Raw genomic sequence first — 47,622 nt, forward strand, 5'->3', positions numbered from 1 at the left:
GGGCCCCTGCCGTTGCGGCAGGTTGAGCTTCGGCAGGTCGGAGGAATATTCTCCATCTGTCGCCACGCGCACGGCGCTGGCGATGGCATTCGACGTTACCCCAAGCGCCGCCGCACGCGCAAAGTCGGGCGTGATCTGGATCTCAGGCGCCTGCCTGGACGCAGTCGACGTCACCGCTCCAATGCCACGCAGAGTGCGAAGCTGTTCCTCGAGCGCCGTGCCTGCACTGTCGAGCACTGTGGCGTCGTCGCTGGCCAGCGTAATCTCGAGCTTCGTTCCATTGCCGCCGCTTCCGACTTCGATCCGCACGCCGGGGAGAACGGAGAGAGCTTGGCGAATATCGTTTTCGATTTCCGACTGCTTGCGATCGCGCTCACCGATGGGCGTCAGCACGACGACGATGGTAGCGGACCCGACGTCACTTGTGGTGCTCACGTCAGGGCCGCCGCCTGAGGATACGGAACCGATCGAGGAAAAGACATGCGTCACATCGCGGAGCTTGCCGACGATATCGGCCGCTTTCCTGGTTGCCGCGTCCGTCTGCTCGATGGTGGCGCCGGGCTGCAGGGTCAGCGTGATCTGGGTGCGTGCGTCGTCGGAAGCCGGCAGAAAGCCCGATTTCAGGAAGGGGATGGTGGAAAGCGAAAGCGCCACCACGATAGCGGTGACGGCCATGGTGGTCTTTCTGTGGTTCAAGCCCGCCTTCGCGATCGCCATATAGGCGCGCATGATACGGCCATCCTTCTCCTCCACCGGATGCGCCTTCATGAAATATGCGGCCATCATCGGCGTCAGCAGGCGGGCAACGACAAGCGAGACAAGGACGGCAACAGCGGCCGTGACGCCGAACTGGCGGAAGAGAAGGCCAGGTATGCCGCTCATGAAGGCCGTCGGCAGGAAGACCGCGACAAGTGTGAAGGTGGTTGCGATGACGGCAAGCCCGATCTCATTGGCCGCTTCGAGGGCGGCATCAAGCGGCCGCTTGCCCATTCGCAGGTGGCGGGCGATGTTCTCGATCTCGACAATGGCGTCGTCGACGAGGATGCCGACCACCAGCGACAGCGCCAGCAAGGTGACGATATTCAGGCTGAAGCCGGCCAGATACATGACGAGAAAGGTCGGTATGACGGACAAGGGCAGCGCCACGGCGGACAGGATCGTCGCGCGCCAATCGCGAAGAAACAGCCAGACGACGACGATCGCCAGGATCGCCCCCTCGTACAACATGTGCATCGAACCATTGTAGTTGTCGATGATCGGCCCGATCGTGCTGTAGGCCTCATCGATCCGCACATTGGGATGGGTGGCTGCGAACTTGCTGATCGCCGTGCTGATGTCCGCCGCGACGGTGCTGTCCGAAAATCCGTTTGAGCGCTTGATCTCGACCGCGATCGCGGGCTTGCCATCGAGATATGCCATCGAGGAGCGATCCGCAAAGCTGTCCGTGACGGACGCCACGTCGTCGAGACGAACCTGCTGCCCATTGGCCAGGGGAATTTTGAGCCCTTTCAATGCTTCGACCGACGGCATGGCGCCGAGTGTGCGCAACGTCTGACGGGTGCTGCCGATTTCCCCAAGACCACCCGACGTGTCGGCCTGGACGGCTTTCAACTGCGACGACACGGTGGCCGCCGTGACCCCGAGCGACGCCATCGTCGAGGGATCGAGGTCGACATGAACCTCGCGGTCGACCCCACCGATGCGATTGACCTGTCCGACGCCCGGCACCGATAGCAGCGCCTTGGTCATATCATTGTCGATGAACCAGGAAAGCTCGGTCTCGTTGAGACCGGTCGAACGAACCGCATAGGTGAGCAACGCGGAGTTCTGCACGGTGACCTTGGTAACGCTCGGCGTTTCCATTTGCGACGGCAGGTCGGCCTTGACGCTGTCCACCGCGTTGCGGACCTCGTTCAGAGCCGCTTCGCTGTCTTTCTCCAGCTTGAAGGAGACCTTGATCGAGACGGTACCGTCGGTGATCGTCGTGGTGATGTGGTCGAGATAGCTCAGCGAAGCGAGACTATCTTCGATGGTACGAGCGACCTCGGTCTCGAGCTGTGCCGGTGCCGCGCCGTCAAGCGTGGCGGTGACGCTGATGGTCGGCAGGTCCATGTCGGGGAAATTCTGGACCGGCAGATACTTGAATGCCAACAGCCCGCCGACGGCAAGCATTGCAAACAGCAATATCGCCGGCACGGGGTTGCGGATCGAGAAAGCGGAGAAATTCATCTGTTTATCTCCGCGATTTTCACAAGGTCATTGTCCGACAGAAAGGCTCCGCCCGACGTCACGACCTTTGCCGACCGGTCCAGGCCGGAGATGATCTCGACCTCGCCATTGTTGCGACGGCCGGTTTCCACCCGGACCCGTCGCACCCGATCGTCTTCGCCGGCGATGAACAGGTAGCTGATGCCGTCTCGGAAGACGATTGCTGTCTCGGAAACGGTGAGCGCCGGCGTGGTCTGCAACTCGATATTGCCGGTGACATAGAGGCCGGTACGTGGACGAATGTCGGCTGGCAGCGCGACATAGACGATCACCCGGCTGGTATCGGTGCTGACCGAGGGTCCGACAAGCCTCACCTTGCCCTGAATGGAGTGGCTATCCGGTCCGTTGATCTCGACACTCAATCCTTCCGAAATCCGCGGGAGGTAGCGTGTCGAAACTTCGGCCTGCCACTCGACGCGCTGCTGTCGGACCATGCGGAACAGCTCGGTGCCGGCGGAGACCACAGCACCAAGATCGGCGGAGCGCGACGTAATCAAGCCGTCGTCGGCGGCGGTGATGGTCGTCTGAGCGAGCTTGATCTTTTCGCTGTCGAGTGCGGCCTCCTCAGATGCCAGGGTTGCGGTCGCCGTCTGCTCGTCGGCGAAATATTCGGTAATCTTCTCGTCGGATAGAGCTCCGGATGAACGAAGCTGCCGCGCCCGATCCGCATTCGCCTTGGCTTTGGCCAGGCTTGCCTGGGCGGTGACGACGGCAGCCTGCTGCTTGCGGAGGTCGGCAAGAGTGCTCTCTTGCGAAAGCCGGACAAGCGTCTGCCCCTTCGTGACCACGGAGCCGACATCGACCAGCACCTCGATGATGCGCAGGCCACTGGTCTCGGAGGCGACTATTGCTTCCTGCCAGGGCTTCAGCCAACCGCTCGCGGGAACGGTCTCCGGCCAGTCCCGCTGCGATGGCGCCGCCAGGGAGACGGTAAGGGCGGGTGCGGCCGCCTGTTCCGCCGTGGCAGTGCGGAATGGAAGCAGAATCGCTGCCGCAACGAGTGCGGTGGCGAATATCATGGACGGCTTTCTCAACGATGCATTCCTTGCAGTTCTTGGCATCGCGCAGGCAATTCCTGAACCACAACCGATGCCGCCAAGCCGATCAGTAGCCGGACGAACGTTAAGTGCGGTCAAGTTAGTGTTAAGCTGGGTAAAACTTGGCCGTGCGCCCGCGTTTGTGCTGTAAGGATGGCGGATGTGATTGACGGACGAAGTGAATGAACAAGGTTCTCCTCATCGACGACGACGTCGAATTGACGACGCTTCTGCAGGAATATCTGGCGGAAGAAGGATATGACGTCTCAACGGATACGGACGGTCGCGCCGCCATTGCGGCAGCCGCCGGCAATACGGTGGATATCATCGTGCTCGACATCATGATGCCCCGAATGAACGGGATCGAAGTTCTGCAGAGAATCAGGAAGCTGAGCCCTGTTCCCGTATTGATGCTGACCGCAAGAGGCGATGACATCGACCGTATATCGGGCCTCAACCTCGGCGCGGACGACTATGTGCCGAAGCCCTGCTCGCCAGGTGAACTTGCGGCCAGGCTGCGCGCGATTTTGCGGCGAGCGGGCCAGCCTACGACAGGCACGGCGACCGACACGCTAAGGGCGGGGCAACTCGTGATCCATCCGGGCAGCCGGACAGCCGAATGGCGCGGCGCGGCTTTGGATCTGACCGGCACGGAGTTCAGCCTGCTCGAAGTTCTCGCCCGCAGCGCCGGCCAGCTGGTATCGAAGCAGGACATATCAAAGCGGGCTTTCGGCAAGCCGCTCACGCCCTTCGATCGCCGCATCGACGTCCATATCAGCAGCGTTCGCCAGAAGCTCGGGCTCAGGGAGGACGGGCAATCCTGGATTCAGTCCGTTCGCGGCCAGGGCTACCAACTTCTGGTGGACTGACCATGCCCCGGCTTTTCTGGAAGTTCTTCACGATCATCTGGCTGACGCTTGCGGCGTCCGTGGCGGTTATCATCATTATCGTCAATCTCCTTCAGGCCGTTCCTTTTGCACGCGAGTTAGAGGCAGAACGGCGAGCGCTCATCCTGAACCTTGCCGCAAACATGCTCGCGAAGGATGGCGAGGATGCCGCCAGACACTTTGTCGGCGCAAGCGAAGAGACGCTGCCGCTAGGTCTGACCATTTCGAAGGCAGCGGAAGCCGCCGCCTGTGCGGACGCGAATGCGGCCAACACAAGATCCGTCCTGAGGGACGGAGTTTGCTATCGGATTATCCTGTCGGCTCCAGCCGGTTCCATTTTGGAAAACTTTGCGCCGTTCATGCCGTGGCTCGCGATCCTGATCTCGAGCACGATCTCGGCAGGCGCGCTCGCCCGATACCTCATTCGTCCCGTCGTTCATCTGCGCGATGGATTGAGCGCGCTCGCTCACGGCCGCTTCGATTTCCGCATCGGCGACAAGATGGCCGGCCGAAAGGATGAGGTCACGGCACTTGCCCATGATTTCGATTCCAGCGCCGCGCGGCTGCAGGAACTTCAGGATGCGCAGCAGCGGCTGTTTCATGACGTATCGCATGAGCTGCGCTCGCCCTTGTCCCGTCTGCAGGCCGCCGTGGGCGTGCTTCGGCAGAACCCGGCGAAACTCGATGTCATGCTGGATCGCATGGATCGCGAGGTCGAGCGGCTCGACGTCCTGGTGGGCGAGATCCTGACGCTGGCCAGACTGACCGCGGGCTCCAGTCTTCCGCTGAAAACGCAGTCCCTCGATATCGTCGACCTCCTGAACGAGATCCTTGGTGATGCGACATTCGAAGCCCAGATACGGGCGATCGCGATCACGGCCAACGTCGACGGTATGTTCCTGGCCGATGTCGAGGGCGAGCTGATCTACCGGGCGCTGGAAAACGTCATTCGCAACGCCATCAAATATACCGCCGAGCGCTCGCGAATATCCGTGCGTTGCGAGATGACAGCCGATCTCCTCAAGGTACGCGTCACGGATCAGGGACCAGGCGTCAGGCATGACGAACTCGAGCGCATCTTCCAGCCGTTCTCACGCGGCAATGGCGCCGTACCGAGTGATGGATATGGCCTGGGTCTTGCAATCACCAGACAGGCTATCGAGCGTCATGGCGGGCGGGCGTATGCATCCTTGCCAGCCGCCGGCGGCCTGACCATCACCCTCGAAATCCCCCGAAAGCCGACGACCTTTGGTCCGGCGAGCGATCACGCCTAATCTGGCTCAATCTTCCAAGATGTGCGGCGTGAAGGCGGCTTTCGTTGAAGCGGTTCAAGGTTGAAATTCAGGCAATGATTAGCACCTGATCTCGAAGTTTTACCCAACTTTACACTGCCTTTACGGCCATTAACGCAGGCATCGCTAAAATCTGAACCCACGATCCCGGTTCGGAAGATTTGCCACATGACCTTTAGCCTTCGGCTGCCTGAAATGCGTTCGCAGGGCGTGTTCTGCGTCGTTCTGCTCTCGTCGCTCTCCTCTTGTGCAAGCGTGCCACTGCATCAGGGTACGTCTCTCGGTTCCTACGCTGATATGACCGCATCGGGGGGCTCGCTGACGAAGGCGAAATTGCGGGTGGACCCGGCGCCGGTACTTGCCGCACAGACCGTGCGTATCGTACGGACGTCGGCGCAGATCGGTAACAGTGGCGCTTTCGATCCTAAAAACCTGGCGCTTGTCACCAATGCGATCGACCGGGCGCTCTGCACCGGCCTCAGCGACCGTTTCCAGGTCGTGGCTTCGAACCAGCCGGCCGATCTCGTCGTCCACGCAACTGTCACTGACATCGTCCCAACGAACCGGACGGCCGCAGCGACTTCCGCCGTGGCGTCCCTCGGCACGTCAGTGGCGCTCGCCGTACCAATTCCAAGGATTCCGATCGGTCTCGGCGGCCTGTCGGTCGAAGCTGAGGCGGTCGGTCTGGACGGAGCCCAGAAGGCGGCCATGCTCTGGTCGCGCGGCGCAAACATGCTGACAACAAGGGCCAGGATCTCGACGGTCGGGGATGCCTATTCGCTTTCCTCCGCCTTCGGCGCCGACTTCAGCCGCATGCTGGTCAAGGGCCAGGACCCATTCAAGGGAACGTCGGTGATACCGTCGGCACAAAAGATAAAGGCGTCGCTTGGCGGCGGTCCGAAATACGACGCTTGCAAGGCATTTGGCTCAGCCCCCGGCATTACCGGAGCAGTTGCCGGCCAACTGGGTCTGCCGCCGGGCTGGAGCGACAAGGGCGCAGCGACCACTCAATAACCGCCGTACCGCACTGCACGCGCTCCGTGGCTGGGCGACCGCCATTCAGCTACTCACAACCAGGCGCCAGCGGCGCCTCACGTAAATCTATAGAAAAGAGGACGATATGAATATGAAAATGCATCTAAGGTTCGCAGCGGCAGCCGTCGCAATTCTTGCCTCAAGCTCCATCTTTGCCGCGGAAAAGCAGGCCTATCTGCCACCGCAAAAGGCTGCTGCCATTCTCGCCGACGGGCTTCCCTGGCTGGCTGACGCACCTGACGGCAAGACCCTTAAGGTCACCCTGAATAAGGATGGCACTGGAAGCATACGTGGCCCACTGCCGTTTACGCTGTCCCTCACCTGGTCGGTCAAGGGCGATACGATGTGCATCCTCGGCAAGATGGGAACAAGGTGCCTTCGCTTTCGTGAGGCTCCCGGCGGGCTTCAGGGCTGGGACGGCGACAAGCCAGACCTGAAGTTCAGCCGCTAAAAGCTCTCGATGAGGTATCGGCCGCCCTGGGCTTGGGCGTGATGAGCACGGGGGACGCTGCTGCGATGCTGATGACAATGCTTATCATCGGCCTTGTGCTTGGCGGAACCCTTGCGCTGATGGCGCTGGGTCTGACCATTCAGTACGGTGCGGCTCGGATCGTGAATCTGGCTTTCGATCAGAGCACGTTAACTTTACGGTGCCCTCCAGTTGCTTTTTGCAATTCCGATAAATCAGCTTCCACGAATGTTGGATTGACTCTATCGTATGCAATGCATAGATTTTTTTTGTAATATTTCTGCCGTGCGCCTGCGTTAAAAAATGACGGAAACTGGCTGACGAGGCATTTGATGGACATGACCGACCCGTCTCGCGATGACTGTCCCGAGGAATTCAATCTCACACGTCGAAAACTGATGGTGGGCGGCGCCTTGTTCGCTGGGGGCATGCTGCTGGCTCCGGAGATTTCGGCTCAAACTCTGGGTGCGGTCGCGCCGGAGGTTTCGTCAAACTTCATGGACGTATCGTCTCTCCTCATCGACCATCATTTGGATCCTGAGGTCGGGGCACGCATGGCTGCCGCCATGCTGCGGATAAATCCGGAGATTGCGCAGGATATCGGCGCAATTATTGACATCGCGAAGAAAAAAAACGCCAGGATCGTCGAGGATTTCTTTGCCGACATCCCGGAAGGGCGCGTGAAGGACACGGCTCTGGCCATCATTTCGGCCTGGTATACAGGCGTTGTGGAAAATTCCGCCAACGCCGAGGTCTTCGCCTTCGAGACGGCGCTTATGTACCAACCAACCCATGACGTCATGACAATCCCGACCTACGCGATATCCGGTCCGAATGGATGGAATGCGGAGGCTCCGGCTCTTGGCGATATGCCGACATTCTGACGAAAGCCGCTCCGTGCGCGAAGGCGCGTAGCGGGCGGCTTTCACACAAATCGAGCAAGACGCCCCGGAGGACGACTTTGTCATGGGATCGACTTGCGGCGAGGTTTGACGTGCCTATTCGAGCCTTTGGATAGTTGGAATCGATAAGATGGCAAACGATTATAGTGCGGACGTCATTGTCGTTGGAACAGGCGTTGTCGGTTGCCTCGTCGCCGAGCAGGCGCTGGACGCGGGCCTGTCCGTTCTGATGCTGGAAGCCGGCCCTCGCGTGGAGCGCTGGCAGATTGTTGAAAATTATCGCAACGTACCGCCGCGCTTCAAGCAAAACTGGAATGCACCCTATCCAGCCAAGCCCTGGGCACCGCATATAGAATCAGAATTGGTAGACGCCACGACCGACTACCTGCAGCTGGAAGGGCCGAATGGGCGGGCATACCGTCAGGGTTATGTGCGTTATGCCGGCGGCGCTACCTGGCATTGGGCGGGCATCTGTTGGCGGCTGCATCCCGATGATATGCGGATGAAAAGCCTTTACGGCGTCGGCCGGGACTGGGCGTTTGATTACAACACGCTTGAGCCATATTACACCCGCGCCGAATACGCTTTGGGTGTGTGCGGTCCCTCCGAGGTTGAGCTGCAATGGCCGCCATTGCCGCGCTCCAAGCCCTATCCCATGGGCCGTATTCCCTACGGTCCGGGCGAACAGCGTTTCACAGACGCCGCCGCACGGGTTGGCATCACTAATCTTCCCGCTCCTCAAGCTCGCAATAGCGGCGTTTCCTACGACGGACGGCCGCCTTGTTGCGGCAACAACAACTGTTTCCCGGTCTGTCCGATCTCGGCGAAATACGATGCGGCATCGGCCCTGCCAAGGATCGAATCCAAGGGCGGCAGGATTCTTGCCAATGCGGTCGTCTACAGGGTGGAGACGGATGCAAAGCAGAACATTCAGGCGGTCCATTTCTTCAATCCCAACAAGGAATCGCAAAAGGTAACCGGCAGGCTTTTCGTCATTGCCTGCAATGCGATAGAGACGCCGAAACTGCTACTGATGTCCAAGGACGATCGCAACCCGAATGGCGTTGCCAATCATTCGGATCAGGTCGGACGCAATCTGATGGACCAGCCCAAGATCAGCGCGCAGATGATGCTCTCAGAGCCGATGTGGACGGGCGTGGGGCCCGTGCAGGGCAGCAGCATTATGATGACCGGGCAAGGCGCTTTCCGAAGCGAACATGCCGGTGCCATGCTTCGCTGCGAAAATGCAGCTCTCAGCGCCGTTGGCGGTCTGGCAGCGCTATCGAAGGGGCTCGTCGGCAAAGCTTTGGACGCGGAGATACGCCGGCTCTCGGCCTGCACCGCGCGACTGACGATCGAGCACGAGATCCTGGCGGATCCCAATAACCGCCTGACATTGTCGGATAAGAAGGACTGGCTGGGCCTCAGCAAGCCGAACATCTATTATGATGTCGGCGACTATGTGCGCCGCAGCCACCAGGAATATACCCTGCCGCTGCTGAAGAAATTGATCGCGGAGCTTGGCGCCGTCGAAAGCAGCATCGCCACGACCTTCACCAATAGCGACCACATGATGGGGAGCTGCATCATGGGCACCGATCCCACCGACTCTGTCGTCGATGTCGACTGTCGCGCGCATGATCATCCGAATCTTTTTCTGCCCGGCGGCGCGGCGATGACGACGGGCGGCTGCGGCAACAGCACCATCACCATGGCGGCCTTGGCCGTAAAGGCCGCCGATGCCATCGTTGACCAATTAAAGCGGGGCTGAGCGTGGACACTTTCTTCCGTCTCTTCAGCGCTGCAATCTGTCTGATGTCCGTGAGCTCGACGGCCCTCGCCGCCGACGATGATGCGCAGGCAGCCTCCGTCAAGCGCGGCGCCTATATCGCCACCGCTTCGGACTGTTCCGCCTGCCACACGGCACCAAGTGGCAAGCCATTCGCGGGCGGACTTGGCATCGTCTCCCCGGTGGGCACGATTTACTCCACCAACATCACCCCCTCTGCGACCGCAGGCATTGGGCAATATACGGAAGAGCAATTTGCCCGGGCCCTGCGGGCTGGCGTTCGGGCCGATGGCGCCAATCTCTATCCGGCGATGCCCTACACGTCATATAACGTGCTGACGGACGCGGATATCCGCGACCTCTACGCCTACTTTCAACACGGCGTCGCACCCGTCGACACGGCGCCGACGCCTACCGCGCTGCCATTTCCGATGAATATTCGCCTGTCGATGATGGCGTGGAACCTCCTGTTCCTCGGCAGCGGCCATAGCGAGGCCGACGCCACGCAATCGGCCGAGTGGAATCGCGGCAAATACCTTGTCGACGGGGCGGCGCATTGCAGCACCTGCCATACGCCGCGCGGCTTCCTGATGCAGGAATTGTCTTCGCACTATCTGGGTGGTGCGCAAGTCGGCCAGTGGTATGCGCCCAACATCACCTCGGATGCCAACAGCGGCATTGGAAGCTGGAGCAAGGACGAGCTGGCTCGCTATTTGGCAACCGGCTCGCTGCCCGGCAAGGCGCAGGCCGCCGGCAGCATGGGAGAGGCCGTCGAGCACAGTTTTTCCCAGCTCACGCCGGACGATATCTCGGCGATATCAACCTATATCAAAACCGTGGCGCCGCTGCATGATACGTCGGATGAGCAGTCCCGGTTTGGCTACGGTAAGCCCTTCTCGCAGCTTGCAAGCTTGCGCGGAGCGAACCCGATCCGCTCGGATACGGACGAGCAAGCCAGCGGCGCGGTGCTGTTTTACGGCAATTGTGCCTCCTGCCACCAGGCTTCCGGCCAAGGTAGCAAGGATACCTATTATCCGAGCCTGTTCCACAATTCGGTGACAGGTTCAGCCAATCACAGCAATCTCATCGCTACGATCCTGAACGGCGTCAACCGGACGACGCCCAAGGGCCAGGCCTTCATGCCCGGTTTCGGCGGCAAGGCGAACGACATCAATGCTCTGAATGATGCCCAAGTCGCCACGCTGGCGAACTACGTGATTGATAATTACGGCCGCGCCGGCACTCCGGTCTCACCCGCCGATGTCGCCCAGGTGCGGGCCGGTGGCCCTGCATCTTCACTCCTGCTGCTCGCACGCATCGGCATTGCCGTGGCCGTCATTGTCGGCTTGGCGATCTTGCTGCTGCTTGTTGTTTGGCGGCAGCGGCGGGCCAGGGTGGTTTAGCTGGCTTCTCCGTGTCGGTTGGCGGCTACGCTCCCTTGCGGATAGATGCTCCATCGCCGGAGCTGCCGACCTCGTGAAACATTGCCATCTGTGAATCGGCGCGGCTGCCCCGATGCCGTTCGACGCCATAAGCAATTGCTTTTGCAGAGGTGACTTGAGTCGCCGCGCGATGCTTATTCACAAATCGGTGTTCAAACGCATCGAATGAAGGAACTCTATGGCGCCCAATGCCGTTTCAACTGAAGCGGCTCTCCCGATGCCAACTTGGCGGTGGTGGAAAACTCTTAAATCAAAGCCGTTCTCATCGACAATGTTAGCCGTGCATTCAGGCATGACCCTGGTGAATATGGAGTGACATGTAATGTACAACGCGAAACGTGATGGACAAGGCGGCGGCGCCTCAAGCGCAATCCCGTCAATGGGTCTCATCGAGGGCCGGATCACCGTTCTCGAGGTTGTGGCTATGACTTCTCTCGGGCTTTTGCTTAAGGTTGGAGACAAACGTGCGGCTCAGCATGTGCTTTCGACCATTCGGAAAGCCATGCGGGCAAAATGCGATGATATTCATCTGGGTATATCGGATGCTGACTCAGCGATTGCCTATGCGCAGGAACTGCTCGATGCGACTTTGGACAGTACCGAGTTTCTGACGCCAAAGTCGATCACCGACGACCTTTTGATCGCCTGATGCCTGGCCGTCCATTCGATATTCAATGTGGGTGATGGCCCCTTGCGTGAGACGTTGGGGCTGGTGAACACGGCCCCCGCAAAGGTGCGGCGGCCGCTCAGGCATCGTCGTAACCGACGACGCCCTTGATCTCCGTGAATTCATGCAGGCCGAACTTGCCGTATTCGCGGCCGTTGCCCGACTGCTTGTAGCCGCCGAAGGGGGCCATGCCATCCCAGGCCGAATTGTTGAGACGGACCGTGCCCGCACGCAGCCGTCCGGCAAGCACCCGCGCCTCCCGCGGATCGCCCTGGATATAGGCGGCAAGGCCATAGGGCGTGTCGTTGGCGATCGCCACGGCCTCGTCCTCGCTCTCGTAGCCGATGATCGACAGCACCGGCCCGAAGATCTCCTCGCTGGCGATGGTCATGGAATTGGTCACGCGCGTGAACACCGTCGGACGCACATAGTAACCTGCGTTGAGATGCGACGGCCGCCCGAGCCCGCCCACCACCAACTCGGCACCCTCCTCGATCCCCTTGGCGATCAGCGCCTGGATCTTCTCGAACTGGAGCGCGCTGACAACAGGGCCGAGATTGGTGCGCGGATCCGAGGGAGCGCCGACGACCAGCGACGCCGCTTCCCGCGCCGCGATCGCACCCGCTTCGTCCATACGTTCAGCCGGCACCAGCATGCGCGTCGGCGCATTGCAGGACTGGCCGGAATTGTTGAAGCAACGGCGCACGCCACCGCTGACCGCTGCCTCGAGATCGGCGCTGCGCAGCACGATATTGGGGGATTTTCCGCCGAGTTCCTGGTGGACACGCTTGACGGTCGGGGCGGCGGCTTGCGCAACGGCAATACCGGCGCGGGTCGAGCCGGTGAAGGACACCATGTCTATATCCGGATGGCTCGACAACACGGCGCCGACGGTCGGTCCGTCGCCCTGCACCAGGTTGAAGACACCCTTGGGAACGCCGGCCTCTTCGAGGATTTCTGCAAAGATGATGGCGTTGAACGGCGCGATTTCCGAGGGCTTCAGCACCATGGTGCAGCCCGCCGCCAGCGCCGGCGCGACCTTGCAGGCAATCTGGTTCATCGGCCAGTTCCAGGGCGTGATCATGCCGACGACGCCGATCGGCTCGTGGACGATCCGGGTGGAACCCTGCATATAGTCGAACTGGAAAGCCTCGAAGGCTTCGATCGTCTTTTCGAAATGGGTGACGCCGATACCGGCCTGATCCGACCGTGCCATGGCGAGCGGCGCACCCATCTCCCGCGAAATGATGTCGCCGATCTCGTCATTGCGGCGTCTCAGGATTTCAAGAATGCGCTTCAGCAGCGACAGCCGCTCGTCCCGCGTCGTCCGCGAGAAACTGTCGAAGGCAGCGCGGGCGGCCTTGATCGCTTTCTCGGCATCCGCGACCGAGCCCAAAGCGACGGTTCCGATCGACTGCTCTGTCGCCGGGTCGATGACCTCAAGGGTCTTCAACACCTCGGGATCGACCCATTTGCCGTCGATATAGAATTTGTGGGCGTTTTCCATGGCTGTCTCCATCGCTTGGCCGTCTCGCATTCCGCAGATCGAATAGCAGAATAGCCTGTCTATTCCGAGAGCGGTGCCGCATATCGGCCATCGCCAGCAGACGATTCCGTGAAGTCGCGGCTGCGCGGCTCATTATTCCCCCGGAAGTCGCATTTCAGGGTCTCAAATCAGTCTCAATTGACGTTCAGGTCTGGGCGACCAAGCTGCGGACAGATCACGGTAGAGCCTGCATGAAACGACAAACAATCCTGCTGCTCGCGATGCTGTCGCTCCTGCCCGTCCCGGCTCTCGCCCATCCACATATCTTCGTCGACGCAAAATTCGAAGTTGTCGCCGCACCGGACGGCTCGATCAGCGAGCTGCGCAACATCTGGCACTTTGACGAGGTCTTTTCCTCCTCGGTCCTCATGGATTTCGACAAGGGCGACAATCAGACGCTGAGTGCGAGCGAACTGAAAGCAGTCGGCAAGACGGTCAGGGATTCGCTTGCGCAGTATAATTACTACACGAACGTCACCAGCAACGGCAAAGCGGTGCCTATGGCCAAGCCAGAGGCGATCCTGGCCGATTATAAGGACGGTTCGCTAACGCTGACCTTTTCGCTGAAGCCCGAAGAAAAGACCTTCCTCAAGGGAACCACGATCTTCGGGATTTATGACAAGACGCTCTACACAGCGGTCGATTTCGCCACCGACGACGATATGACCATCTCGGGGGCGACCTCGGGCCGCTGCAAGCGCAAGGTCGTGAGGCCCAATCCCAAGGAAGTCATGGCGGAGAACCAGGCGGCACTGACCAGCATGTTCTTCAGCGACCCCAAGGGTACGGACTATTCGCTGCTCGTCGCGACACGGCTGGAAGTCCAGTGTTGATCCCGTGCGACTATTCAGGACGGCCGCGGCGAAAAAAACAATGGCATCGTGTTTAGCGCCGGTTTTTCAGGTTCATGAAATGTTGTGACGTTATTCTCGCCCGTAGCCTTTGCAATCGCGGCGCTGGAAAGGATCAGTTCGTCCATGACCAGGCGCCTACAATTGCCGGCTCGCGAATACCACAATGTCTTTCAACGCCTCCATAGACCCATATGAAACCCGATAAATGTCACACCGCCTCTCCCCTAAACGGCGAAGAGCATATCGACCGCCAGCCGGAGGCAATGAGTGCTTTTAGACTTTTTGCCATTTTGGAAACCTTAAGCTGTGCTAGTAATGCCGCAGGGGCGTCCAGGGATCGGGTGTTGTCAGAGTGTTAGTAGTCGAGACATCTTTCTCCGCCCGGTTGCTGGCGCTGACCGGGATTGGTCTGGTGACCATATGCGCAATCGGCGCGTTTCCCGCATCATCCATGGCGCAGGAAGCCACAAAGTCCACCTCCGACACCTGGGTCGTGACGCTCGGCGCCACGGTGGAATACGGTCCCAATTATGAAGGCTCGAAGCATTATTCCTTCAGCGCCTTGCCGTCCTTCGACTTCTATCGCTTCGGTGACACGCCTGAATACAGCGCCCCGGACGACAATTTCGACTATACGCTCTTCGACCTCGGCAACCTTGAAATCGGCCCCGTCGTCGGCTTGAGGGATGACCGCCTGGATCTCAACAATCTGCATCTGCAGAGCGAGCGCAGGGTGCGCTGGAACTTCGATGCCGGCGGTTTCGCACAATACTGGCTGATGGAAAATCAGCTTCGGCTGCGGACGGAAGTGCGCCAGTCCCTTTGGGGCGGCGACGGCCTTGTCGCCGATCTGGCGCTCGATTGGTTTCAGCCCGTTGGCGACAAATTGGTCCTGTCCGCCGGGCCGCGCATGTCGCTGGCAAACTCGACCTACATGCGCAGCAACTTCGGCATCTCTGCCGGCCAAGCCGCGAGAAACGGCCATGTCAGGACCTTCGACGCCAGCGGCGGCCTGAAATCGGTCGGCTTCACAGTGGCTGCGACCTATACGATCACGCCGCAATGGAGCGTGCAGGTCTATGAGAAATATAACCGTCTGGTGGGCGACGCCGCCGACAGCCCGATCACCTCGCAGTTCGGCTCACCCAACCAGAATATCATCGGCTTTACCCTCAACAGAACCTTCAGCATCGACTTTTGAGGCGCTCCGCGCTTCATGATCGGCGATGTAGTTCCGCGTCAACGGCAAGACGTCGTTGCGCTTGGTGATCTGGATCTGGAAGACGACGAGATCCTCATAGCGGAACGCGGCTTCGGCGGTCGAAAGATAATATTCCCACATGCGGCAGAAGCGCTCGTCATAGAGCTTCGCCACTTCGTCCCAGCGCGCCATGAAACGCTCGCGCCAGCTTTCGAGCGTGTAGGCATAATGCAGGCGCAGCACCTCGACGTCGGTGATCGACAATCCCGCCGCCTCGATCTCGGGCACGATCTCCGAAAGTGCCGGAATATAGCCGCCGGGGAAGATGTATTTGTCGAGCCAGGGGGTGGTGAAACCGGGTGTCGCCGAGCAGCCGATGGTGTGAAGGACCATGACGCCATCGTCCTCCAGCAGTTCCGCGCATTTGCGGAAAAAGGTCCGGTAGGATGACAGGCCGACATGCTCGAACATGCCGACGGAGACGATCCTGTCGAAACGGCCCGTCAGGCTGCGATAGTCCCTGAGTGCGAATTGCACCTCCGCCGGCGCTCCACTGAGGCTAGCCGGCACCCGTTTCGAGGCATAATCATGCTGCTCTTCCGACAGAGTGACCCCGAGGACATAGCCGCCAGGCGTCTGCTCTGCCAGATGCAGCGCAAGACCACCCCAGCCGCAGCCGATGTCGAGAATGCTGTTGTCCGGCTCGATCAGGAGCTTGGCGGCGAGGTGCCGCTTCTTGGCGAGCTGCGCGTCTTCCAGCGATTGATCTGCATGCTCGAAATAGGCGCAGGAATATTGCCGGTCCGGGTCGAGGAACAGCTCATAGAGCCGACCATCGAGATCGTAATGATGCGCAACATTGGTCTTCGAACGTCTCGGCAGGTTGCGATGACGGAAGATCCGCAGCTTCGTGCGGATTTGGTCGATGATGCGGGCGATCAGCGGATGCGTGCTGTTCTGCGCTTCCCGCAGCATCATCGCCACGAAATCGTAGAGCGAGCCATGTTCGACAAGGAAACGACCATCCATGTAAAGCTCGCCGAGCCTTGCATCGGCATCGATGAGAAAGGCCCATTGCGCCCGATTGTCGGTAAAACGGACACAGACGAGCTCGCCGGTGCCATCGCCGAACGACAGCGCGCGACCGCCCGCCGTCATCACGACCAGCGATCCCCGCGACACGATGCTCGAGAGCGCTCGCTTCAGGCACCAATCCGCGAGGCTGAATGCCATTGTATTTTGACGATGGTCTTCCGCTGGCAATCCGGACATTATCGATCCTCACCGCTGTGGGGGCGCAGCGAACCGCGCTTCTCGTGCCAGTCGCCCCCGCTCGTCGCCTCGCCGGAAGCACCCGCAATCAGCCAGACGCCCATCAGGATCAGGCCGCTGCCGATCACCTGCAGGCCGACGACCGGTTCGCCAAAGACGAGCCAGCCGGTGGCGATGATCAGCACGTAGCTGATGCCGGAAAGCGGGAAGGCCCGGCTGAGGTCGAGTTCGGACAGCACGTTCATCCAGATGAAGAAGCAGGCGATCTCGACGGCGATCGCCGCCAGGATCCAATGCGATGCCAGCGCCTGCCACAGCCAGCCGGCCCCGGTCGCATCGCCCAATTGCTCGGCGCCGTGCTTGACGAAAAACTGGAACAGCGCGTTCAACACCGGTACCGCAAGCCAGGATAGGCGCATCGACGACATCACTGTTCCGCCTCATCTGTGGAAAGCAGTGGCGAAACCAGCCGCAATATCTTCTGAAGAACCGGATTGCGATGGCGGAAGAACATCGTGTTGGCGGTCAGCTGGCTGCCGAGCCGCACCTTGTTTTCATAATAGGCTTGGCCGCTTTGATAACGGCCGATGCCGTGGTCGAGGCAATAGCGCAGATTGGTGAACCAGCTCAGGAAATAGAGATTGTAAGGCCGCCCCGCCTCGCCATCCATGCAGAAGAACTTGTCGATGGCGATGTTTTCGTCATGCACGATCAGGTTGGCGGCCAAGAGCCGATCTTCGACGAAATAGAAGGCGCAGAAGGAGCGGCCGCGCATACGGGCAAGGATGCCCTCGAAATAGGCGGGAGTCAGCTCCTCGAACTGCCATTCGCTACGATTGCGCGTGTCATGGTAGAGCGCCATGACCTCGGGCAGGAAGTCGCCGAAATCCGTCCGCATTTCGACCCTGACCTGCTCGAAGGATTTCAGCTTGCGGCGCATGTCCTTGCGGGTGCCCGCTGACAGCCTCGCGAGATATTCATCGATCGTCTTGAAATCCATATCGAGCCAGGCGGTCGGCAGGCCGCCGATCGAGGCATAGCCGCGGCCCGAGAGCAAGCCGCCGAACTCGGCGGTCACCGGCGCGGGAATATCCTTGATGCCCATCAACGAGCACTCTTCCGTGGCCGCGAGCTCCTCGAAGAACGACAGCAGCTCGGCAAACAGCACCGCGCGGCGTTCCGGTGGCACGTCGGGGTGAAAACCGACCGCGCCCGTTTCGGTACAGGGAGAGCCGAGGCAGGCAAGACGCAGCGTCAGGAATCCGGAGAAACGTTGACGTATGCGGCGTACCGCCTTGCGGAGCCGGCCATCCTCCAGCGTGGTGTCCAGGGCATAGGGGCAGAGGAAGACCGGCATGGCGGCACTCACGCGTCCATCCTCGACGATGGTGATATAGCGCCATTCGAAGCCGGAGATATCAGCCTCCTCGATGGCCAGCAGGCAATCATAATCCTCGACCTGACCGCAAAAGCAGGCATTCCAGGCATAGCGGCCGACGGCGCGGATGCTGAAATGCACTTCGGCGACCGGATTCCGGTCCGGCACGGGGAAATATCTAGGCAAGGGCTTGAGCATGGCTTGCCTCGAAAAAGTCGGCGGTGAAATCCGCCACCTGGCGATGCTGACGGTCGACATGGATCATGTGGTAACTGTCCTTGATCCATCTGAGTTCGTGCGGACCGCCGATATGATCGGAAATGTAACGCGCATGCTTCGGGCTGCTGAGGTCGTCATCCTCGGCGTGCAGGATCAGCGTCGGCGTCTTCATCTGCGGCAGCCGGCCCCTCAGGGTCTTGCCCAGCCGATGCATCTCGACCAGCCCCTTGCCGGGGAATGTTTCAAGAACACCCTCCCCGGCCATATTCCCGATCAGCCGGCGCATGCGCTCGTCCTTGATCCCAAGCGATGCGGTCTCGCGGAAATTGAGACGGTCGAGAAAGGGAATGCGCGACAGCCAGCTGATCTGCGAGGACAAAAGCGGATAGTAGAAGGGCACATCCCAGCCGTCATAGTGAAAGCAGGGGGAATAGATCGCCACGGCACGGATCGTCTCCGGCTGTCGCTCAGCCGCCAGCATCGAAAGCTTGCCGCCAACGCAGATACCGGCGGCGAAGACCTCTTGCGCTCTTTCAGCCAGCATCGACGATGCCTGCACGACGCTCTCCAGCCAGTCCTCCCATCGCGAGCGCCGCAGCGTGCCCGCATCCACCCCATGGCCGGCCAGCAACGGCGCATAGACGCTGTAGCCCTTGCGGTTGAGGTGGCGCGCGACCAGCTTCATCTCGGCCGGAGCCCCGGTCAGCCCATGGATCAGGAGGACACCTTTTCCATTTGTGCCCTCCAGATAAAAGCTCAGTTCATCGGCTTTCATGAGAAAGCTCCGCCTGCCGGTTCTCCTTGGCCATGAAGCCGAGGGCGTGGCAGGTGCTGATCACATGCGTGCCGGCCTTTTCCTGCTCTTCCTTGATCTGCTCGTGCAGGGTCGGCAGTTTCGTCCAGTGGGTCTTCGGGCGGTAGTGATGCTCGGCATGATAGCCGTTGCCGAACCACAGCCAGTTGTAGAACGGCTTGTGGCTGCTGACGCCCCAGGCGATCGGCTCGTCCGGGTCGCCGTGCAGATGCTCGTAATAGCCGTTCAGCGACGACAGGCAGTTACCAAGATAATAGAAAGGCACAAAGAACAGCACGGCCTTCCAATCATAGATCAGCGCAATCGCGGCGAGACCCAGGAAGAAGAACAGCTCGAACCGACCCCATTTCGCATCGAAGGGACGGCGGCGAGCGATAGCCTTGTGAATGTCGCCAAGGCTGTCGCGGAAGAAGCTCAGGAAGGTGTAGGACCACACATTCTCCGGCTCGCCGTTGCGGCCGTGGCGGTAGATCGACAGCATGTCGATCGTCTCGCCCTTATCATCCGGCCGGTCGCTATTGCCGGAGTGATGGCGCATATGCACCCAATGATAATAGGTCTGCGAGAAGCCGATCGCGACCGATTCCAGCAGGCTGAAGGCATAGTTCATCCAGCGTGGCTTGAAGTAGGGCGTGTGGATGAAATTATGGGATATGCTGTTGATGTTCCAGGAGATCGACACGGCATAGAGGCAGCCGAGAACCGCCGAGAGCCACAGGGGCCGGCTTTCGAAACCGACGATCAGGTAGACGTCGAAGGCGAGATGCGCCACGGCGGCCAGAACCGGCGCCACATCCCATCTGGTATGAGCAAAGATTTTCATAGTCCGGTTACTCCCACGCAAGCCACGCCGGCGGTCACGAGGAACACGCCCGTCGCGTGGCGTAGGTTGATATTTTCTTTGAAGATCACGGCGCCGGCGAACACGATGACCACGTAGCTCAGCGCCATCAGCGGAAAGGCTATGGTGAGGGGAACGCGTTCGAGCACGGCAGTCCAGGCGAACAGCTCGACCGCCCAGAAGAGGATACCGAGCCATGTGACCGGCTTTGTGAGCGCGACGAGCAATGCGCTTTCGTTCGCCGATTGCTTGAAGCAGACCTCGCGCGCCGTTTCCGCCAGCACGCAGAAAAGGATGAGACCGAGCATCGGAAAGGTCAGGCTGCCGCTCATGCCATGTACTCCGCCAGCACTTCGAGCAGCGCGTGATTTGCAGCGCTGTTGATGTTTCTGGTCGTCTCGACCTTCGGCCGGATGCGCGGCTGATCGATGAAGATCTCGGCCCGCTTCATCAGCTTGGTCCGAAGATCGCCGGCATAGCTCGGCGCGGAATAATCGCCGATGACATCCGCGCCGATGATACGATGCCGGCTACCGATTTCGCTGATCAGCGCCAGGAGATAGGGGAGCCGCATGCGGCCCTGATCCCAGTTGGTGACGGCATCGTCGGCGGCAAGCACATCCTTGTCGATCGTCAGATAGACGGCCTCGGTGCGAATCCGGCTCAGCATCCGGTCGATGAAATTGTCCTCACCGATCGCGGCGATGGATTTCCAGTGCAGCGCGCCCTTGTCCTGCCGATAGCTGGCGCCGCTGCCGTAGTCGGCAAGCACTCGGCTCGGCGGATGTTCGTAGGGGTAGAGTTCCAGCTTGCCTTCGCCGAGCCAATGCAGATTGGCGCCCTTGCGCTCCGGGCTGCGGAGATCCCGGCTGCAAACGCCGATGGTGATGACCTTCTGGATATGACGATGGGCAAGAGCGCTGTTGACCCAGGATCCGCAATGCATGCCGCCTTCGAAGGTGACCCAGTCCGGATGATTGTCGAAATGGATGAGGGTCGTGGCAACAGGCTGTCGCTCCAGCGCTCCTTCGAGAAGCAGGGCTGTCACATGATGAAAATCGCCCGAGCCCATGAAGCAGAGCTGCGGATCCTTGCCGAGCGTCGGGGTACTCTTGGCGATATCGCGGGCGAGCTCGGCAAGAGCATTCTGCCGACCCCAGAGCCGGACCGCTTGGCCGGCTCCCTTGTCGAAATACTGATGCGCGCCCGCAAGCTTGCAGGCGCGCACGAAATCGGGCTGCAGCTCCAACGCATCATCGAGATGAAGAAGAAGGAGCTGCACCCTCTTATCTCCGGGCTGCGCGCGTCAGAAGCTGGTCGAGCAGGGCAAGCGCCAGATCGATCTCCTCACGCGTGATGAGCAGGTTGGGCGCGAAGGTGATGACGTTCTTGTGGTAGCCGCCGACGTCGAGCACGAGGCCGTACATCTTGGCGCCGACCTGCAGGTCGCCCTTCATGCCTTCGTCGCAAAGCCAATCCATCGTCGCCTTGTCCGGCGTGTAGCTGTCGTCCTTGCAGATTTCCATCCTGAGCGCGAGGCCGAGCCCATCGACTTCGCCGACGATGGCATGACGCTGCTGCAACTGCTTCAGCCCATCGAGGAAATAGGCGCCCTTGGCCATGATGGCGGTGCCAAAATCCTCTTCTTCCAACATTTTCATCGTTTCGAGAGCCACGGCGGTCCCCATCGGATTGCTGGCGAAAGTGGAATGCGTGGAGCCGGGCGGGAAGATGGTCGGGTTGATCATCTCTTCCCGTGCCCAGACGCCTGAAAGCGGGTTGAGCCCGTTGGTGATCGCCTTGCCGAAGACGAGAATGTCGGGCGAGACGCCGAAATGCTCGATCGACCAGAGCTTGCCGGTGCGATAGACGCCCATCTGGATTTCGTCGACAACGAGCAGAATGCCGTGTTCGTCCAACACCTTCTTCAGCTCGACGAAGAAGTTCATCGGCGGAATGACATAGCCGCCCGTGCCCTGGATCGGCTCGATATAGAAGGCGGCATATTCCGACTTTCCGGCCTTCGGATCCCAGACGCCATTATATTCGCTCTCGAACAGACGGGCGAACTTCTGGACGCAGTAGTGCCCATACTCCTCCTTCGACATGCCCTTCGGGCCACGGAAGTGATAGGGGAACTCGACGAACTGCGCCCGGTCGCCGAAATGGCCGTAACGACGGCGATAGCGATAGCTCGAAGTGATCGCGGAGGCGCCGAGGGTACGGCCGTGATAGCCGCCTTCGAAGGCGAACATCAGGCTCTTGCCGCCGGTATAATTGCGCACCAGCTTCAGCGAATCTTCAACCGCCTGCGAGCCACCGACGTTGAAGTGAACGCGGCCCTTGTGCCCGAACTTGCGCTCGGCATCCTGGGCGATCATCGCCGCAAGCTCGACCTTCTCCCGGTGCAGATACTGCGAGGCAACCTGCGGCAGCCGGTCGAGCTGGCGATGCGCGGCGTTGTTCAGACGCTCGTTGCGATAGCCGAAATTGACGGCGGAATACCACATCTGCAGATCGAGGAACGGCGTCCCGGCCCGGTCGTAGACGAAGGAGCCCTCGCATTCTTCGAAGAATTTTGGTTTTGCCGTGTAGTGGACGGTATCGCCGTGGGAGCAATAGGCCTCCTCGAGGATACACAGCTCCTCTTCGGACTTGATCGGCAATTGCGTCTCGCCACTGAAGGCTTCGGCTACATTGGTTTTCATGAGATGCCTCTTGGTCTTGTTCATGCGGTCTTGGAATGCAGCGGCGCGCGCTGTCCGCGCGTGACGCTGGGAAGAACGGCTTTCATTTTCGGAAGCAGGTCGGTGAAGGTTTCGAAGGCGATATAGGGAATGCCGCGGTCTTCGCAGTAGTCGATCAGCTTGGCCTTCGCGAAGACGAGGTCGACCTTGTCGGAAACGCAGAAATCGCTTCGCCCGTCACCGATGTAGATCTGCAGATCGGGGCTCTTGACGACCCGGCATTTGCAAACGCCTGACCCGGATAGGCAGCCGCTCGCCGTCGGCGATGGAAAGAGAGAATAGGATTCCCGGCCATCGGCAAGGCAATAGCTCAGCACGTTGGCAACGATCGGTATGTCGCCAATGCCATGGCGCGCCAGGATATGACGAATGAAGTAATCGACACCGTCGCTGACGATGGTAACGGGCAGATCGCTGCCGCGGCAGTACGCCAGGAACTCTTCAAAACCGGGATCGATGGACGCCGTGTCCAGCAGGGCGTCGATATCCCGTCTGCTCGCCTGGACGAGGGCGATCTGGCGGCGCATGCACTCGCCCGACCCCATCAGCCCCTGCTTCCACTGGCGCTCTATATCTTCCCACTCGGGATCGGCGAAACGGGATAACACCATATCCGTCGCGTCTTCGATGGATATGGTTCCATCAAAATCGCAAAACACCTGCATGAAACGCCCTTTCGCCTTGTCCTTGGGTTGCGTTTAACAACCGTGGATGAGCCAGGCATGAGGGGAGAATGATGCGAAAATGAAATCGTGGTAAAGTTGACTCTATTCCGTCTTAGGCAATCGCAGGTCGACTCGCAGGCCCGAGCCCCAACGCGGCGTCGACAGCTCTATCGCTGCGGCAAGCCGGTCCGCCGTATCGGCGACGATTGCCAGGCCGAGCCCGGCGCCTTCGGTATGCAGCGTATCGATCCGGTAAAAGCGCTGGAAGACGGCTTCCCGTTCGTCGGGAGGAATACCCGGCCCGCTATCGCTGATCGATATCAGCCAGAGCCCGCTTCCAGCGGTGATCATGACCTCGATCCTGCCGGCGACCGGTGTATACTTGATAGCGTTGTCCAAGAGGTTGCTGACCATCATGCGCAACAGCGATTCATCCGTTTTGACCTGTGCCGTCTCGTCACCTTCCAGCACGACATCGAGCTGCCGGCTATTGATGATGTTGCCGAACTCCGCCAACACCGATGCGACCATATGATAGAGCAGCACCGGCGTCGGATTGAGGGGATGATGGCTAACCCTTGCCAGTCGCAACAATTGCTCGATCAGATGGATGGCGCGGTTGTTGCTGGCAACGAGATCGGCGACGATCGCCTGCCGCTCCTGCTCGCTGTCGCTATTGCCCAGCATCTGCAGCAACAGCTTCACGCTGGCCTGCGGGGTGCGTAGTTGATGTGCCGCGAGATCGGAGAAACGCCGCTCGAGCGTCAGGGAATGGCCAAGCTTCTCGAGAAGCTGGTTGATCGAGCGGCCGAGCGGCAACAGGTCCCGCGGCAGGCCTTCGACGGGAATGGCCGAGAGATCATCGGGCGAGCGGGTGCGGATCTGACGCACCAATCCGTGGATCGTCCGTAGACCACTGTTGATGCCGAGCCAGATGAGAAAGCCGATGACCGGCACCAGCACCAGCAACGGAAAGAAGAGATTGAGCAGGATGTTGGAAACCAGCGTTTCGCGAAGGGCGATCTTTTCGCCGACCTCCATCACGATCGTCGAATTCGGTATCGGCAGCGAATAGACGCGCCATTCCTCGCCGCGATAGGTGATGGTGGTGAAGCCGACCTTCTGCTGCGGCACATCCGACAGGAACGCCGTGCTGCTGTAGAAGCGGATATGGCCGTCGTCCCAGGCACGGAACATATGGGCATCGGCATAGTCGTCAGCGTCCTCGTTGAAAGCGAGCTGATTGTCCATGTTGAAATCGATATCGTCGATCTGCCTCGGGGCGCGGTCGGGCTCCCTTTCCAGCGGCCGGCGCAGCAGGCCCCAGATGATATTCGCGTCGTTTATAAGCTGGGCATCGTAGATATTGTCGATTTCGCGCGTCGCGCTGTTGAACGCGAAGGCGCCGACTACAACGATCGTCACCACCACGACCGGCGCGATCCTGAGGAAAAGCTTGCGGGTAAGTGTGGAATTGCTCATCGCTCGATCATGTAGCCAACGCCGCGGATCGACTTGATGAAATCGCTGCCGAGCTTCTTGCGCAGATTGTAGATCGTCACCTCGATCGTGTTGCTCTCGACCGTGCTTTCGGCATCGTAAAGCGCATATTCAATATCGTTCTTGGTCACATATCGGCCGCTGCGCTCCATCAGAAGCTTCAGCAGGTGGAATTCCTTGGCCGTGGTGTGAACCTGGACATCACCCTTGCGGGCAACCATCGCCGAGGGGTCGACCTCGATATCGCCACAGCGGATGACGCTTTCTGTTCGTCCGTCGCGACGGCGGATCAGCGCGCGCATGCGGGCCAGCAGCTCATCGAGATCGAACGGCTTGACCAGATAATCATCGGCGCCCTCGTCGAGCCCCTCGACCTTCTGGCGCACGGCATCGAGCGCCGTCAGCAGCAGGACCGGCACCGAATTGCCCCTCTGCCGAATGCCTCTCAAGACCTCCATGCCACTGAGCCGCGGCAGGTTGATATCAAGCACGATTGCCGCGAAATCCGAATGCTGGGCAGCTTCCAGACCGGACTCGCCGTCGCGCATCCAGTCGACGCCATAGGCGTGCTTCTCCAGGGCCTTCTTCAGGGATGACCCCAGAATATTGTCGTCTTCAACTAGCAGAACACGCACGGTCGATCTCGCTTCGCCGGTGGGAATTATGCACCCGATGTGAACCGCAATTGGAGCGGCCTTGTGGCAAAGCCTTCGAGCTTGCGCACCGGCTCAATACTTGAACAGATTTCGCGGCATAGCAAGAATCCGGCTTTTTTCGCCCTCGTCCGTCGCCAGCTCGTCCAAAAAAGCCAGGTTGCCGGCATAGGTCTGCGCCGCCTCGTGCTGGGTATGCGGCCAGTCGCTGCCCCACATGAGGCGGTCCAGACCAAAGGCATGACGCAGCAGGGGATAGGCCTGCCGGGCGAAATCTCTCCCTTCCGGTCCATTGCGATAGGGAGCGGAGAGCTTGACGTAGACCCGTCCCGAGGCGCCGAGCGACAATAGGGCGCGGAAGCCCGGATCGGCAATGCCGAGCTTGGGATCGGGCAGGCCGAAATGATCGACGACCACGTTCATCCCATTGTCCACCAACATTTGTGCGAGCGGCACGAGGTCGGCGGCGTTGCGCTGGATCTCGATCTGCCAGTCAAGCGACTTCAGTTTCGCGAGCAAATCCCGCCATTCCCGCGTCGAGAAATCCGGCAAGGCCTGTCCAACGAGGTTGAGACGGATACCGACCACACCGGCTTCGTCATAAGCGACGAGCTGCTCCAGCGAGGTGCCGGGGTCGATCACCACAATGCCGCGCAGTCGGCCGTTCGCCGCTTTCAGGCAATCGAGCAGATAGGAATTGTCGGCTCCGAGGAAGCTCGGTTGCACGAGCACGCCATGGGTCAATCCGTTCTCATCGAGTTGACGGAGGTAAGCATCCAGCGGTGCATCGTAATCCGGCGCGTAGCGCCTGCCCGGCGCCAGCTTCAGCCTGCAGTCAAAGACATGCGCGTGGGTATCGATACGAAAGGAAGATACAGTCATGGTGTTGGTCGCTATGCAGCCCGGATCCATGGAGACCATGGATCCGGGGCCATCGAGAAGCAAGCCACGGCGGCGGTGACTGAGCTTTCAATCATGGTGGTATCTCGCGACATTCGGTTGCAAGCCTATGATTGCGCCGAGGAGGAGGACTGCTCGAATACCTTGCCCCGCGTTTCCGGCAGCATGAACACGGCAACCAGCACCAGGGAATAGGCGAAGGCTGCATCGATGCCAATGGCCGGACCGAGCCCGATCCTGTCGCTCAGATACCCGACGAGCAGCGGGAAGCCGGCGGAGACAATCCTGCCGAAATTATAGCAGAAGCCCACCCCGGTTCCGCGAACGCCGGCGGGGTAAAGCTCGCTGAAAAGTGCGGCCATACTCGCCGGAATACCGGCCGAAAAGAAACCGAGCGGAAAGCCCAGAATCAGCATCTGCCAGTTCGACAGCGGTGCGAAGATGTAAATCAGAACCGTCGCCACGCAGGCACCGGCAAAAAGGGTCACATTGACGCGCCGGCCCAGCCGATCGCTGAGCATTCCACTGACAATGCAGCCGCAAAAGAAGGCGACGATGATCACGGCAAGATAGGCGCTGGAGCCGAGCACCGAAAGCTGACGGACCTCGCGAAGATAAGTCGGCAAGAAGGTCGTGAGCGCCGCATAGCCGCCATGTGCCCCTGTACCGAAAAGCGCGCCGATCAGGGTGAAACGCAGCACGTCCGGACGAAAGATACCGGCAACCGTCTGCCAGAACGGCGGCTGGTCGGCTTTCGCCGTTGCCCTCCGCGGCTCCGGGATGCCGCGGCGAATGAAGATGATCAAAAGCGCCGGCAGCAGCCCCAGCGCGAAAAGCAGGCGCCATGCGATCTCATGCTCGACAAAGGTGAAGACGATGGCGGACAGCAGAACCGCCACACCCCAACCAACCGCCCACGCGCTCTGGACTGCGGCAAGCGCCCTGCCGCGATTTTCCGGCCGGATGATCTCGGCCATCAGCACCGCACCGCAGGCCCATTCTGCACCAAAACCGAGACCCTGGATCGCCTTCAGCACCAGAAGCTGGTTATAGCTTGTGACAAAGGCGCAGGCGAAAGTGGCAAGCGCGAAGGTCGCGACCGTGATCTGCAATGCCTTGACCCGGCCGAAACGATCGCCGAGCGCACCACCGAACCAACCGCCGATGGCGCCGAAAAACAAGGTAATCGAGCTGAGGAGACCGGCATCGGCTTTCGTGATGTCGAAAGCGACGATCAGCGCCGGAATGGCCAGGCTGAACATCTGAACGTCGAGCGCATCGAGCCCCCATCCCCCGAAACTCGCCCAGAACGTCTTGCGTTCCACCGGCGAGCACTCCTTGTACCAATTAGACATTATTCTCCTCCCCGCGCCTTGTTCCAGCGCGCCAGTTCATGTTCCTAAAGGTTACAGATCAGCGTATGTCGACGTGATAGCGGAAGCGGTCGGCGGGACCGCGTGAACGCCGCCATTCAATGGGTCGTCGCTCCAGATCGAAGGCAACGCGTTCGATGACGACCAGAGGCGATCCCGGTTCCAGCGCCAGCAGGCGCGCCTGAAGCGGCGGCGCGATCTCGACGGTCAGCGTTTCCTCCGCCGATACGACCACCTGCTCGCAACATTCCTCATAAAGCGGATAGAGAAGATCGCCGAATTCGGACGTATCGATTGTCAGCAGCGCTTCGAAGCGCGACCTCTCCAGCCAGATTTCTTCAGCCAGCAGCGGAACGCCGCCGATAAGGCGAAGGCGTGAAAGGGAAATGACAGGATCTCCCTCGCGCAACCGCAGCGCCGAGGCAACGGCCGAGGGCGCTGCGATGCTTTCACGCCGAAGAATGCGGCTCTCGGGCACGCGGCGCTCGCCGCTCTCCGACTGGAAACGGAAAAACCGGAAAAGCGAGGAGTTGAACCGGGCACGCCGCACATAGGTGCCCCGCCCCTGGTGGCGTTCGACGACGCCATCGGCCACGAGCTGATCGATCGCCTTGCGGACTGTGCCCACGGCGACGCCGTAGGTTGCCGAAAGCTCCGCCTCGGACGGAATCGATTCGCCAGGCCGCCATTCCTGACGATTGATCCTCGCGGCGAGATCGTCGCGCAGGCGTTGATAGCGGGGAAGTCTGTCATCTAAAGAGGTCATACAGTCATATAGATGACTAAATGACCTGTTGTCAATTCAGTAGCGTTGACGCTGGATATGACGAGTCAAACGAAACCCGCACTCGATCGACTCCCTGATGCTGAAATGCAGGGAGCGGCTTGAAAAATAGCTCTATCTGAAAAGCGTCACGACACGGCTGCGGTCAGACAATCGGCGAGATACGCAGTCACCGGTTGATCCGCCTGTGGCTTCAATATGCCGATCTCCCGGTAAAAAGTCCTGTCGGCCAGCGACACCACGCGGACCGACGGCGGAAGAGGCAAATTTCCCTCGGTCATCGGCAACAGCGCCACACCAAGTCCCTGCCCAACCAAGGCCGCCATCGCGGATATGTCATCGATCTCCACCGATTCCCTAACCGTGACGGATAAGGACCGTAGGAATCGGTCGACCTGCCGGCCGCCGAACGAGCTGCGCTCATAGCGAATGAACGATTGCTCCTGCAGCAAGGCCAGCCAGTCGTCACCTTCGATCCAGCTCGGGACCGCCAGCACATACGGTTCACGCAACAAGGGTTGCCAAACGAAATCCTTCGGTATGCCGAAAGAGGGTTTGATGATCACGGCCAGATCGAGTTCGCCCGCATCGAGCAGATCGAGCAAATGAAGGGAAATCCCCGGTACGATATGAATATGGTGTTTCGGAAATCGATCGCGAAACGGTACGAGCGCACGGGCAAGAACGGTTGACTGAACGGAGGCGATAGCGCCAATGCTGAGGCGCCCGCCGCTATCCTCATCCGCCGGATCGGCGATCGCCTCGAATTTCGCGATGATGTCCTTCGCCCGCTCAAGCGTTCTCAGCCCGGCGGCATTCAGCGTTGCCGAGCGGCCTGTTCTTTCGAACAGCTGAACGCCGAGCTTTTCTTCCAGCCGCTTCATCTGGCCGCTGACCGCCGCCTGCGTCAGCCCGATCCGATCACCCGCGGCGGCAAAGGTTCCGAAGTGGGCAATCGCCACCAGCGTTTTCAATTCCGAAATCACGATTGATAATTTTTCCTGTCTCTCAGACTCATTATATATCGTTTTTCATCAGAAAGAATGTTTCTTATAGGTCGCCGCATGGAATTTCACCTTAATGGAGATGAGCAATGACCACGGCACCCCTTCACCCTTTCCATCTTGCCTTTCCCGTCAACGACCTCGCGGCTGCGCGTGCCTTCTATGGCGGCCTCCTCGGCTGCTCCGAGGGCCGGAGCTCTCCCGACTGGATCGATTTCAACTTTTATGGGCACCAGGTCGTCGCCCATCTGGCTCCTCAGGAAACCGGTGAAGTCACCGCCAACGCTGTCGATGGTCACGGCGTTCCGGTACGCCATTTCGGCGTCGTTCTGTCGATGGAAGAGTGGGAGGCCGCGGCGGAGAGGCTGACCAAGGCGAATATCGACTTCGTCATCAAGCCCTATATTCGTTTCAGGGGCGAACCCGGCGAGCAGGCAACCATGTTCTTCAAGGATCCGAGCGGCAATGCCGTCGAATTGAAGGCGTTTGCCGACATCAACAGCCTGTTTGCCAAATAAGGCTAGGCGCGGCGACGCAAAGTCCGCATCGCCGCCGCCAGCACATCGAAAATCCTTGGATCGGTCGATTGCGCGACGTTGAAGCGCATGAAGCTGCCGGCCGTATCCATCAGGCTGAAAGCATTGCCGGGGGCGAGGATGACACCCTCGGCAAGGCAGGCACGGGCGATATCGGCCGCCTCGATCCCCTCCGGCAGCCGGCACCAGAGGAACATGCCTGCTTGCGGCTTCAGCCAGGGGACAATGCCGATCGCCTCCAGGCGCGCGGCAGTCTCGCTCATCGTCTTGGCAAGCCGTGCCCTGAGCGCTTCCATATGCTTGCGGTAACTGCCGTCCTTCAACGCCGAAAACAAAAGTTCTGCCGCAAGCTGGCCGCTGCTGAAGCTGGTGGCGACCTTCAGGTCGACAAGGCCATCGATCCAGTCCGGCCGCGCGGCGATGAAGCCGCAACGCACCGAGGCCGACAAGGTCTTGGAGAAGCTGCCAATATGGATCACCCGGTCGAGCCCGTCATAGGCGGCGAGCCGCGGCGCCGGCATCTGCTCGAAATCGGCGAAAATATCGTCCTCGACAATGATGAGGTCGGATGCATCCGCCAGCTTCAGCAGGCGATGCGCCGTTACCGGCGACAAGGTCGCGCCCGTCGGATTGTGGACGGCGGAATTGGTGATGTAGAGGCGCGGCCTGTGCTTTTCGAGCGCCTCGCCGAACAACGCGATATCCGGTCCTGTCGGCGTAAAGGGCACGCCGACGACATTGGCCCGATGCGCGCGCAACAGCGCATGAAAATTGAAATAGCAGGGATCGTCGACCAGGACGGTGTCGCCGGGCTCGAGCAGGAAGCGGCAGATGAGATCGATCGCCTGCGTACCGGACTCCGTCAGCATGATCTGATCGGGCGATGCGGCAATGCCGTGTTCAGCCATGCGCCGCGCTAGGAGCTGTCGCAGGGGCGGCAAGCCGAGCTGTGTTCCATAGTCGGTGAGAACGCCGCCTTCGACGCGCGCCAGACTGCGCATCGCGCGGCGCAGCGCCGCCTGCGGCATCCAGGACGGCGGCAGCCAGCCGCAGCCGGGCTTCAGCACATCCTCGCCCACCTCCAGCGATTGCCGCGAAATCCACAGTGGATCGACATCGCGGTCGAGCCGGGGGCCGATCTCGGACAGGGAAAGCGGCGCGAGCGGCCCGCAGACATAGAAGCCGGAACCGGGCCGCGAGCGGATCACGCCCTCGGCCGCCAACCGCTCATAGGCCTCGACCACGGTGGAGACCGACATCTGCATGGTCTTGGCGAAGCTGCGCACCGAAGGAAGCCGCGCGCCGGGCGGAAGGCTCCGTGCGGCGATCCGCTCCGAAATCGCCGCCATCACGCCCTCGATGCGCGTGACGCCGCTCCCGTTTGCCGCAATTAAGCCGTTCATCCGTACCACACCTCATACCATAACAGTTCATACGAATTGTACTGCACCGTCTCTGGAATAGCCAGCCGACTTCGCCGATATCGCGGACGACAAACCAGGAGCATAAACATGGACAAGACGACGAGTGGCTGGATCTACGGACTGACGGGCGTGCTGATCTTCAGCGCCTCGCTGCCGGCAACGCGGGCGGCGGTGATGGATTTCGATCCCGTCTTCCTGACCGTCGCCCGCGCCGCGATCGCCGGCATCCTGGCGCTCTGCCTGCTGTTCGCCTTCCGGGAAAAGCGGCCCGTCCGGAGCGACATCATGCCTCTCATCATCGTCGCAATCGGCTGCGTCGTCGGCTTTCCGCTGCTGACAGCCCTGGCGCTCAAGCACGTCACCTCGGCCCATTCGATCGTTTTCATCGGATTGCTGCCGCTGGCGACGGCCATATTCGGCGTCTTGCGCGGCGGCGAGCGGCCGCGGCTGGCCTTCTGGATATTTTCAGTGATTGGCAGCGCCATCGTCTGCGGCTACGCGCTCGCGCAGGGCATCTCCGCCTCGCCGGTCGGCGACCTGCTGATGCTCGCGGCAATCCTGGTCTGCGGCCTCGGCTATGCCGAAGGCGCGGTACTGTCGCGCCGGCTGGGCGGCTGGCAGGTGATTTGCTGGGCACTGGTGCTGTCGCTGCCGGCCATGATTGCGCTTTGCCTCTTCACCATGCCGCAAACCATCGCCGGCATTGGCGGGCCGGCCTGGATTGGCTTGATCTACGTCTCGCTCTTCAGCATGCTGATCGGCTTCATCTTCTGGTATCGCGGGCTGGCGCAAGGCGGCATCGCCGCTGTCGGGCAATTGCAGCTGCTCCAGCCCTTCTTCGGCCTGGCGCTCGCCGCCACCCTGCTGAAAGAGAGCGTCAGCTGGTCGATGTTTGCCGTGACCCTTGGCGTCGTCGCCTGCGTGGTGGGCGCGAAGAAATTCGCGCGATAACCCTGACCTCAAACATGCTCTTGCTCTACTAGACTGATCAGTTTATGATAAACCTATCAGTCTAGTAGAGGAGCGAAACATGGCCACCCCCCTCATACCGCCGTTCACCCGCGAAACCGCCATCGCCAAGGTCCGCATGGCCGAGGATGGTTGGAACAGCCGCGATCCGGAGCGCGTCTCGAAGGTCTATACCGAAGACAGCCAATGGCGGAACCGCGCCGAATTTCCGCGCGGCCGCAAGGAGATCGTCGAATTCCTTACCCGCAAATGGGCGAGAGAGCTCGATTATCGGCTGATCAAGGAATTATGGGCCTTCGATGGCAACCGGATCGCCGTGCGCTTCGCCTATGAATGGCGCGACGACAGCGGCCACTGGTTCCGCTCCTATGGCAACGAGAACTGGGAATTCGACGCCGACGGCCTGATGCAGCGCCGCTTCGCCTCGATCAACGACATGCCGATCAAGGAAGAAGACCGGAAATTCCACTGGCCGCTTGGCCGCCGTTCCGACGATCATCCCGGCCTGTCCGATCTCGGCCTCTGAGGCGGATCATGACACGCACTGTCTTTGAAAAGTCGGACGCCATAGCCTTGGTCGCCGAAGTCTTTCGCGAACTCGGCTATGAGGGCGCGTCGATGAGCAGCATCACGGCCCGCACCAAGCTGTCGAAGGGCAGCCTCTACCACTTCTTCCCCGGCGGAAAGGAAGAGATGGCGGCGGAAATCATGGCCAATATCGATGGCTGGTTCGTCACGCAAATGTTCAGGCCGCTCGAGGAAGACGAACCGCGCGCCGCCGTTGCCCTGATGTGGGAAACCACCAACACCTATTTCCGCTCCGGCCGCCGCGTCTGCCTCATCGGCGCCTTCGCGCTAGACGAAACGCGTGACCGCTTCTCAAGCGCGATCCAGGGCTATTTCAAACGCTGGATCAAGGCGCTTGCCGGCGCCTTGATGAGGGCCGGCGTAGGGGCAGCGGAAGCGCGGGAGCTTGCCGAGGAAGCAGTTGTTGGCATCCAGGGCGCGCTGACGCTTGCGAGAGCCTTGGGGGATGATTCGATTTTCGGGCGGACACTGGGAAGATTGAGGGAGCGGCTGATGGAGGCTCTCGGAAGGAGGGGGCCGTAAATCGGGTACGGAGCCCCAATCTTAAACAATCATCCACAAAAGCGTGGCAGCATTAATCATCTTTGATTTGCAACTGTCCAAGCTCCTGTGCTCAGCAGAAAACGGGAGCGCCGAGGAGATGGATAGAGATGCTGCAACAGACCAACGACACCGATGATGCACTGATCGACCGCCTGCAACGGTCGGCCTTCGACTATTTCATGCTCCACACCAATCCGCAAAACGGGCTGGTGGCGGACACTTCGATCAAGACGAGCCATTGCAGTATTGCCGCTGTCGGCTTTGCGCTGTCGAGCTATCCGGTCGCCGTCGAGCGCGGCTGGATCAGCCGCGCGGATGCGGCGAAGCGCGTGCTCGCCGCACTTAATTTCTTTGCCGAAAGCCAGCAGGGCGACGAGCGCGGGGCCACCGGCCATCGCGGCTTCTATTATCACTTCCTTTACATGGAGACCGGCAATCGCGCCTGGAACAGCGAACTTTCGACCATCGATACCGGCCTACTGTTGCTCGGCGTCCTGACGGCGGCGGCCTATTTCAATGGCCCCAGCCAGGCCGAAAAGGATATTCGCGCGCAGGCGACATTCCTCTATGAACGCTGCGACTGGCACTGGGCGCTGAACAAGGGTCCGACGATCAGCATGGGCTGGAAGCCGAGCAGCGGCTTCCTGCGCTGGCGCTATCAGGGCTATGACGAGGCGATCTTCCTCTACGTTCTGGCACTTGCCTCCCCGACGCACGCCATCCCCTCGTCCAGCTACGAAGCCTTCGCCTCCACCTACACCTGGATGATGTTCAAGGACACGCCGTTTCTCTACGCGGGACCGCTGTTCATCCACCTGTTCTCGCATGCCTGGATCGATTTCCGTGGGATCAGCGACCGGCATGTCGCCGAGAAGGAAATCGATTACTTCCGCAACACACAGACGGCGATCGCCGTCCAGCGCGACTACACCGACCGCAACCCCGGCCATTTCGTCGGCTACACCAAGGACATCTGGGGCCTGTCGGCCTGTGACGGACCGAACCCGACCGGCACCAAGCACAGCCGGCGCTATAGCCCGAAAGTTCTGGGCTATGCGGCGCGCGGCGCGCCGCTCGGTCCCGACGACGGTACGATCGCACCCTGGGGGCCGCTTTCCTGCCTGCCGTTCGACCGCCAGGCAGCGCTCGATGGCACCAAGGCCCTGCTTTCAACCTATCCGAACCTGCTCCTGGACGGTCGCTTCCCCGGCGGCTTCAATCCGAGCGTCAAGGGCTCTGGCCCGGAAGGCTGGGTCGACGACCGCTCGGTCGCCATCGACCAGGGCCTGCTCGTGATGATGATCGAAAACGAACGTACGGGCATGATCTGGAACCTGATGCGCCAATCGCCGATCCTGCGCCGAGGTCTCGACCGCGCCGGCTTTACCGGCGGCTGGCTGGACGAAAAACAGGCAAGGCCCGCGATCGCCTGACGGCCCAGTTAAACCTCCGCCTTGGTCATACCGTCCCGTAGCAACTGGACCTTGTGGTTGAGATCGATCATCTCCGGCACCGTGAAGCCGGAGCGACGGAGCAGCGTCTCCGTGAGGCAACCCGTCTTTGCGTGAAGCTCAGCCCCCTTCGGGTTCAGGTGCACCTGGACCTGCCTTTCATCCGAAGCATTGCGCTGGCGTGTCACAAACCCGGCGCTTTCCAACCGCTTCACCGCCGGCGTGATCGTGCTTGGCTCCAAAGCCAATCTGTCGGCAATGGCCGAAATGGTCAGGCCGTCAGTCTCCCAAAGCGTGCTCAGCACCAGATATTGCGTGTAGGTAACCCCGAGTTCATCGAGCATCGGCTTGTAGACGCGATGGATGGCGATCGACGTCGCATAGATCGAGAAACAGAGTTGGCTGTCGAGCGGCAGTGTCGGGGTATCGGTCATCGTCGTCTCCTGGATTCAGCTTGGTTCGTAATCATTACCACAAAAAATGATATCGCGATAAATAAATCGCTTTACAATGGTCGAGCTGCGGCGTATTAAAATAATTATCGCGATAATTATTATCGCTGACATCAACAAAGGAGGCAAGCGCATGACCAACACCCTGATCGCAACCGCAACCGCCCTCAATCCCGTCGGCGCCAAGAACGTCGTCCTTGTCCATGGCGGCTTCGTCGATGGTTCCGGCTGGAAAGGCGTCTACGACATTTTGAAGAAGGACGGCTACAATGTCAGCATCGTCCAGAACCCGACCACCTCGCTTGCCGATGACGTGGCCGTCACCAAGCGGACCATTGCGCAGCAGGATGGCCCCGTAGTCCTGGTCGGTCATTCCTACGGCGGCGTCGTCGTCAGCGAAGCCGGCACCGACGAGAAGGTAAAGGCCGTCGTCTATATCGCTGCATTCGCGCCCGACAAAGGTGAGTCCGTGTCGTCGCTGATCGCCAATCCGCCAGCTGGCGCAGCCGTGCCTCCGATCCTGCCGCCGGTTGACGGCTACCTGTTCCTCGACAAGGCGAAGTTTGCGGAAGCTTTCGGAGCGGACATCGATCCCGCAACGGCCTCATTCATGGCCGACTCGCAGGTTCCGTGGGGTGTCGAGGCCTTGGCCGGCGCGGTGACCAATCCCGCCTGGAAGAGCAAGCCGAGCTACTATCTGGTCGCAACCGACGACCACATGATCCCGCCGCCCGCACAACGCCTGATGGCCAAACGCGCCGAATCGACTGTCGTGGAAACGGCTGGTAGTCACGCCGTCTACGTTTCCAAGCCTGACGTCGTTGCCGCCCTCATCGAGCAGGCCGCAACCGCCAAGTAAATGCCAGGTGAGTATCCGTTCTTTCCAATACCGGAGCGCCCCAGGCGCTCCGGTATTGTCTTGTCCTGACGACCGCCGTCGAGCGCCTCAAAGCCCCTTAATCATCTCGATCACATCGTCCTCGACGGAAATCCCGTTTGCCAGCGCTTCATGCCGCGCCGTCTGGCCACGACGTCCAGGCAGGCGGACATTGGGGTCGCTGGTAATCTCGCCTGCCAGCAGTGCCAGCCGCTTTGCCGTGTCGGCAACGCTCATCGCGGCCGGATTGATGGCGATGATCGTCTGGCCGAGCGCCGGTGGCGGACCCTGGTCGTCAAAAAGCGACGAGGCTTCGAAGGCGTAATTGGAGCCGGTCAGCCCGGCCGACAGGATCTCCACCATCAACGCCAGCGCAGCACCCTTCGCCTCGCCGGCGGGTATCATCGTGCCGGCCAGTGCCTCCTCGGCATCGGTGGTCGGCTTGCCGTCGCGGTCGAAGGCCCAGTCGTCCGGGATCGCCACGCCCTTCTGCCGCGCGGCCATCACCTTGCCGCGCGCCACCCTCGACAGTGCCAGGTCGATGACGATGGGATCGGCATCCGGCAAGGGCGCCGCAAAGGCGATCGGATTGGTGCCGAAGACTGGCGTCTTGCCGCCCCAGGGCGCCATCGAGGCGGGAGCATTGGCGACCATCAGCGCCACCAGCCCCTGATCGGCAAAGCGCTCCACCGTCAGCCCCATCACGCCGGCATGATGCGAGCGGCTGATCGCGGCAAGCGCAATCCCCTGTTCGCGGGCAACGATGGAAAGCTCGGCAACCGCAAGATCGAGCGCCGGATAGGCATAGCCGTTGCCGGCATCGATGCGCAGCACGGCGGGATAAGGGCGCGTCAGTTGCGGTTTGGCGAAACCATCGGTTTTGCCGGCTTTCGCCTGCGAAGCATAGGCCGGCATACGGCGCAAGCCATGGCCACCCTGCCCGGCGGCCTCCGCCGCAACAAGCGCAATGGCGACCGCGCGGGCATTCTCCGGGCTGACCCGATTTCGCAGCAACGCCTCCACGACCAGCGTTTCGGCTTCGGCGAGCGACAGATGCATGATGAGAGACCTTGGAATGAATGAGGAGAGCGAGATATTCCTACGCCCTGATCTTTCCTATCGCAATGCAACAATGACTTGCTTCGCCGCACGCGATGATGAACCTGCCGGCTGGCGCTCCCTCCCGATTGCGGAAATCATAAGAGCGACATCCAGTGGACAGAGAAAAACTTGCATGGCCATGGCGCTTTCGACCATTATAAAGCAAAGCGTCGGCTACAATCGCGGCCGCGGACAGAAGCAGGATCGTCTCATGAAGCCCATTTTCGTTCAGCTCCAATGCGCCCCCGGCAAGACCTACGAGGTCGCCGACGCCATCTACCAGACGGAGCTGGTCTCGGAACTCTACTCCACCAGCGGCGACTACGACCTGCTGCTGAAGGTCTACATCAAGGACGAGCAGGAGATCGGCAAGTTCATCAACGACAACATCGCCAACATCCCCGGTATCGTCCGCTCGCTGACAACGCTGACATTCAGGGCGTTCTAAAAGGTCCAGAAGATGGACAGGCATCGCTTCCGACGCCACACTTTCCAGGAATTGTGAGCAAATGCCGCCAGGGTTACGTTACCCGAGGATGGGGACAGATTGGGTATCTTACTGGAGATGAAGCATGTTCACCCACGTCATGATCGGCAGCAACGACTTGGAGCGGGCCAGAGCCTTCTACGACGCCACATTCGCTGCACTGGGAGGCAAGCCCGGCGAGATGGATGCTAGGGGCAGGCTGATCTATGCCCACGAGGGCGGTCGGCTGATGATCACGAAACCGATCGACGGCAAGCCGGCGACCGCGGCCAACGGTGGGACTATCGGAATTGCCGCCGCAAGCCAAGACCATGTTCTAGCTTGGCATGAGGCCGGTACCAAGCATGGTGGCACAGCGATCGAAAGCCCGCCCACAGAGCGTCCGAACGGGTCCTTCGTCGCCTATCTTCGCGATCCGGACGGAAATAAACTCACCGCACGGACTCAGCCGACGAAGTGAGATCGGCGTCAGCAGCGCGTAGTGGACAGCGTGATCGATGTCTGGAGGCGAGTAGGCGTGGGAATGTCCGCTTAGGGCTGAAAGTTGCCGTTGGTGGCATTTGCGGCATAACACCACACTTTCCGACATGGCTCGACAGCGGCAGGCCCACCTGAGATTCCCCAAACAGTCCCGATATTAACCCTCTTTCCCGAAACCGCTTGGCTTTTCGCCCGCGATTAAGTCCTTTTTAACCGTCCGCTGAGCAGCGTTGCGTGCTGATCAACGGATGGCGCTTGCGTGCGCCTGATCGCCGCGGTGGTGCGCGGCCCAAGGATCGAGGGCGGGATCGATGACGTCGGCAATTTCAGATATTCAGGCACAGAAGCCGGGCGGGCCGCTGATCGTCCATGTCGTGCGCCAGTTCCTGCCCAACAAGGGCGGGCTGGAAGATGTGGTTGCCAATCTCTGCCGGCAGCTGATCGGCCGTGGCTACCGCGTCCGCGTCGTGACCTGCAACAGCCTGTTTTCCGACCCGGCCCGCGAGCTGGCACCGAGCGAAACCATCGGCGGCATCGAGATCGTCCGCATCCCCTGGTCCGGCTCCAGCCGCTACCCGGTGGCGCCGAAGGTGTTCAAGCATATCGCCGACGCCGACCTCATCCATGTTCATGCCGTCGACTTCTTTTTCGACGCGCTCGCCTGGGGCAAGCTGTTTCATGGCCGGCCGATGGTCGCCACCACCCATGGCGGCTTCTTCCACACGCCGAAATTCGCAGCCATCAAGAAGCTCTGGTTCAACACCGCGACCCGGATCTCGGCGCTTGCCTATGCCGAGCTGATCTGCTGCAGCCAGTCGGACGAACGGCTATTTTCCAGCATTGCCGGACGCCGTGCCCGCCTGATCGAGAACGGTGCCGACGTCGCCAAATTCGCCAATTGCGCAGCGCTGGAAGCCCGCCGCCGCATCGTCACCATCGGCCGCTTCTCGGTCAACAAGCGGCTCGACCGCATGCTCGACGTCATGAGGGTGCTGGCCGACCGCGATCCGGACTGGCATCTCGACATCATCGGCGCCGCCTCCGACCTCGACCAGCCGACGCTGGAACAGGAAATTGCCGACCGCGATCTCGGCCGCCATGTGTCGCTGCATGTGTCGATCGACAACAGCGCCATCCGCAACATCATTGCCCGCGCCTCGCTCTTCGCTTCCGCTTCGGAATATGAAGGCTTCGGCCTGGTGGCGATCGAGGCGATGAGCGCCGGCCTGCTGCCGGTGCTGCACACGAACGACGCCTATGTCGCGCTGGCCGAGACCCATCCGGCGCTGATGCTCTCCGACTTCTCGGATCCGCAAGCGGCTGCCGATACACTGACCACCGCTTTCGAGCGCCTTGAGACAGATGGCCCCGGCTTGCGCGAGGAGCTGATCCGCGACGCCCGCGCCTATGCGTGGGATGAGGTGGCGGAGCGTTATATCGATGCCTATGCCGAGGCGATGACCCCGAAGGGCGAACGGCATCAGCCGCTGCCCCAGCGCGGCCAGGTGGCATAACCCTCGAGAATACCCATGAGCCAGGCGCGCTTGTAACGCGCCGCATCCGCGTTGAACCGGACGAGTGCCGCCAGCCAGCCGCCGACGGGGCGCAGGAGGCGATAGCCGACATAGACCAGCGGAAAACGCTGCTTGCGCATCAGCGCGCCGAAACCGCGCCCATATTTGCGCGCCCGCTCGACCTGTCGCGGACCATATTCGTTGGTGACCTGATCGTGGTGGACGATCAATTCCGGAAAGAACATCAGCTGCTTGCCCGTTGCCAGCGCACGCAAGAGAAAATCCGCCTCCTCGCCGCTCTGGAACGGCGTGTCCGAGCCGACCCCAAGGTTTTCGTCGAAACCGCCAATATCGGCCAGCGCCGCACGGCGAACGAAGATGCCGTTGGAATTGCCGCATTTCAGATAATTCCAGCGCGTCACCGCAAGCGGAACCTCGCCCGTCGGGCTGACGGAGGCCATGCCACCGGCGTCGAGCGTGCGGCCGGTGACGATGGCAAGTTCCGGATGCGCGACGAACAGCCGCTCGGCCATATCGAGCGTATTCGGCTCGTACCAGCAATCATCGTCGGGAAAGCCCACATAGTCGCCGGTCGCCGCCGCCATCCCATTGTTGCGCGCCCGTGAAAGCCCCTTGGCCGAGCGGATATGCCGGATGGTGAAGAGGGGCGAAAACCGTCCGACCAGCTGGGATAGCCTGTCGTCCGGATTCTGGTCGACGACAACGACCTCGAAATCCCGATATCGCTGACTGCTCAGCGACAGGAACAACCGTTCCAGCTGGTCGAAGCGATCGATCGTACAGACGATGAGGCTGAACAACGAAGTTCCTCTTGGCAAGCGGCAAAGCAGCCAATATCAGGAAAATTGAATATTAGCTGAAGTAAAAACAAAATTTACATTAGGAATAGACGGTAAATATTAAGGCATATGAAATAGAGCAGACGCTATTTCCATGAAGAGCCGGATAGTCTCGGCCACTTTCTGCGACTTTTAGAACGGTAATCTTCATGACGAAGAGCATCATGGCGAATTCGGCGCTGAACGCGGCAGCGGGGCTGACCCTGCTCGCGACCGGCTTTGCCTGTTCGATCATCGCCGCCCGTCTGCTCGGCCCCGAGGCCAACGGCATCATTGCCTTTTCGCTGTGGCTGACGACGACGGGCGCGCTCATCGCCGAACTCGGCGCCGGCGTCACGCTGCTGCGCATCCTGCCACAATTGAAGGCACAGGGCTATTCCACCGAGGACCGGCGCGGCTTTGCCGCCTATCTCCTGCAGCCGACGATCCTGGCAACGCTGATCCTGCTCGCCGGCTATGCCGCCTATTATTGGGATACGGAGCGGTTGCATTGGGCCGGCAACGCATCCGCCGTCATAGCCATCACCGGCGTGTTCTTCGTCCTTCAATCCTTCGGCGCCTATAGCAAGAACTACCTGATCGGCGAACAGCAGCTCGGCACCTTCCTGCGCATCACCGTGACAAGTTCGGCGCTGCAACTTGTCACCGTGCTCCTGGGCGCCATCTTCTTCGGCGTCAGCGGCGCGCTTGCCGGCTATGCCATCGGCCAGCTGCCAATGTTCTTCGCGACCCTGAAGATCGCCATCGCGCGCCGCAACAGCTGCGGCGTCGGCCTTGGCGCCCTCGTCAGCTCCTCGCTCATTCTCTCGATCGAACTCATCAACAGCTCGATCTTCCTCAACCGCATCGAGCTGCTCTTCCTGCAGCATTTTTGGGGCATCGAAGCGGTCGGTTTTTATGCCGTTGGCCTGTCGCTCGCCAATCTCGCGCTCCAGCTTCCGGTGCAGCTGAGTGGCAGCCTCTTGCCCTATTATTCCGAACAGATGCATGCGCAGCCATCCGGCAAGCTGCCGATCCGCGTCTTCGAGGGCGTGGCGCGCAGCATTGCCTATATCACCCTGCCGATGAGCTTCGGTCTTGCGGCGATCGCGCCCGAGCTGGTGGTCACCATCTTCGGCAAGCCCTTTGGGCCGAGCGGCGGCATGGTGGCACTGCTGTCGCTGACGGCCGCACCTTACGTCTTCATGCAGATCTGCACGCAATATCTCTATTCCATCGACCGCACGCGCGAACGCACGATCATCGGCGTCGCAGCCAGCGTCATCATGGTCGTCGGCTGCCTGATCGCAGTGCCCTTCTATGGCGGCGAGGGTGCCGCTTTGGTGCGGTTCTTGGCCTTCACCGCTATGTGCCTGTTGATGGTGCGCCTGATGAAATTCGAAGGCTCGATGCGCAGCATGTTCGTCAGCCTCGCTAAGGTCACCGCCGCCGCCATGCTTTGCGCGGCTGCCGCCTATGGCTTCCTGCATGTCCTGCCGGGCATTCCGGGCCTTGCCGGCGCCATCATCGCCGGCGCGCTGGTCTATGGCCTGGCACTCCGGCTACTGAACGCCGTACCGCCGGAGGATATCGCCGTTATGCAACAGATTGCCGCGCGCCTGCCACGGCGCGCCCATCCGATTGCCGTTCACGCGCTGGCGCTATTGGCGCCGCGCCGAATGTGAGGAGACGATCATGGCTGGTTGGGGAGCCGCCGAATACGTGGACACAATCAAAGAGATCACGGTCGCCGCCGTACCGGTGACCTTCGCCGGCACCGTCGGCCTGTTTATGCCCGCCGCCGCGCCGCCAAGCCGCACCGCTGTCCTGTTCCTCAGCCCCTGGGGTTTCGAGGAAATGTGCACCCGCAAGTTCTGGCGCATCCTCGCCGAGGACTTTGCCAAGGCCGGCATCGCCAGCCTGCGTTTCGACTATGCCGGCACGGGCGACGCGCTCGACGTCGCCGAGCAAGGGCAAGGATTGGCGCTTTGGGAGGATACGGCACTGGCTGCTGCCGCCATGCTGCGATCGCTGTCAGGCTGCGAGCGGCTTATCCTTGTGAGCCAGGGGCTCGGAAGCACCATCGCCCTTGATATTGCCGAGCGGCTTGACGCCGTCGACGGCATCGCCCTTCTCGCGCCGACGATTTCCGGCCGCGCCTATCTGCGCGAATTGACCATCTGGTCGAAAATGATCGACGAAAGCATGGGGCTCGACGAGACACAGCGCCAGACCGAGGGCGTCACCGTCGCCAGCCTGCGCATGCCGGACGCCATCGCCGCCACGGTCAAGACGCTCAACCTGATGACGCGCGGCCATGTCAGCGCGCCGGACTGCCTTGTCCTGACCCGACCCGGCAGGCCGGGCGATGCCGACTTCGCAACCCATCTCGGGACGCTGGGACCGCGCATCGAACAGGCCGCCTATGACGGCTATGACGAACTGGTTTCGAACCCGACCATCGCCGCCATGCCGCTTGAGGCCGGCCGCAAGATTCTGGATTGGGTGCAGTCTATCGCCACCAAGCCTGTCACGACCACACGCAAGATTCTCCACGCACCGCGCGCCGAAGCACTTGAGGGCGACGGCTTTCGCGAGATGCCGCTCCGCTTCGGCGAGGGGGATCGCCTTTTCGGCATTCTCTGCGAACCCTTGGGCGAGCGGACGGGCGCAACCGCGCTGCTCCTGACCACCGCCTATGACCGGCACGCCGGCTGGGGTCGGACATCGGTGACCATGGCGCGGGCACTCGCTCGCGACGGCATCGCCTCGCTGCGCTTCGACACCGCCAATGTCGCCGATAGCCCGCCTTTGCCCGACGCCCCCGACCAGGTGCTCTATTCTCGTGACCAACATCGGGATGTCAGCGCCGCACTCGACATGCTCGAGGCCAGAAAGCTGCTGCCTGCCTTCGCCGTCGGCCGTTGCAGCGGCGGCTATCTCGCCTACCAGACCGCAATGAACGATGAGAGGTGCCACGGCCTGATCACCGTCAACCCCTACGCCTTCTTCTGGAATGAAACGCAATCGGTCGACGAGGGTCTGCGCTTCGTGCCGCGCTCGCTTGAGACCTACGGCCAGAAGTTCCTGCAACTGGAAACGCTGAAGCGGCTCTATGGCGGCCAGATCGACGCTAAAAGTGCCGCGCGCAACATCGTCACGGCGCTGGCGCGACGCGCTGTCCGGCTCGGCCGCCCCCTGCTCGGCGTCCTGCCCTTCTTCGCCGGCGAGCACGAAATCGTCATGGGTGGTTTCCGAACGCTCGCCAGGCGCCGGGTCGACATATCGCTGATCTACAGCGCCCATGACATCGGCCTCGATCATTTCCACGAGCACTTCGGCGAGGACGCCTCAGCACTCCGGAATTTCCCCGACATCCGCCTCACCATCATCCCCGGCGCCGACCACAATCTGACGCCGCCCTATGCGCGCAAGGTGTACTTGCGGGAAGTGAGGGAGATGGGATTGAGGCTGGGCAGACGGTGAAATAGGGCGCATGCATTCCCCCGAAACACTCGCAACATCCGGCACTTGCTGTATACTCGCCGCATGAGGCTCCTGATCGTCGAAGACAACCGCGAACTGGCGTCCTGGCTCGGCAAGGCGCTGCGTCAGGCGCAATATGCCGTCGACATCGCGCATGACGGCGAGGACGGCGAACATATGCTAAAAGTGGCGAGCTACGCGGTCGTCATCCTCGATCTCTCCCTGCCGAAAATCGACGGATTGACGCTGTTGAAGCGGCTGCGTCAGGGGGGCAACAAGGTGCCGGTCATCATCCTCACAGCCAACGCCAGCCTGGACGGCCGCATTACCGGACTCGACAGCGGCGCTGACGATTATCTCGCCAAGCCCTTCGAAATCGCCGAGCTGGAAGCCCGCATTCGCGCCGCCGTCCGCCGCGGCCATGACCGCGCCGCCCCCGAAATCGCCGTCGGTGACCTCGTGTTCGATGGCGGCACACGGCAATTCTCTCTCGGCGGCGAAACCCTGGCGCTGACGCCGCGCGAACATGCCGTGCTCGAACATCTGGTCATGAAGGTCGGCACGACGGTGACCAAGACAGCGCTCTCGGAAAGCGTCTTCGGCTTCGACGATCTCGCCGATACCAGCGCCATCGAAATCTACGTGCATCGCGTTCGCAAGAAGCTCGAAGGCAGCGCCGTGCAGATCGCCACGCTGCGCGGCCTCGGTTATCTTCTTCGCCATGCGCAATGATGAAAGCCTCCCGCAGGAAGGACGCCTCGGCCACGCTATAGCGGGGCTGACCGCCAGCCTGCGGGCGCAATTGTTCGCCTGGGTGGTGCTGACGCTGATCGGGGCGATCTGCGTCAATCTCTATCTCAGCTACCGGTCGGCCAACGCCACCGCCGATCTCGTTATCGACCACACGCTGCTCGCCTCGGCCCGCGTCATCGCCGAGGCCGTGCATGTCGACCCCAGTGGTACCGTCCAGCTCGACATTCCGCCCGCAGCTCTCGAAATGTTCGATACAGGCAACGGCGATCGCGTCTTCTATCAGGTGATCACCGCTTGGGGGAACCTCATCGCCGGCTATCCCGACCTGCCGCAACCGAAAAGGCAGCAGACCGGCGAAGACACAACGTTTCGCACCGACGATGTGCGGCTGATGCTGCTGAACCAGCCGATCGTCGGGCTCGGCGAGGACAGCACGATCTCGGTCACCGTCGCCGTCACCCATCACAGCCAGTACGCCATGCGCCGCAAGCTGTGGCTATCGGATTTCACCAAACAGCTCGTGCTGGTGCTGATCGCCGGCCTGGTGACGATCATTGGTCTGCAACGGGGTCTGACGCCGGTGCTACGGCTGCGCGATGCCGTGCGCGAACGCGGCCGCGAGCGGCTGGACCCGCTGGAACCCGACATGGTGCAGAGCGAGCTGCGACCGCTGGTCCACGCCCTCAACGATCATATGGAGCGGGTCCAGAACCAGATGGCAGCGCAACGCCGCTTCGTCTCCAACGCCGCCCATCAGCTGCGCACGCCGCTCGCTTTGATCTCGACGCAGGCAAGCGTTGCTGCACGCGAGGCCGACAATGCCAGGCGCGACGAGGCGCTGCAGGCGCTGCGCTCCAGCACCAAGCAAGTAACGCGGCTGGCAAGCCAGCTTCTCACTTTGTCACGCGCCGAACCGGGCAGCCGCAGGCCGCGCAGCGATACGATCGAGCTCGCCGCCACCGCCCGGCGTGTGCTGGAAAACCTCGCCGAGGAAGCGCTGCGGCACAATATCGATCTCGGTCTGGAGGCCGGCAGCACGCCGATCCATGTCGAGGGTGACGGCATGATGCTGCGCGAGATGCTGGTCAATCTCGTTGACAATGCGCTGCGCTACACCCCGGCGAACGGCCGGGTCACGGTCGGCGTCGCCCGCGATGGCGATGACGCCGTGTTGACGGTGGAAGACAACGGCCCAGGCATTCCGGAGAGCGAACGCGCCCAGGTGTTCGAGCGCTTCTATCGCATCATCGGCACGGAACCGGAGGGCAGCGGCCTCGGGCTTGCCATCGTCCGCGAAGTGGTGGACGGCGCAGGCGGCTCGGTCACGCTCGGCGACGCAGCCGAGGGTGGTCTGCTGGTGACCGTAAGGCTGCCGGCGGTCTGACTGATTTCAAACCACCGGCAACCGAAAACCGGCGAGATTGCTATCCAGCTGCCCGGATCTGAACCTCTCCCTTGTTCAGGAAGAATGTTTTGTCGAACAAGCCAAGATCCAGCGGGTTGGGCAGGCGGACATCTTCCAGATCAGGATAGGTCTTCGCCGACGATTCATAGGACCGGTCGATCTGCGAGATGAAGACGATAACCAGCCCCTTCTCGCGCGCAAAAGCCTTCAACGCTTGGACCTGAACCATCAATTCCGGTTTCTGGCGGTTCTGGTCGAGTATCTGCAGATAATCGACGACCACCAGAGTTCCCTTCTGCGCCGATGCCAGCCGCTCGATGATATAATCGGCGCTGATCGCGTCGGAACTGTCGAATTCGAACAGACCCCTGAAATGCTCGAACTCCGCGCCAATCGCCTCAAATCGGTCGACGACCTCCCTTTCGGTATATTCCAGCGTGAAGAAGATACCGCGATTGCCGGATTTCATTGCTTCGACGGCGAGCCTGAGACTCATCAAGGTCTTGCCGTGGCGCGGACGAGCGCCGAGAAGCACCAGGTCGCCGAGCTTCAGCCGGGAAAATATCTCGCCGGCGGGCGTAGTCTCATCCGCACGGGTAGCGAGCAGGCTCCAGCTGCGAAAACCCTCTTCGGCGGCAATCTGGTCGAGGGCCTGATGCAACGGGATATTCTCCTGGCGCGACAACAGCCGCGCCTTGTGTTTCAGTCGATACAGTGGGGCGGAAAGCCTCATCTCAAAAAACCTCCTATTGCGAGCTGCGATTGCAATCCCTCCTTATGCTTGGCGCTCGAACAGTCGGTTCGATGGTTGGTCAGCCCCGCATGAATGATACTTTCCCGGTCGGAGGGGGGAGGCATGGGCTTTGCCTGAAACGGAAGATAAGCTGATTCTCTCCCAAAGAAAATCGCCCACACCCGGCGCCGCAACGGTTCCTCGAAACGCAAAAGGCCGGGCGTTTCGCCCGGCCTTTGCCTTGGGAGGTGCTGGATTGTCCAGCTGGCTTAATGCATGTCCATGCTCTGCTGCGGCCGCCAGCGGGTGATGCGGTTTTCCACCAGCGTCATCACGTATTCCGCCCCGAGCGTCACCACCATCACCAGGATGATCGCGGCATAGAGGCCGGCGGCATCGTAGGTGCCCTTGGCGATCGAGATCAGGTAGCCGATACCGGCCAACG

General features: G+C 60.9%; 48 protein-coding genes and 1 pseudogene. 24 read left to right on the forward strand and 25 right to left on the reverse strand.

Features of this window, described 5'->3' with window-relative positions:
* Nucleotides 1-2,229: efflux RND transporter permease subunit (locus PMI03_RS14700; RefSeq protein ID WP_007694577.1), on the reverse strand; the 2,229-nt coding region annotated here is incomplete at its 3' end.
* Nucleotides 2,226-3,329 (reverse strand): efflux RND transporter periplasmic adaptor subunit, encoded by a 1,104-nt coding sequence (locus PMI03_RS14705; protein ID WP_012652752.1) that lies wholly within the window; start codon nucleotides 3,327-3,329, stop codon nucleotides 2,226-2,228. The genes PMI03_RS14700 and PMI03_RS14705, both read right to left, overlap by 4 nt.
* On the opposite strand from PMI03_RS14705, the gene PMI03_RS31695 reads away from it, so the two are divergent.
* The 9 genes from PMI03_RS31695 to PMI03_RS14750 all read left to right on the forward strand — a co-directional run bounded on the left by PMI03_RS31695 (nucleotide 3,286) and on the right by PMI03_RS14750 (nucleotide 11,770).
* Complete coding sequence (locus PMI03_RS31695) at nucleotides 3,286-3,456, forward strand: hypothetical protein (RefSeq protein WP_153510532.1); 171 nt, start codon at nucleotides 3,286-3,288, stop codon at nucleotides 3,454-3,456. The genes PMI03_RS14705 and PMI03_RS31695 overlap by 44 nt on opposite strands.
* A gap of 31 nt (nucleotides 3,457-3,487) precedes the next feature.
* Nucleotides 3,488-4,174 (forward strand): response regulator, encoded by a 687-nt coding sequence (locus PMI03_RS14710; RefSeq protein ID WP_007694580.1) that lies wholly within the window; start codon nucleotides 3,488-3,490, stop codon nucleotides 4,172-4,174.
* A 2-nt stretch (nucleotides 4,175-4,176) separates the two neighbouring features.
* Nucleotides 4,177-5,466 (forward strand): HAMP domain-containing sensor histidine kinase, encoded by a 1,290-nt coding sequence (locus PMI03_RS14715; protein ID WP_007694582.1) that lies wholly within the window; start codon nucleotides 4,177-4,179, stop codon nucleotides 5,464-5,466.
* Nucleotides 5,467-5,652: 186 nt separating this feature from the next.
* Nucleotides 5,653-6,498: a DUF3313 domain-containing protein gene (locus PMI03_RS14720; protein WP_007694584.1), complete on the forward strand. Its 846-nt coding sequence runs from the start codon at nucleotides 5,653-5,655 to the stop codon at nucleotides 6,496-6,498.
* Nucleotides 6,499-6,604: 106 nt separating this feature from the next.
* Nucleotides 6,605-6,970, forward strand: coding sequence for a hypothetical protein (locus PMI03_RS14725; RefSeq protein ID WP_007694586.1), 366 nt, complete (start codon nucleotides 6,605-6,607; stop codon nucleotides 6,968-6,970).
* A 350-nt stretch (nucleotides 6,971-7,320) separates the two neighbouring features.
* Nucleotides 7,321-7,872 (forward strand): sorbitol dehydrogenase family protein, encoded by a 552-nt coding sequence (locus PMI03_RS14735; RefSeq protein WP_007694588.1) that lies wholly within the window; start codon nucleotides 7,321-7,323, stop codon nucleotides 7,870-7,872.
* 148 nt (nucleotides 7,873-8,020) lie between these two features.
* On the forward strand, nucleotides 8,021-9,661 hold the full coding sequence (locus PMI03_RS14740; RefSeq protein ID WP_007694590.1) for a GMC family oxidoreductase: 1,641 nt from the start codon (nucleotides 8,021-8,023) through the stop codon (nucleotides 9,659-9,661).
* 2 nt (nucleotides 9,662-9,663) lie between these two features.
* The gene (locus PMI03_RS14745; protein WP_039974077.1) at nucleotides 9,664-11,082 is read left to right on the forward strand and encodes a c-type cytochrome; all 1,419 of its coding nucleotides are present in this window, start codon (nucleotides 9,664-9,666) and stop codon (nucleotides 11,080-11,082) included.
* Between the two features lie 361 nt (nucleotides 11,083-11,443).
* Nucleotides 11,444-11,770, forward strand: coding sequence for a hypothetical protein (locus tag PMI03_RS14750; protein ID WP_007694594.1), 327 nt, complete (start codon nucleotides 11,444-11,446; stop codon nucleotides 11,768-11,770).
* Nucleotides 11,771-11,867: 97 nt separating this feature from the next.
* On the opposite strand, the gene PMI03_RS14755 is transcribed toward PMI03_RS14750, so the two are convergent.
* Nucleotides 11,868-13,295 (reverse strand): aldehyde dehydrogenase family protein, encoded by a 1,428-nt coding sequence (locus PMI03_RS14755; RefSeq protein WP_007694595.1) that lies wholly within the window; start codon nucleotides 13,293-13,295, stop codon nucleotides 11,868-11,870.
* Nucleotides 13,296-13,525: 230 nt separating this feature from the next.
* Here PMI03_RS14755 and PMI03_RS14760 point away from each other — a divergent pair, with 230 nt between their 5' ends.
* On the forward strand, nucleotides 13,526-14,167 hold the full coding sequence (locus PMI03_RS14760) for a DUF1007 family protein (protein ID WP_007694596.1): 642 nt from the start codon (nucleotides 13,526-13,528) through the stop codon (nucleotides 14,165-14,167).
* A 14-nt stretch (nucleotides 14,168-14,181) separates the two neighbouring features.
* On the opposite strand, the gene PMI03_RS31700 is transcribed toward PMI03_RS14760, so the two are convergent.
* A complete protein-coding gene (locus tag PMI03_RS31700; RefSeq protein WP_309574380.1) occupies nucleotides 14,182-14,313 on the reverse strand; it encodes a hypothetical protein in 132 nt (43 codons plus the stop codon).
* A 227-nt stretch (nucleotides 14,314-14,540) separates the two neighbouring features.
* Here PMI03_RS31700 and PMI03_RS14765 point away from each other — a divergent pair, with 227 nt between their 5' ends.
* Nucleotides 14,541-15,389 carry a MipA/OmpV family protein gene (locus tag PMI03_RS14765; protein WP_039974080.1) on the forward strand — a complete coding sequence of 283 codons (849 nt, stop codon included), beginning with the start codon at nucleotides 14,541-14,543 and terminating at the stop codon, nucleotides 15,387-15,389.
* Here the strand turns inward: PMI03_RS14765 and PMI03_RS14770 are convergent.
* From PMI03_RS14770 to PMI03_RS14840, 15 genes are all read right to left on the reverse strand, one after another.
* Nucleotides 15,330-16,661, reverse strand: a complete 1,332-nt coding sequence (locus tag PMI03_RS14770) for a cyclopropane-fatty-acyl-phospholipid synthase family protein (protein WP_007694598.1) — start codon at nucleotides 16,659-16,661, stop codon at nucleotides 15,330-15,332. The two genes, PMI03_RS14765 and PMI03_RS14770, sit on opposite strands and share 60 nt — an antisense overlap.
* Nucleotides 16,661-17,089 (reverse strand): EamA family transporter, encoded by a 429-nt coding sequence (locus PMI03_RS14775; protein WP_007694599.1) that lies wholly within the window; start codon nucleotides 17,087-17,089, stop codon nucleotides 16,661-16,663. Before PMI03_RS14775 ends, PMI03_RS14770 begins: the two co-directional genes overlap by 1 nt.
* Nucleotides 17,089-18,237: a GNAT family N-acetyltransferase gene (locus PMI03_RS14780; RefSeq protein ID WP_007694600.1), complete on the reverse strand. Its 1,149-nt coding sequence runs from the start codon at nucleotides 18,235-18,237 to the stop codon at nucleotides 17,089-17,091. The genes PMI03_RS14775 and PMI03_RS14780 overlap by 1 nt, the downstream gene beginning before the upstream one ends.
* A complete protein-coding gene (locus tag PMI03_RS14785) occupies nucleotides 18,218-19,033 on the reverse strand; it encodes a carboxylesterase (RefSeq protein WP_007694601.1) in 816 nt (271 codons plus the stop codon). Before PMI03_RS14785 ends, PMI03_RS14780 begins: the two co-directional genes overlap by 20 nt.
* Nucleotides 19,020-19,895 carry a fatty acid desaturase gene (locus PMI03_RS14790; RefSeq protein ID WP_007694602.1) on the reverse strand — a complete coding sequence of 292 codons (876 nt, stop codon included), beginning with the start codon at nucleotides 19,893-19,895 and terminating at the stop codon, nucleotides 19,020-19,022. Before PMI03_RS14790 ends, PMI03_RS14785 begins: the two co-directional genes overlap by 14 nt.
* Nucleotides 19,892-20,245 carry an EamA family transporter gene (locus PMI03_RS14795; protein ID WP_007694603.1) on the reverse strand — a complete coding sequence of 118 codons (354 nt, stop codon included), beginning with the start codon at nucleotides 20,243-20,245 and terminating at the stop codon, nucleotides 19,892-19,894. The genes PMI03_RS14790 and PMI03_RS14795 overlap by 4 nt, the downstream gene beginning before the upstream one ends.
* A complete protein-coding gene (locus PMI03_RS14800; RefSeq protein WP_007694604.1) occupies nucleotides 20,242-21,195 on the reverse strand; it encodes an arginase family protein in 954 nt (317 codons plus the stop codon). Before PMI03_RS14800 ends, PMI03_RS14795 begins: the two co-directional genes overlap by 4 nt.
* 4 nt (nucleotides 21,196-21,199) lie before the next feature.
* The gene (locus PMI03_RS14805) at nucleotides 21,200-22,621 is read right to left on the reverse strand and encodes an aspartate aminotransferase family protein (RefSeq protein WP_007694605.1); all 1,422 of its coding nucleotides are present in this window, start codon (nucleotides 22,619-22,621) and stop codon (nucleotides 21,200-21,202) included.
* Nucleotides 22,622-22,641: 20 nt separating this feature from the next.
* Nucleotides 22,642-23,325 (reverse strand): MtnX-like HAD-IB family phosphatase, encoded by a 684-nt coding sequence (locus tag PMI03_RS14810; protein WP_007694606.1) that lies wholly within the window; start codon nucleotides 23,323-23,325, stop codon nucleotides 22,642-22,644.
* Between the two features lie 102 nt (nucleotides 23,326-23,427).
* Nucleotides 23,428-24,807 carry a HAMP domain-containing sensor histidine kinase gene (locus tag PMI03_RS14815; RefSeq protein ID WP_007694607.1) on the reverse strand — a complete coding sequence of 460 codons (1,380 nt, stop codon included), beginning with the start codon at nucleotides 24,805-24,807 and terminating at the stop codon, nucleotides 23,428-23,430.
* Complete coding sequence (locus PMI03_RS14820) at nucleotides 24,804-25,460, reverse strand: response regulator transcription factor (RefSeq protein ID WP_007694608.1); 657 nt, start codon at nucleotides 25,458-25,460, stop codon at nucleotides 24,804-24,806. The genes PMI03_RS14815 and PMI03_RS14820 overlap by 4 nt, the downstream gene beginning before the upstream one ends.
* A gap of 93 nt (nucleotides 25,461-25,553) precedes the next feature.
* Nucleotides 25,554-26,360 (reverse strand): amidohydrolase, encoded by an 807-nt coding sequence (locus tag PMI03_RS14825; protein WP_039974083.1) that lies wholly within the window; start codon nucleotides 26,358-26,360, stop codon nucleotides 25,554-25,556.
* A gap of 125 nt (nucleotides 26,361-26,485) precedes the next feature.
* On the reverse strand, nucleotides 26,486-27,733 hold the full coding sequence (locus tag PMI03_RS14830) for an MFS transporter (RefSeq protein WP_007694611.1): 1,248 nt from the start codon (nucleotides 27,731-27,733) through the stop codon (nucleotides 26,486-26,488).
* Between the two features lie 58 nt (nucleotides 27,734-27,791).
* Nucleotides 27,792-28,517 carry a GntR family transcriptional regulator gene (locus PMI03_RS14835; RefSeq protein WP_007694613.1) on the reverse strand — a complete coding sequence of 242 codons (726 nt, stop codon included), beginning with the start codon at nucleotides 28,515-28,517 and terminating at the stop codon, nucleotides 27,792-27,794.
* A 146-nt stretch (nucleotides 28,518-28,663) separates the two neighbouring features.
* The gene (locus tag PMI03_RS14840) at nucleotides 28,664-29,521 is read right to left on the reverse strand and encodes a LysR substrate-binding domain-containing protein (protein WP_007694615.1); all 858 of its coding nucleotides are present in this window, start codon (nucleotides 29,519-29,521) and stop codon (nucleotides 28,664-28,666) included.
* 107 nt (nucleotides 29,522-29,628) lie between these two features.
* Here PMI03_RS14840 and PMI03_RS14845 point away from each other — a divergent pair, with 107 nt between their 5' ends.
* Nucleotides 29,629-30,057, forward strand: a complete 429-nt coding sequence (locus PMI03_RS14845) for a VOC family protein (RefSeq protein WP_007694617.1) — start codon at nucleotides 29,629-29,631, stop codon at nucleotides 30,055-30,057.
* A gap of 2 nt (nucleotides 30,058-30,059) precedes the next feature.
* Here the strand turns inward: PMI03_RS14845 and PMI03_RS14850 are convergent, their stop codons facing one another.
* On the reverse strand, nucleotides 30,060-31,478 hold the full coding sequence (locus tag PMI03_RS14850) for a PLP-dependent aminotransferase family protein (RefSeq protein WP_007694619.1): 1,419 nt from the start codon (nucleotides 31,476-31,478) through the stop codon (nucleotides 30,060-30,062).
* Nucleotides 31,479-31,586: 108 nt separating this feature from the next.
* Between PMI03_RS14850 and PMI03_RS14855 the strand changes: the two genes are divergently transcribed.
* The 4 genes from PMI03_RS14855 (at nucleotide 31,587) to PMI03_RS14870 (ending at nucleotide 35,032) form a co-directional block, all read left to right on the forward strand.
* Nucleotides 31,587-32,450, forward strand: a complete 864-nt coding sequence (locus PMI03_RS14855; RefSeq protein WP_007694620.1) for a DMT family transporter — start codon at nucleotides 31,587-31,589, stop codon at nucleotides 32,448-32,450.
* A 79-nt stretch (nucleotides 32,451-32,529) separates the two neighbouring features.
* A complete protein-coding gene (locus tag PMI03_RS14860; protein WP_007694622.1) occupies nucleotides 32,530-32,994 on the forward strand; it encodes a nuclear transport factor 2 family protein in 465 nt (154 codons plus the stop codon).
* An 8-nt stretch (nucleotides 32,995-33,002) separates the two neighbouring features.
* The gene (locus PMI03_RS14865) at nucleotides 33,003-33,578 is read left to right on the forward strand and encodes a TetR/AcrR family transcriptional regulator (protein WP_007694624.1); all 576 of its coding nucleotides are present in this window, start codon (nucleotides 33,003-33,005) and stop codon (nucleotides 33,576-33,578) included.
* A 128-nt stretch (nucleotides 33,579-33,706) separates the two neighbouring features.
* Entirely contained in the window at nucleotides 33,707-35,032 is a 1,326-nt protein-coding gene (locus PMI03_RS14870; protein ID WP_007694625.1) for a glucoamylase family protein, read from the forward strand.
* An 8-nt stretch (nucleotides 35,033-35,040) separates the two neighbouring features.
* Here the strand turns inward: PMI03_RS14870 and PMI03_RS14875 are convergent, their stop codons facing one another.
* Nucleotides 35,041-35,484: a MarR family winged helix-turn-helix transcriptional regulator gene (locus tag PMI03_RS14875; RefSeq protein ID WP_007694626.1), complete on the reverse strand. Its 444-nt coding sequence runs from the start codon at nucleotides 35,482-35,484 to the stop codon at nucleotides 35,041-35,043.
* A gap of 151 nt (nucleotides 35,485-35,635) precedes the next feature.
* Between PMI03_RS14875 and PMI03_RS14880 the strand changes: the two genes are divergently transcribed.
* Nucleotides 35,636-36,361 carry an alpha/beta fold hydrolase gene (locus PMI03_RS14880; RefSeq protein WP_007694627.1) on the forward strand — a complete coding sequence of 242 codons (726 nt, stop codon included), beginning with the start codon at nucleotides 35,636-35,638 and terminating at the stop codon, nucleotides 36,359-36,361.
* An 87-nt stretch (nucleotides 36,362-36,448) separates the two neighbouring features.
* Here PMI03_RS14880 and PMI03_RS14885 read toward each other — a convergent pair whose 3' ends face one another.
* Complete coding sequence (locus tag PMI03_RS14885; RefSeq protein WP_007694628.1) at nucleotides 36,449-37,438, reverse strand: Ldh family oxidoreductase; 990 nt, start codon at nucleotides 37,436-37,438, stop codon at nucleotides 36,449-36,451.
* A 253-nt stretch (nucleotides 37,439-37,691) separates the two neighbouring features.
* Here PMI03_RS14885 and PMI03_RS14890 point away from each other — a divergent pair, with 253 nt between their 5' ends.
* The 3 genes from PMI03_RS14890 to PMI03_RS14900 all read left to right on the forward strand — a co-directional run bounded on the left by PMI03_RS14890 (nucleotide 37,692) and on the right by PMI03_RS14900 (nucleotide 39,961).
* Nucleotides 37,692-37,928: an Lrp/AsnC ligand binding domain-containing protein gene (locus PMI03_RS14890; RefSeq protein WP_039974084.1), complete on the forward strand. Its 237-nt coding sequence runs from the start codon at nucleotides 37,692-37,694 to the stop codon at nucleotides 37,926-37,928.
* A gap of 124 nt (nucleotides 37,929-38,052) precedes the next feature.
* The gene (locus PMI03_RS14895; RefSeq protein WP_007694630.1) at nucleotides 38,053-38,427 is read left to right on the forward strand and encodes a VOC family protein; all 375 of its coding nucleotides are present in this window, start codon (nucleotides 38,053-38,055) and stop codon (nucleotides 38,425-38,427) included.
* Nucleotides 38,428-38,758: 331 nt separating this feature from the next.
* Nucleotides 38,759-39,961: a glycosyltransferase family 4 protein gene (locus PMI03_RS14900; protein ID WP_007694631.1), complete on the forward strand. Its 1,203-nt coding sequence runs from the start codon at nucleotides 38,759-38,761 to the stop codon at nucleotides 39,959-39,961.
* On the opposite strand, the gene PMI03_RS14905 is transcribed toward PMI03_RS14900, so the two are convergent.
* Nucleotides 39,928-40,782, reverse strand: a complete 855-nt coding sequence (locus tag PMI03_RS14905; protein ID WP_007694632.1) for a glycosyltransferase family 2 protein — start codon at nucleotides 40,780-40,782, stop codon at nucleotides 39,928-39,930. The genes PMI03_RS14900 and PMI03_RS14905 overlap by 34 nt on opposite strands.
* Nucleotides 40,783-40,970: 188 nt before the next feature.
* Here PMI03_RS14905 and PMI03_RS14910 point away from each other — a divergent pair, with 188 nt between their 5' ends.
* The 4 genes from PMI03_RS14910 to PMI03_RS14925 all read left to right on the forward strand — a co-directional run bounded on the left by PMI03_RS14910 (nucleotide 40,971) and on the right by PMI03_RS14925 (nucleotide 46,423).
* Nucleotides 40,971-42,485, forward strand: a complete 1,515-nt coding sequence (locus tag PMI03_RS14910; protein ID WP_007694633.1) for a lipopolysaccharide biosynthesis protein — start codon at nucleotides 40,971-40,973, stop codon at nucleotides 42,483-42,485.
* A 10-nt stretch (nucleotides 42,486-42,495) separates the two neighbouring features.
* Nucleotides 42,496-44,286, forward strand: coding sequence for a hypothetical protein (locus PMI03_RS14915; protein WP_007694634.1), 1,791 nt, complete (start codon nucleotides 42,496-42,498; stop codon nucleotides 44,284-44,286).
* A gap of 63 nt (nucleotides 44,287-44,349) precedes the next feature.
* Nucleotides 44,350-45,018 (forward strand): response regulator, encoded by a 669-nt coding sequence (locus tag PMI03_RS14920; RefSeq protein WP_007694635.1) that lies wholly within the window; start codon nucleotides 44,350-44,352, stop codon nucleotides 45,016-45,018.
* Nucleotides 45,008-46,423 (forward strand): sensor histidine kinase, encoded by a 1,416-nt coding sequence (locus PMI03_RS14925; protein WP_007694636.1) that lies wholly within the window; start codon nucleotides 45,008-45,010, stop codon nucleotides 46,421-46,423. The genes PMI03_RS14920 and PMI03_RS14925 overlap by 11 nt, the downstream gene beginning before the upstream one ends.
* 40 nt (nucleotides 46,424-46,463) lie before the next feature.
* Here the strand turns inward: PMI03_RS14925 and PMI03_RS14930 are convergent, their stop codons facing one another.
* Both PMI03_RS14930 and PMI03_RS30990 read right to left on the reverse strand, forming a co-directional pair.
* Nucleotides 46,464-47,177 carry a DNA helicase gene (locus PMI03_RS14930; RefSeq protein ID WP_007694637.1) on the reverse strand — a complete coding sequence of 238 codons (714 nt, stop codon included), beginning with the start codon at nucleotides 47,175-47,177 and terminating at the stop codon, nucleotides 46,464-46,466.
* A gap of 269 nt (nucleotides 47,178-47,446) precedes the next feature.
* Nucleotides 47,447-47,622, reverse strand: a pseudogene (locus PMI03_RS30990) (ABC transporter permease); the annotation flags it as partial.

It is taken from the genome of Rhizobium sp. AP16 (assembly GCF_000281735.1).
GTDB classification, from domain to species: Bacteria; Pseudomonadota; Alphaproteobacteria; order Rhizobiales; family Rhizobiaceae; genus Rhizobium; species Rhizobium rhizogenes.

What these genes read in the sequence shown, in the direction of transcription:
- PMI03_RS14770 (WP_007694598.1), bottom strand. Translation starts at nt 16,661, where the DNA reads ATGTCCGGATTGCCAGCGGAAGACCATCGTCAAAATACAATGGCATTC.
- PMI03_RS14850 (WP_007694619.1), bottom strand. Translation starts at nt 31,478, where the DNA reads ATGAACGGCTTAATTGCGGCAAACGGGAGCGGCGTCACGCGCATCGAG.
- PMI03_RS14910 (WP_007694633.1), top strand. Translation starts at nt 40,971, where the DNA reads ATGACGAAGAGCATCATGGCGAATTCGGCGCTGAACGCGGCAGCGGGG.
- PMI03_RS14805 (WP_007694605.1), bottom strand. Translation starts at nt 22,621, where the DNA reads ATGAAAACCAATGTAGCCGAAGCCTTCAGTGGCGAGACGCAATTGCCG.
- PMI03_RS14725 (WP_007694586.1), top strand. Translation starts at nt 6,605, where the DNA reads ATGAATATGAAAATGCATCTAAGGTTCGCAGCGGCAGCCGTCGCAATT.
- PMI03_RS14710 (WP_007694580.1), top strand. Translation starts at nt 3,488, where the DNA reads ATGAACAAGGTTCTCCTCATCGACGACGACGTCGAATTGACGACGCTT.
- PMI03_RS31700 (WP_309574380.1), bottom strand. Translation starts at nt 14,313, where the DNA reads ATGGACGAACTGATCCTTTCCAGCGCCGCGATTGCAAAGGCTACGGGC.
- PMI03_RS14925 (WP_007694636.1), top strand. Translation starts at nt 45,008, where the DNA reads ATGCGCAATGATGAAAGCCTCCCGCAGGAAGGACGCCTCGGCCACGCT.
- PMI03_RS14870 (WP_007694625.1), top strand. Translation starts at nt 33,707, where the DNA reads ATGCTGCAACAGACCAACGACACCGATGATGCACTGATCGACCGCCTG.
- PMI03_RS14740 (WP_007694590.1), top strand. Translation starts at nt 8,021, where the DNA reads ATGGCAAACGATTATAGTGCGGACGTCATTGTCGTTGGAACAGGCGTT.
- PMI03_RS14810 (WP_007694606.1), bottom strand. Translation starts at nt 23,325, where the DNA reads ATGCAGGTGTTTTGCGATTTTGATGGAACCATATCCATCGAAGACGCG.
- PMI03_RS14775 (WP_007694599.1), bottom strand. Translation starts at nt 17,089, where the DNA reads ATGTCGTCGATGCGCCTATCCTGGCTTGCGGTACCGGTGTTGAACGCG.
- PMI03_RS14705 (WP_012652752.1), bottom strand. Translation starts at nt 3,329, where the DNA reads ATGCCAAGAACTGCAAGGAATGCATCGTTGAGAAAGCCGTCCATGATA.
- PMI03_RS14795 (WP_007694603.1), bottom strand. Translation starts at nt 20,245, where the DNA reads ATGAGCGGCAGCCTGACCTTTCCGATGCTCGGTCTCATCCTTTTCTGC.
- PMI03_RS14760 (WP_007694596.1), top strand. Translation starts at nt 13,526, where the DNA reads ATGAAACGACAAACAATCCTGCTGCTCGCGATGCTGTCGCTCCTGCCC.
- PMI03_RS14920 (WP_007694635.1), top strand. Translation starts at nt 44,350, where the DNA reads ATGAGGCTCCTGATCGTCGAAGACAACCGCGAACTGGCGTCCTGGCTC.
- PMI03_RS14785 (WP_007694601.1), bottom strand. Translation starts at nt 19,033, where the DNA reads ATGAAAGCCGATGAACTGAGCTTTTATCTGGAGGGCACAAATGGAAAA.
- PMI03_RS14830 (WP_007694611.1), bottom strand. Translation starts at nt 27,733, where the DNA reads ATGTCTAATTGGTACAAGGAGTGCTCGCCGGTGGAACGCAAGACGTTC.
- PMI03_RS14750 (WP_007694594.1), top strand. Translation starts at nt 11,444, where the DNA reads ATGTACAACGCGAAACGTGATGGACAAGGCGGCGGCGCCTCAAGCGCA.
- PMI03_RS14915 (WP_007694634.1), top strand. Translation starts at nt 42,496, where the DNA reads ATGGCTGGTTGGGGAGCCGCCGAATACGTGGACACAATCAAAGAGATC.
- PMI03_RS14780 (WP_007694600.1), bottom strand. Translation starts at nt 18,237, where the DNA reads ATGCTCAAGCCCTTGCCTAGATATTTCCCCGTGCCGGACCGGAATCCG.
- PMI03_RS14835 (WP_007694613.1), bottom strand. Translation starts at nt 28,517, where the DNA reads ATGACCTCTTTAGATGACAGACTTCCCCGCTATCAACGCCTGCGCGAC.
- PMI03_RS14930 (WP_007694637.1), bottom strand. Translation starts at nt 47,177, where the DNA reads ATGAGGCTTTCCGCCCCACTGTATCGACTGAAACACAAGGCGCGGCTG.
- PMI03_RS14815 (WP_007694607.1), bottom strand. Translation starts at nt 24,807, where the DNA reads ATGAGCAATTCCACACTTACCCGCAAGCTTTTCCTCAGGATCGCGCCG.
- PMI03_RS14755 (WP_007694595.1), bottom strand. Translation starts at nt 13,295, where the DNA reads ATGGAAAACGCCCACAAATTCTATATCGACGGCAAATGGGTCGATCCC.
- PMI03_RS14895 (WP_007694630.1), top strand. Translation starts at nt 38,053, where the DNA reads ATGTTCACCCACGTCATGATCGGCAGCAACGACTTGGAGCGGGCCAGA.
- PMI03_RS14900 (WP_007694631.1), top strand. Translation starts at nt 38,759, where the DNA reads ATGACGTCGGCAATTTCAGATATTCAGGCACAGAAGCCGGGCGGGCCG.
- PMI03_RS14860 (WP_007694622.1), top strand. Translation starts at nt 32,530, where the DNA reads ATGGCCACCCCCCTCATACCGCCGTTCACCCGCGAAACCGCCATCGCC.
- PMI03_RS14845 (WP_007694617.1), top strand. Translation starts at nt 29,629, where the DNA reads ATGACCACGGCACCCCTTCACCCTTTCCATCTTGCCTTTCCCGTCAAC.
- PMI03_RS14875 (WP_007694626.1), bottom strand. Translation starts at nt 35,484, where the DNA reads ATGACCGATACCCCGACACTGCCGCTCGACAGCCAACTCTGTTTCTCG.
- PMI03_RS14865 (WP_007694624.1), top strand. Translation starts at nt 33,003, where the DNA reads ATGACACGCACTGTCTTTGAAAAGTCGGACGCCATAGCCTTGGTCGCC.
- PMI03_RS31695 (WP_153510532.1), top strand. Translation starts at nt 3,286, where the DNA reads ATGGACGGCTTTCTCAACGATGCATTCCTTGCAGTTCTTGGCATCGCG.
- PMI03_RS14715 (WP_007694582.1), top strand. Translation starts at nt 4,177, where the DNA reads ATGCCCCGGCTTTTCTGGAAGTTCTTCACGATCATCTGGCTGACGCTT.
- PMI03_RS14855 (WP_007694620.1), top strand. Translation starts at nt 31,587, where the DNA reads ATGGACAAGACGACGAGTGGCTGGATCTACGGACTGACGGGCGTGCTG.
- PMI03_RS14825 (WP_039974083.1), bottom strand. Translation starts at nt 26,360, where the DNA reads ATGACTGTATCTTCCTTTCGTATCGATACCCACGCGCATGTCTTTGAC.
- PMI03_RS14790 (WP_007694602.1), bottom strand. Translation starts at nt 19,895, where the DNA reads ATGAAAATCTTTGCTCATACCAGATGGGATGTGGCGCCGGTTCTGGCC.
- PMI03_RS14885 (WP_007694628.1), bottom strand. Translation starts at nt 37,438, where the DNA reads ATGCATCTGTCGCTCGCCGAAGCCGAAACGCTGGTCGTGGAGGCGTTG.
- PMI03_RS14735 (WP_007694588.1), top strand. Translation starts at nt 7,321, where the DNA reads ATGGACATGACCGACCCGTCTCGCGATGACTGTCCCGAGGAATTCAAT.
- PMI03_RS14720 (WP_007694584.1), top strand. Translation starts at nt 5,653, where the DNA reads ATGACCTTTAGCCTTCGGCTGCCTGAAATGCGTTCGCAGGGCGTGTTC.
- PMI03_RS14890 (WP_039974084.1), top strand. Translation starts at nt 37,692, where the DNA reads ATGAAGCCCATTTTCGTTCAGCTCCAATGCGCCCCCGGCAAGACCTAC.
- PMI03_RS14880 (WP_007694627.1), top strand. Translation starts at nt 35,636, where the DNA reads ATGACCAACACCCTGATCGCAACCGCAACCGCCCTCAATCCCGTCGGC.